Annotated in this window: 49 protein-coding genes and 1 riboswitch (2 of these 50 running past the window's edge); of the genes, 32 read left to right on the plus strand and 17 right to left on the minus strand. The window is 61.7% G+C overall.

Translation table 11 applies throughout. From position 1 onward, the window contains the following. The 5 genes from EFD55_RS15670 to EFD55_RS15690 form a co-directional block, all read left to right on the plus strand. Positions 1–1,863: the 3' portion of a helicase-related protein gene (locus EFD55_RS15670; RefSeq protein ID WP_125845961.1), read on the plus strand. The gene continues 1,290 nt to the left of window position 1, outside the view; only the last 1,863 of its 3,153 coding nucleotides appear in the window; its start codon lies beyond the left edge, outside the window; it ends in the stop codon at positions 1,861–1,863. A gap of 2 nt (positions 1,864–1,865) precedes the next feature. Then, positions 1,866–2,270, plus strand: coding sequence for an RNA-binding S4 domain-containing protein (locus EFD55_RS15675; RefSeq protein WP_125845962.1), 405 nt, complete (start codon positions 1,866–1,868; stop codon positions 2,268–2,270). Positions 2,271–2,463: 193 nt separating this feature from the next. Next, positions 2,464–2,802, plus strand: a complete 339-nt coding sequence (gene fdxA / locus EFD55_RS15680) for a ferredoxin FdxA (RefSeq protein ID WP_064649774.1) — start codon at positions 2,464–2,466, stop codon at positions 2,800–2,802. 394 nt (positions 2,803–3,196) lie between these two features. Then, the gene (locus EFD55_RS15685) at positions 3,197–3,769 is read left to right on the plus strand and encodes a CarD family transcriptional regulator (RefSeq protein ID WP_125845963.1); all 573 of its coding nucleotides are present in this window, start codon (positions 3,197–3,199) and stop codon (positions 3,767–3,769) included. A 375-nt stretch (positions 3,770–4,144) separates the two neighbouring features. Further along, positions 4,145–5,008 (plus strand): RNA polymerase factor sigma-32, encoded by an 864-nt coding sequence (locus EFD55_RS15690; RefSeq protein WP_018244054.1) that lies wholly within the window; start codon positions 4,145–4,147, stop codon positions 5,006–5,008. Between the two features lie 109 nt (positions 5,009–5,117). Here EFD55_RS15690 and EFD55_RS15695 read toward each other — a convergent pair whose 3' ends face one another. Together EFD55_RS15695 and EFD55_RS15700 are read right to left on the minus strand one after the other, a co-directional pair. Further along, positions 5,118–6,662 carry a M48 family metalloprotease gene (locus tag EFD55_RS15695; RefSeq protein WP_125845964.1) on the minus strand — a complete coding sequence of 515 codons (1,545 nt, stop codon included), beginning with the start codon at positions 6,660–6,662 and terminating at the stop codon, positions 5,118–5,120. A 390-nt stretch (positions 6,663–7,052) separates the two neighbouring features. Continuing rightward, positions 7,053–8,591: an MDR family MFS transporter gene (locus tag EFD55_RS15700; protein WP_125845965.1), complete on the minus strand. Its 1,539-nt coding sequence runs from the start codon at positions 8,589–8,591 to the stop codon at positions 7,053–7,055. A 115-nt stretch (positions 8,592–8,706) separates the two neighbouring features. Here EFD55_RS15700 and EFD55_RS15705 point away from each other — a divergent pair, with 115 nt between their 5' ends. The 4 genes from EFD55_RS15705 (at position 8,707) to EFD55_RS15720 (ending at position 12,515) form a co-directional block, all read left to right on the plus strand. Beyond that, positions 8,707–9,234: a MarR family winged helix-turn-helix transcriptional regulator gene (locus tag EFD55_RS15705; RefSeq protein ID WP_125845966.1), complete on the plus strand. Its 528-nt coding sequence runs from the start codon at positions 8,707–8,709 to the stop codon at positions 9,232–9,234. 57 nt (positions 9,235–9,291) lie between these two features. Then, entirely contained in the window at positions 9,292–9,948 is a 657-nt protein-coding gene (locus EFD55_RS15710; protein WP_183736735.1) for a thiamine diphosphokinase, read from the plus strand. Positions 9,949–9,951: 3 nt separating this feature from the next. Next, positions 9,952–11,772 carry an ABC-F family ATP-binding cassette domain-containing protein gene (locus EFD55_RS15715; protein ID WP_125845968.1) on the plus strand — a complete coding sequence of 607 codons (1,821 nt, stop codon included), beginning with the start codon at positions 9,952–9,954 and terminating at the stop codon, positions 11,770–11,772. Between the two features lie 113 nt (positions 11,773–11,885). Further along, positions 11,886–12,515, plus strand: coding sequence for a hypothetical protein (locus EFD55_RS15720; RefSeq protein ID WP_125845969.1), 630 nt, complete (start codon positions 11,886–11,888; stop codon positions 12,513–12,515). A 39-nt stretch (positions 12,516–12,554) separates the two neighbouring features. On the opposite strand, the gene EFD55_RS15725 is transcribed toward EFD55_RS15720, so the two are convergent. The 3 genes from EFD55_RS15725 to EFD55_RS15735 all read right to left on the minus strand — a co-directional run bounded on the left by EFD55_RS15725 (position 12,555) and on the right by EFD55_RS15735 (position 15,046). After that, positions 12,555–12,845, minus strand: coding sequence for a type II toxin-antitoxin system RelE/ParE family toxin (locus tag EFD55_RS15725; protein WP_125845970.1), 291 nt, complete (start codon positions 12,843–12,845; stop codon positions 12,555–12,557). After that, on the minus strand, positions 12,842–13,090 hold the full coding sequence (locus EFD55_RS15730) for a type II toxin-antitoxin system ParD family antitoxin (protein WP_125845971.1): 249 nt from the start codon (positions 13,088–13,090) through the stop codon (positions 12,842–12,844). The genes EFD55_RS15725 and EFD55_RS15730 overlap by 4 nt, the downstream gene beginning before the upstream one ends. A 102-nt stretch (positions 13,091–13,192) precedes the next feature. After that, on the minus strand, positions 13,193–15,046 hold the full coding sequence (locus EFD55_RS15735) for an ABC transporter ATP-binding protein/permease (RefSeq protein WP_125845972.1): 1,854 nt from the start codon (positions 15,044–15,046) through the stop codon (positions 13,193–13,195). 154 nt (positions 15,047–15,200) lie between these two features. Then, a riboswitch (SAM riboswitch) is annotated at positions 15,201–15,278 on the plus strand. 48 nt (positions 15,279–15,326) lie between these two features. Between EFD55_RS15735 and metA the strand changes: the two genes are divergently transcribed. The 6 genes from metA (at position 15,327) to EFD55_RS15765 (ending at position 21,248) form a co-directional block, all read left to right on the plus strand. Continuing rightward, entirely contained in the window at positions 15,327–16,250 is a 924-nt protein-coding gene (metA, locus tag EFD55_RS15740; protein WP_125845973.1) for a homoserine O-acetyltransferase MetA, read from the plus strand. A 117-nt stretch (positions 16,251–16,367) separates the two neighbouring features. Then, positions 16,368–17,390, plus strand: a complete 1,023-nt coding sequence (locus EFD55_RS15745; protein ID WP_125845974.1) for an aldose epimerase family protein — start codon at positions 16,368–16,370, stop codon at positions 17,388–17,390. A 159-nt stretch (positions 17,391–17,549) separates the two neighbouring features. Then, entirely contained in the window at positions 17,550–18,323 is a 774-nt protein-coding gene (locus EFD55_RS15750; protein ID WP_125845975.1) for a GntR family transcriptional regulator, read from the plus strand. Continuing rightward, positions 18,320–19,351 (plus strand): SIS domain-containing protein, encoded by a 1,032-nt coding sequence (locus EFD55_RS15755; protein WP_125845976.1) that lies wholly within the window; start codon positions 18,320–18,322, stop codon positions 19,349–19,351. Before EFD55_RS15750 ends, EFD55_RS15755 begins: the two co-directional genes overlap by 4 nt. Then, positions 19,351–20,502 carry an N-acetylglucosamine-6-phosphate deacetylase gene (gene nagA, locus EFD55_RS15760; RefSeq protein ID WP_125845977.1) on the plus strand — a complete coding sequence of 384 codons (1,152 nt, stop codon included), beginning with the start codon at positions 19,351–19,353 and terminating at the stop codon, positions 20,500–20,502. Before EFD55_RS15755 ends, nagA begins: the two co-directional genes overlap by 1 nt. Before the next feature lie 17 nt (positions 20,503–20,519). After that, a complete protein-coding gene (locus EFD55_RS15765) occupies positions 20,520–21,248 on the plus strand; it encodes an SIS domain-containing protein (RefSeq protein ID WP_125845978.1) in 729 nt (242 codons plus the stop codon). A 62-nt stretch (positions 21,249–21,310) separates the two neighbouring features. Here EFD55_RS15765 and EFD55_RS15770 read toward each other — a convergent pair whose 3' ends face one another. From EFD55_RS15770 to EFD55_RS15785, 4 genes are all read right to left on the minus strand, one after another. Next, entirely contained in the window at positions 21,311–22,507 is a 1,197-nt protein-coding gene (locus EFD55_RS15770) for an NAD(P)/FAD-dependent oxidoreductase (protein ID WP_125845979.1), read from the minus strand. A 105-nt stretch (positions 22,508–22,612) separates the two neighbouring features. Continuing rightward, complete coding sequence (locus EFD55_RS15775; protein WP_125845980.1) at positions 22,613–23,413, minus strand: amino acid ABC transporter ATP-binding protein; 801 nt, start codon at positions 23,411–23,413, stop codon at positions 22,613–22,615. Between the two features lie 3 nt (positions 23,414–23,416). After that, a complete protein-coding gene (locus tag EFD55_RS15780; protein WP_125845981.1) occupies positions 23,417–24,160 on the minus strand; it encodes an amino acid ABC transporter permease in 744 nt (247 codons plus the stop codon). 9 nt (positions 24,161–24,169) lie between these two features. Then, on the minus strand, positions 24,170–25,096 hold the full coding sequence (locus tag EFD55_RS15785; RefSeq protein WP_125845982.1) for a substrate-binding periplasmic protein: 927 nt from the start codon (positions 25,094–25,096) through the stop codon (positions 24,170–24,172). A 149-nt stretch (positions 25,097–25,245) separates the two neighbouring features. Between EFD55_RS15785 and EFD55_RS15790 the strand changes: the two genes are divergently transcribed. After that, positions 25,246–25,920 carry a GntR family transcriptional regulator gene (locus tag EFD55_RS15790; protein ID WP_125845983.1) on the plus strand — a complete coding sequence of 225 codons (675 nt, stop codon included), beginning with the start codon at positions 25,246–25,248 and terminating at the stop codon, positions 25,918–25,920. 230 nt (positions 25,921–26,150) lie between these two features. Here EFD55_RS15790 and efp read toward each other — a convergent pair whose 3' ends face one another. After that, positions 26,151–26,720, minus strand: a complete 570-nt coding sequence (gene efp, locus EFD55_RS15795; protein WP_008528334.1) for an elongation factor P — start codon at positions 26,718–26,720, stop codon at positions 26,151–26,153. 148 nt (positions 26,721–26,868) lie between these two features. Between efp and epmA the strand changes: the two genes are divergently transcribed. From epmA to EFD55_RS15840, 9 genes are all read left to right on the plus strand, one after another. Further along, positions 26,869–27,930 (plus strand): EF-P lysine aminoacylase EpmA, encoded by a 1,062-nt coding sequence (gene epmA / locus EFD55_RS15800; RefSeq protein ID WP_125845984.1) that lies wholly within the window; start codon positions 26,869–26,871, stop codon positions 27,928–27,930. Next, on the plus strand, positions 27,927–28,979 hold the full coding sequence (locus EFD55_RS15805) for a lysine-2,3-aminomutase-like protein (protein WP_125845985.1): 1,053 nt from the start codon (positions 27,927–27,929) through the stop codon (positions 28,977–28,979). The genes epmA and EFD55_RS15805 overlap by 4 nt, the downstream gene beginning before the upstream one ends. A gap of 262 nt (positions 28,980–29,241) precedes the next feature. Beyond that, positions 29,242–29,493 (plus strand): acyl carrier protein, encoded by a 252-nt coding sequence (locus EFD55_RS15810; protein WP_125845986.1) that lies wholly within the window; start codon positions 29,242–29,244, stop codon positions 29,491–29,493. Then, positions 29,493–30,674, plus strand: a complete 1,182-nt coding sequence (locus EFD55_RS15815; protein ID WP_125845987.1) for an acyl-CoA dehydrogenase family protein — start codon at positions 29,493–29,495, stop codon at positions 30,672–30,674. Before EFD55_RS15810 ends, EFD55_RS15815 begins: the two co-directional genes overlap by 1 nt. 5 nt (positions 30,675–30,679) lie before the next feature. Continuing rightward, on the plus strand, positions 30,680–31,588 hold the full coding sequence (locus EFD55_RS15820; RefSeq protein ID WP_125845988.1) for an amino acid--[acyl-carrier-protein] ligase: 909 nt from the start codon (positions 30,680–30,682) through the stop codon (positions 31,586–31,588). A gap of 8 nt (positions 31,589–31,596) precedes the next feature. Beyond that, on the plus strand, positions 31,597–32,559 hold the full coding sequence (locus tag EFD55_RS15825) for a DUF1839 family protein (protein ID WP_125845989.1): 963 nt from the start codon (positions 31,597–31,599) through the stop codon (positions 32,557–32,559). A 16-nt stretch (positions 32,560–32,575) separates the two neighbouring features. Further along, positions 32,576–35,056 carry a glycoside hydrolase family 2 protein gene (locus EFD55_RS15830; protein ID WP_125845990.1) on the plus strand — a complete coding sequence of 827 codons (2,481 nt, stop codon included), beginning with the start codon at positions 32,576–32,578 and terminating at the stop codon, positions 35,054–35,056. A gap of 46 nt (positions 35,057–35,102) precedes the next feature. Beyond that, positions 35,103–36,281: a glycosyltransferase family 4 protein gene (locus tag EFD55_RS15835; protein ID WP_125845991.1), complete on the plus strand. Its 1,179-nt coding sequence runs from the start codon at positions 35,103–35,105 to the stop codon at positions 36,279–36,281. 87 nt (positions 36,282–36,368) lie between these two features. Next, the gene (locus EFD55_RS15840; protein ID WP_125845992.1) at positions 36,369–39,680 is read left to right on the plus strand and encodes an alpha/beta fold hydrolase; all 3,312 of its coding nucleotides are present in this window, start codon (positions 36,369–36,371) and stop codon (positions 39,678–39,680) included. A gap of 22 nt (positions 39,681–39,702) precedes the next feature. Here EFD55_RS15840 and EFD55_RS15845 read toward each other — a convergent pair whose 3' ends face one another. The 3 genes from EFD55_RS15845 to EFD55_RS15855 form a co-directional block, all read right to left on the minus strand. Beyond that, positions 39,703–40,881 (minus strand): glycosyltransferase family 4 protein, encoded by a 1,179-nt coding sequence (locus EFD55_RS15845; protein WP_125845993.1) that lies wholly within the window; start codon positions 40,879–40,881, stop codon positions 39,703–39,705. A gap of 144 nt (positions 40,882–41,025) precedes the next feature. After that, entirely contained in the window at positions 41,026–41,262 is a 237-nt protein-coding gene (locus tag EFD55_RS15850) for an Lrp/AsnC ligand binding domain-containing protein (RefSeq protein WP_008528286.1), read from the minus strand. 69 nt (positions 41,263–41,331) lie between these two features. Then, a complete protein-coding gene (locus EFD55_RS15855; RefSeq protein WP_125845994.1) occupies positions 41,332–42,228 on the minus strand; it encodes a LysR family transcriptional regulator in 897 nt (298 codons plus the stop codon). Between the two features lie 101 nt (positions 42,229–42,329). Between EFD55_RS15855 and hglS the strand changes: the two genes are divergently transcribed. From hglS to EFD55_RS15890, 6 genes are all read left to right on the plus strand, one after another. Then, positions 42,330–43,742, plus strand: coding sequence for a 2-oxoadipate dioxygenase/decarboxylase HglS (hglS, locus tag EFD55_RS15860; protein WP_125845995.1), 1,413 nt, complete (start codon positions 42,330–42,332; stop codon positions 43,740–43,742). 65 nt (positions 43,743–43,807) lie between these two features. Then, the gene (locus tag EFD55_RS15865; RefSeq protein ID WP_125845996.1) at positions 43,808–45,091 is read left to right on the plus strand and encodes an NAD(P)/FAD-dependent oxidoreductase; all 1,284 of its coding nucleotides are present in this window, start codon (positions 43,808–43,810) and stop codon (positions 45,089–45,091) included. Positions 45,092–45,176: 85 nt separating this feature from the next. Next, positions 45,177–46,715: an L-piperidine-6-carboxylate dehydrogenase gene (gene amaB / locus EFD55_RS15870; protein WP_125845997.1), complete on the plus strand. Its 1,539-nt coding sequence runs from the start codon at positions 45,177–45,179 to the stop codon at positions 46,713–46,715. A gap of 202 nt (positions 46,716–46,917) precedes the next feature. Further along, the gene (locus EFD55_RS15880) at positions 46,918–47,943 is read left to right on the plus strand and encodes an iron ABC transporter substrate-binding protein (RefSeq protein ID WP_125845999.1); all 1,026 of its coding nucleotides are present in this window, start codon (positions 46,918–46,920) and stop codon (positions 47,941–47,943) included. A gap of 196 nt (positions 47,944–48,139) precedes the next feature. Continuing rightward, positions 48,140–49,672, plus strand: coding sequence for an ABC transporter permease (locus EFD55_RS15885; RefSeq protein WP_312860828.1), 1,533 nt, complete (start codon positions 48,140–48,142; stop codon positions 49,670–49,672). After that, positions 49,669–50,706, plus strand: coding sequence for an ABC transporter ATP-binding protein (locus EFD55_RS15890; RefSeq protein ID WP_125846001.1), 1,038 nt, complete (start codon positions 49,669–49,671; stop codon positions 50,704–50,706). The genes EFD55_RS15885 and EFD55_RS15890 overlap by 4 nt, the downstream gene beginning before the upstream one ends. 47 nt (positions 50,707–50,753) lie before the next feature. Here EFD55_RS15890 and EFD55_RS15895 read toward each other — a convergent pair whose 3' ends face one another. Further along, positions 50,754–52,088: a glucoamylase family protein gene (locus EFD55_RS15895; RefSeq protein ID WP_125846002.1), complete on the minus strand. Its 1,335-nt coding sequence runs from the start codon at positions 52,086–52,088 to the stop codon at positions 50,754–50,756. A gap of 258 nt (positions 52,089–52,346) precedes the next feature. After that, complete coding sequence (locus tag EFD55_RS15900; protein ID WP_125846003.1) at positions 52,347–53,801, minus strand: M81 family metallopeptidase; 1,455 nt, start codon at positions 53,799–53,801, stop codon at positions 52,347–52,349. 321 nt (positions 53,802–54,122) lie between these two features. Between EFD55_RS15900 and EFD55_RS15905 the strand changes: the two genes are divergently transcribed. Continuing rightward, positions 54,123–55,832, plus strand: coding sequence for an ABC transporter ATP-binding protein/permease (locus tag EFD55_RS15905; protein WP_125846135.1), 1,710 nt, complete (start codon positions 54,123–54,125; stop codon positions 55,830–55,832). A gap of 78 nt (positions 55,833–55,910) precedes the next feature. On the opposite strand, the gene EFD55_RS15910 is transcribed toward EFD55_RS15905, so the two are convergent. Both EFD55_RS15910 and EFD55_RS15915 read right to left on the minus strand, forming a co-directional pair. Beyond that, positions 55,911–57,230, minus strand: coding sequence for a glucoamylase family protein (locus EFD55_RS15910; RefSeq protein WP_125846004.1), 1,320 nt, complete (start codon positions 57,228–57,230; stop codon positions 55,911–55,913). Between the two features lie 184 nt (positions 57,231–57,414). Then, positions 57,415–57,544, minus strand: the 3' portion of a protein-coding gene (locus tag EFD55_RS15915) for a phosphoketolase family protein (protein ID WP_125846005.1). 2,333 nt of this gene lie beyond the right edge of the window; only the last 130 of its 2,463 coding nucleotides appear in the window; the start codon falls outside the window, past its right edge — the gene reads right to left on this strand; it ends in the stop codon at positions 57,415–57,417.

The following is a 57,544-nucleotide window of genomic DNA, read 5'->3' on the forward strand; positions in this document are numbered from 1 at the left end:
CAGATAAGGACCTGGACCTACGTTTCGAATCGTCCCGGCTGGCTGGCCGATCCGACACATTGGCAGGAAAAGACGCGGGAAATCGAAGATCGATTGTCCGATGCGTTACATGAGAGGTTGACGAAACGCTTTGTTGATCGCAGGACATCTGTGCTCATGAAGCGCCTGAGAGAGAATGCGATGCTGGAAGCTGAAATCAGTGTGAATGGCGATGTCTTCGTTGAAGGACATCATGTAGGGCAATTGAGCGGATTCCGCTTCACGCCGGTGGCGGGAACGGATGGACCGGATGCCAAGGCGGTTCAGGCTGCGTCGCAGAAGGCGCTCGCGCTCGAGTTCGAAGCCCGAGCGGCGCGGATGCATGCCGCGGGCAACAGCGATCTGGCGATCGGTTCGGACGGGCTGATCCGCTGGCTCGGCGACCCGGTGGGGCGGCTGTCGGGCAGCGATCACATCATGCGTCCGCGCGTGATCCTTCTGGCCGACGAACAGTTGACGGGCAATGCCCGCGATCACGTCGCCGCCCGGATAGAACGCTTCGTCAATCATCATATCAGCACGGTGCTGAAGGCGCTCGACGATCTGTCGCGCGCCGAAGATCTGCAGGGTCTCGCCAAGGGGCTGGCCTTCCAGCTCGTCGAGAATCTCGGCGTGCTCTTCCGCCGCGACGTGACCGAGGAAGTTAAGTCGTTGGACCAGGAGGCGCGCGCCTCGATGCGCCGCTATGGCGTGCGGTTCGGTGCCTACCATATCTTCGTTCCGGCACTTCTGAAGCCCGCGCCTGCCGAGCTTATTACGCTGCTCTGGGCATTGAAGAACGACGGTCTCGACAAGCCCGGTTACGGCGATCTCATTCCCGTGCTCGCCGCCGGCCGCACCTCCGTCGTCACCGATCCGAGCTTCGAGCGGATGTTCTACAAGCTCGCCGGCTTCCGCTTCCTCGGCAAGCGCGCCGTGCGTATCGACATTCTGGAACGGCTTGCCGATATCATCCGTCCGCTGCTGCAGTGGAAGCCCGGCCAGAACAACCGTCCGGAGGGCGCCTACGACGGCCGCCGCTTCACGACGACGACGGCGATGCTGTCGATCCTCGGCGCAACGCTCGAGGACATGGAAGAAATTCTCAAAGGCCTCGGCTATCGCGCCGATGCGGTGAAGGCGGAAGAGGCATCGGCCTATCTTGCGACGCAGGATGCGACCTCCGCGCCTGCTGCCTCGACGGAAACGGCCGCGGAAGAGACGGCCGACAAGGCCGATCACGACGATGCCGACGCAGCAGCCGAAGAGACTGCCGCCGAGGCGCCCGCAACCGAGGCACCTGTCGCGGAAACGGCTCCGACCGAAGCGGCGGAAGCATCTGCTCCCACAGAGGCGGTGGCCGCTCTTGGGGAAACCGGCGAGCCGGTGGAGCCGAAGCCGGTCCTCCTCTGGCGTCTCGGCGGCCGCAACGACAATCAGCGCCAGGCGCGCGGCGGCCATGGTGAGCGCCGTGGCGGCCAGGAGCGCGGTCAGAACCAGCAGGAACGCGGCGACCGCAATCGCCGGCCGGGCGGCGGCGAAGGAAATCGCGGCGGTGACGGCCGCGACAACAATCGCCCCAACCGCGGCAAGGACGGCGACGGCCGTGACGGCGGCAAGCCGCAGCAGGCGAGAGGCGATCGCAAGGACCAGCCGCGCGGCGACCGGCAGGACCGTGGCGACCGCAAGGATCGCGGTGAGCGTAACGATCGCAACGACCGCAACAACAATCGGGGCTCGCAGCCGCTGCGCTTCGAGGCCAAGCCGCCGCGCAAGGAGAAGCCGATCGATCCGGATTCGCCGTTCGCCAAGCTCGCGGCTCTCAAGGAGCAAATGAAGAAGTAATCATGAGCGGGGAGACACAGCCGACAAGCGGTTCGCGCCAGCGCATCGACAAGTGGCTTTTCTTCACGCGCATGGTGAAATCGCGCTCGCTGGCGCAGAGCCATGTCCAATCCGGCCATGTGCGCATCAACGGCGAGCGCTGCAGCCAGCCGAGCCAGATGATCAAGCCGGGAGACCGTGTCGAGCTGACATTGGAGCGGCGTGACGTCGTTCTCGTCGTGCGTCTTGCCGGCGAACGGCGCGGGCCTTACGAGGAGGCGCGCCTGCTTTACGAAGACCTGTCCCCGCCGCCGGACGAGGCAAAGCGTCTCACGCCTTACGAGCAGGCGATCCGGGCGACCGGCTCGGGCCGGCCGACCAAAAAGGACAGACGCGCAATCGACAGACTGATGTCGGACGAGGATTAGAAAACTCTGTCCGAGGTGGCCGCTTTTGCAGATCGTTTATCCTTGAAATCCGCCGCCAAAGCCGATAGTTGACTGACAACCTGCCGGAAGCGTGCTTGCCTCCCAAGCCTGTCCACGTTTTTCTTCCGGCACGGGGATAGGCGCGACGTTCCAGGTTGCCCGGCCCCACCGCATGGAAATCCTGGAGTTCTTCATGACCTATGTCGTGACCGACAATTGCATCAAGTGCAAATACACCGATTGCGTGGAAGTCTGCCCCGTCGACTGCTTCTATGAAGGCGAGAATTTCCTCGTCATTCATCCCGACGAATGCATCGATTGCGGTGTCTGCGAGCCTGAATGTCCCGCCGAGGCCATCAAGCCCGATACCGAGCCGGGCCTCGACAAATGGCTGAAGATCAACACCGAATATGCCACCATCTGGCCGAATATCACGGTCAAGAAAGATCCGTTGCCGGAGGCCAAGGAGATGGACGGCGAGGCCGGAAAGTTCGAGAAGTATTTCTCGGAAAAGCCCGGCTCCGGCGACTGAGGCAGCACCCGTGTCCGGTCACCGGATTCGGGCGGCAACGGGATGAAACGTTTTAAATCCTGCGTGTAGCATATGGGTGACGTGTGTTGCCCGCATGACTCACGTGAAGCAAATTATTGATTTCCTCATATTTTTATGATAGGTTTCGTGCACTGTTCCATTTGTGGCATGACGCATGCCCAAAACCATCACGAAAGCAAAACCAATCCGTTCCGCGGTTTCCGTGACATATCAACGCCTTGAGCGTCGGGTCCCAAGATCGCGCGCAAGTAACATTTGCTTTTGCCTGATGGGACCAGAGTGAAGTCACCCGACGGATATCACCGTCTCACCCGGGCCTGACTGACCCGGCTCCGGCCGCCGCCGGAAGCGTAACAGGGAGTTTTTGAATAGAATGACGACTCAGCAGAAAAAGCCTTCTACAGCACGTCACGGCTTCAAGACCGGTGAATCGATTGTCTACCCCGCTCATGGCGTCGGTACCATCACCGCTATCGAAGAGCAAGAAGTTGCCGGCATGAAGCTCGAACTTTTCGTTATCGATTTCGAGAAGGACAAGATGCGCCTGAAGGTTCCGGTTGCGAAGGCCATGAGCATTGGCATGCGCAAGCTTTCGGAAACGGATTTCGTCGAGCGTGCTTTGAAGGTCGTGCAGGGCAAGGCGCGCGTCAAGCGCACCATGTGGTCCCGCCGCGCCCAAGAATATGACGCCAAGATCAATTCCGGCGACCTGATTTCCATCGCTGAGGTGGTGCGCGATCTCTATCGTGCCGAAAACCAGCCCGAGCAGTCCTATTCCGAGCGTCAGCTCTATGAAGCTGCGCTCGACCGCATGGCGCGCGAAATCGCCGCCGTCAACAAGATGTCGGAAACCGAAGCCGTTCGCCTGGTTGAGACCAATCTCAACAAGGGTCCGAAGCGCGGCAAGGCGATCGAAGAAGAGGATTCGCAGGACGAAGCCGCATAAGGCGACCCTGTTTTCCCTATCAAAAACCCGGCCGTTGTGCCGGGTTTTTTTATTGGAACTTTTTCCCGGCTGCCGCGTTAACACACGTAATTGTGGACTGTTCGCCGGGCCATGGCCTCGTCGGCGAACCGGTATTCCGTCAATGTTCGGTGAGGAGCGGATCATGCCTTTTCAATATTGCCCATCCGGCAACGTGAAGAAACAGGTCCAGCCCGGCCGTCTTAACGGCACATGATGAGAAATAGGGCCTCCCCCTGAAAAGTCCAGGGGCGAGGCCTTTATGCATTCAGAACCCCATTCGGTCCGGACAGCGATGTTCCGGAAGGTGTGTTTTATTGTTCATTTAGGGCGAGAGGCCTGTTTCAGGAGATCGAAATGAAGAACATGTCTGCAGATCGGCGCATGATCAAAATCGCGATGGCCGCCCCCTATCTCGCCCGTCAGGAAGAGCACGATCTCGCCACCCGCTGGAAGGATCATGACGACCGCGGCGCCCGCAACCAGATCGCGATGGCCCATATGCGCCTCGTCATCTCCATGGCCGGAAAGTTCCGCAATTTCGGGCTGCCGATGAGCGATCTCGTGCAGGAGGGTTATGTCGGCCTGCTGGAGGCTGCCGCCCGCTTCGAGCCGGAACGCGACGTGCGCTTTTCCACTTATGCAAGCTGGTGGATCCGGGCTTCGATCCAGGACTATATCCTGCGCAACTGGTCGATCGTGCGCGGCGGGACGAGTTCAGCGCAGAAGGCGCTGTTTTTCAACCTGCGCCGCCTGCGCGCCAAGCTCGCCAAAGGCGATACCCAGCTGACGCTGCAATCCATCCACCAGGAAATCGCTGCTGCCTTGGGCGTCAGCCTGGCCGATGTCCAGACCATGGATGCGCGGCTTTCCGGCAACGATGCCTCGCTGCAGGCGCCTTCCGTCTCCGGCGATGCCGAGAGCGCGGAGAAGATGGATTTCCTCGTCAGTGACGATCCCCTGCCGGACGAGCAGGTTTCCAACATGATCGACGGTGAACGCCGCCGCGTCTGGCTCGCCTCGGCGCTGAAACATCTGAACGAACGCGAGATGAAGATCATCAGCGCTCGGAGGCTGGCGGAAGACGGCGCCACGCTCGAAGAGCTCGGCGCCGATCTCGGCATTTCCAAGGAGCGCGTGCGCCAGATCGAAAGCCGGGCGATGGAGAAGCTTCGCAGCGCGCTCGTCAGCGCCGATCCGCATATGGCCGCCTACGCCTGAATCTAGAGCTTTGTTTCCACGCGACTCCGGACGCAAAACCGCCGCACGCTTTTGCGTGACATGCTTTACCTCCAGCAGCACAGACTGGCCCGGCGCGAGCCGGGCATTTTTATTCGGCGATGATTTTGACGCGGTCGCCGGGTGAAACGGCTGCGCCCATCGGCAGGGCGTTGATGAGCTTGAAGAGATCGAGCTTGCGGTCGGTGCCCATCATGCGGGCGGCGAGCGTCGAAATGTTCTCGCCCGGTCGGACAGTGACGACGCGGATGCGCAGCGGCTTCAGCGAGGCTGCTTCGGCCGGCGTCATTCGCCGGAAACTTGTGCGCAGGACGTTGGCCGTCGGCTCAAGGGCATCGCTGCCCTTCGGCACGGCGGTCAGGAATCGGAAGATCTGCGAATTGTTGCGGATCACGGTGACGTCGAAATCCCAGCGATCGGCGCTGGCGCGCGCGGTGGCGGCTTCCATGCCGTTGATGGTGATCGGCTGGATGGTCGACGGGTCGAGGCCGGTCACCCAACCGCTGGAGATATAGTTGGTGAGGCTCTGGTTCTGATTGTCGGCGACGCCGTCGAAGCGGACGGCGATGTCGTTCGGGCCGGTCGCCATCACGGCTTCGACCTTGTTGTCGATCTTGAAGTCCGGTGGCACGTCGAAGCGGATACCGAGGCCGCCGTGCAGGAAGGTCTGGCCGCGCACATAGCCTTCCTCCGGACTGTCGCCATAGAGCAGGCCGTCTATGCCGTCGAGATAGTAATCGCGGCCCTTGTCGCCGACCGAGCCTTCCTGGCCGAAGGCGCGTGCGTGCGTGCGGGCAAGCTCGATGCGCTGGGCCGAGTTTGGATGGCTCGACAGGAAGTCGAGGCTCTGGTCGGCTTCGGGATCGACCGACATGAAGCGGCTGTAGGCCGCCATGGAATCGAGAAAACGGGCTGCGGAATAGGGGTCGTAGCCAGCTTCGCCGAGCATGCGTACGCCGATGACATCGGCCTGCAGCTCCTGCTGGCGGGAGAAGGCGGCGAGCCGGAGTTTGCCGCGGGCAAGCGCCTGCTTGCCGGCGATATCGCTGGACAGGACTTCGGCAACGACGCGGCTGGCGATCACCTCAGCCTCTTCGCGCTTCTGTCGCTCGATGCCGTGGTTTGCCGTCACGTGGCCCATCTCGTGCGACAGCACGGCGGCGACCTCGGATGCGTCGTTGGCAAGGGCGAGCAAGCCGCGGGTGACGTAGAGATAGCCGCCCGGCAGCGCAAAAGCGTTGATCGCCGGCGAGTTCAGGATGGTGATACGATAGGACTGGCTCGGATTTTCCGACACTGCCGTCAGTGCGCCGGCGATGCGGGCGACGAGGCGCTCGGTCTTGGCATCCTTGTATTCGCCGCCATAGCTTGCCACGATGCGCGGATGCTCGCGGGCGCCCATTGCTGCGCGCGGATCGTTCTTCTGGACCTCGTCGACGATCTGCGGATTGGAAGAGGGCGACACGCTCGGCTGATAGGACTGCTCGATCAGCGACTGGCAGCCGTTCAACCCCATAGCGAGGGCCGAAAGCAGCATCAGGCTCCGTGCGAAGCGGCGCGGCGCAGAGATGGCGTCACTGGAAAGCGCGGGCGATTTCCACGTCGTCAAGCCGTCCAGTCTGGTTTTCCGCATCATGTCGCTGTTTTGCCGGTTTGCTGCAGGTTCGGACCGGCTGTCGCCAGGGGGATTCAACAGGTGCGCACCCCTGATCTCGCACTGCACAAACGGCCGATACACGTCGTTGCTGTAGCTGATTTCCGCATCGGTTGCATAGCGAGACTCTGCTTAAATGTGGCGCCGTTGCATTTTGGCAAGCATTGGAGGTTGAAGCTTCCCCTTCGCTCGGATGAAATTATGGCGAAAGTTCCATCACAAAGCCCAGATTCGTCGGCAACGGCGAAAAAGAACGGGCCGATTGCGGCAACCAGTTCAACAACGGCAGTTCTGCGAGAAAATTGCAATCAAGGATAGTTTATCACGAAAGCGAACGCCTCCTGGTGAAGCGTTCTGCGGATGCAATCCGAATTATTCCGCAGCCTCCGCCGCCGGTTTTGGTGCCATCTTCGTTTCGCCGGCGCGAGGCAGCTGCACGGGCTTCAGCATGAAGGCGGCCGTCAGGCCGATCAGCGCAATGCCACAGGAGGTCATGAAAAGGGGCGAGAAAGCAGCAGCATAGATATCGGCGACGGCCTGGCGGCTCGCTTCGGGAAGAGACGCCATCATCTTCGGTGTCAACTGCTCGATATCGGCGACGCCGGGAATGGAGACGCCGACCTTGCCGAGCCCGGAGGCAATGATGGCGCCATAGATGGATATGGCGATCGAGGCGCCCCCCATGCGCGACAACGTCACCGAGCCGGTGGCTGCGCCGACGTCGCGGGCGGGTGCTGCGTTCTGCACGCCGATGACGGGAACCTGCTGGGCAAGGCCGATGCCGATGCCGTGCAGCATCATGATCGCACCGATGAAAGCGATCGGCGTTCCTGCGTGGATCTGCGACATCAGCGCGAAGGCAACGGCGCTGCAGCTGAGGCTTGCAATGGCGAAGGGCTTGTAGCGTCCCGTCTTCGAGATGATGCGGCCTGCCGACAGAGACCCGCAGACGAGGCCGCCGGTCAGGAGGATGAAGAGAAGGCCGGCGGCGGACGGCGAAAGGCCGGTCGTGGTCTGCAGGAAGAGAGCGAGGTAGTTGACCATGCCGATTGCGATGGCGCCGCCCATGACCGATATCACCAGGAGCAGGCTGAACGTTGAATTGCGGAAGAGCTGCAGGGGAACGATCGGCTCGGGCGCACGACGCTCTGTGAATACCCAGGCGACGGCGCAGACGACGCCGAAGGCGACAATGCCGATACTTTCAGGCGAGACCAACGCGCCGAACAGTTCGCTGCTGTCGGTGGCAAGCACGATGCTCGTCGTCGTGAGCGCGAGCAGCAGGGCGCCGGCATAATCGATCTTGGGGCGGCGATGCGGTTTGCGATAGGGCAGCATGAAGGCAAGCCCGGTCAGCACGATGAAGCCGATCGGCACGTTGACCAGGAAGATCGAACGCCAGCCGAAGAGATCGCTCATCGTGCCGCCGAGCACGGGGCCGATCGCGCCCGAGGCCATCAGCACGAGGCTGGAATAGCTTTGATAGCGCGCCCGCTCGCGGGGCTCGAACAGGTCGGCATTGATGGCAAAGATCGATACCATGATGCCGCCGCCGCCGAGGCCCTGCAGCACGCGGGCGGCGATCAGCGTGTTCATCGAGATCGCAAGGCCGCAGACCGCGGATCCCACCGTGAAGATCGTGATCGCTGCCATCATTACATATTTGCGGCCAAAGAGATCGCCGAGCTTACCATAGACCGGCATGACGGCGCTCAGCGACAGGAGGTAGGCGGAGCCGATCCAGCCGAAGCGCTCGAGATGGCCGAATTCGCCGACGATCGTCGGCAGCGCCGTGGAAACGATCTGATTGTCCAGCGTTGCCATAAACATGGCCGTCATCAGGAAGAAGAAGAGGATAAGCCGGCGACGAGGATCCGTCACGAGCGGCGCAGGCGCGAGTTGCATGTCCATGAGGGTGTCATTCCGATTGGATACGCTTTTATGTGCTGTCAGCATATATTTGTCAATGGCACATGAATGACTCGAGCATATTCAATTTCCGATCCCGCTCTGTTATGGTTCCGTCATGAATGAAGCCATGACCAAGACCTTGCCCAAAAACCCGGCCGATCCGGACGGCGAAAACGTGCCTCGCATCGGCCGGAGCATGACGCGCATGCGGCTGATGACCGGGCGGCGGCTGATCGGGCGTCTGGCGATCCAGAGTGCTGCGCCGGGTCTCGAGCTTTCGCATCTCGACGTGCTCGACGCCGTGCGCAGGGCTCAGCCCGCCGGCGAGGTCACGGTCGGCATGATCGCGGAGATGCTGCGCATCGATCCATCACGGGCAAGCCGGGTGGTGGCCGAGATGGTGGGGCGAAACGTGCTGCGCCGTGAGGCGTCGCAGGCCGATGCGCGGCGGATCGTCGTCGTCATCACGCCAGCCGGCCAGGATCTGCTGGCCGAGATCGTCGCCCAGAAACTCGCGATCATCTCCGAGATCGTCTCCGACTGGCCCGAGGAGGATGTCGATCGCTTCGCTGCACTTTTCGAACGCTTTATCGGCGGCTACGAGGCGGTCTTCCTTTCGCGCGACAAGGATACGCCGGGCTGAAGCGGATGCCGTCGTTCGCCGGCCCTTCCCCTCGACCCCCCGTTTGCGCTAAGGGCAATGCCCATGAGCCAATCCACCTTCACCATTCTGCTCGGCGGCGAACTCAGCCTGACGGAGCGCCTGCGCCACGCCATCGCAGGTACCCGCTTCATCGCAGCCGATGGCGGCATGCGGCATGCGCTAGCGCTCGGTGTTACGCCGGAGCTCTGGGTCGGTGATTTCGATTCGACGCCAGCCGATCTCGACGGTGCATTTCCCCACGTGCCGAAACAGCCCTATCCCGCGGCGAAAGCGGCAACGGACGGCGAGATCGCCGTCTCGGAGGCGATCGCGCGTGGGGCGGGGCGTTTGATCCTTGCCGGTGCGCTCGGCGGAGAACGCTCCGATCATGCGCTTCAGCATCTGCTGTCGGCCGTCAGCCTGGCGGAAGAGGGTTTCGACGTGCTGCTGACCTCCGGCAAGGAAGAGGCCGTGCCGTTGCTTGCCGGCACGATCGAACTGGACCTTCCCAAGGGCAGCCTGTTTTCCGTGCCTGGATTCAGCGAGCTGAAGGGGCTTTCCATCGAGAATGCGCGCTACCCGCTCAAGGATTTCCATCTGCCTTTCGGTTCCTCGCGCACCATTTCCAACGTCGCGGAAGGCAAGGTTCGCTTTTCGCTCACAAGCGGCCGGGCAATCGTGCTTGCGCGTCCCTATGATCTTTCCGGAGTCTGATTTTTGGCCCCTCCCATTCTGAAACTCGACGACATCTTCCTGAGCTTCGGCGGCGCGCCGCTGCTGGCGGGTGCTGCGCTGCAGATCGAACCCGGCGACAAGATCTGTCTCGTCGGGCGCAACGGCTCGGGAAAATCGACGCTTCTGAAGATTGCCGCGGGCCTAGTCGAGGCACAATCCGGTGAGGTCTTCCGCCATCCGTCCTCGACAGTGCGCTATCTCGAGCAGGCGCCTGATTTTGCCGGCTTCAGCACTGTGCAGGCCTATGCCGAGGCCGGGCTCGGGCCGGGCGACGACCCCTACCGCGTCACCTATCTCCTGTCGCACCTCGGACTGACCGGCGAGGAGGATCCGAAGACCCTTTCCGGCGGCGAATCGCGCCGGGCAGCCCTCGCCCGCGTGCTCGCGCCGGAGCCCGACATTCTTCTTCTCGACGAGCCGACCAACCATCTCGACTTGCCGACGATCGAATGGCTGGAAGGCGAGCTGCAGAAGACACGCAGCGCTTTGGTGCTGATCTCGCACGATAGACGTTTTCTCGAAAAGGTTTCGACGGCAACCGTCTGGCTCGACCGCGGCACTTCGCGCCGGCTCGAGAGAGGGTTTGCGCACTTCGAGACATGGCGCGATCAGGTGCTGGAGGCCGAGGAGCTGGAGCAGCACAAGCTCGGCAAGGCGATCGAGCGAGAGGAGCACTGGTTGCGCTACGGCGTGACCGCGCGGCGCAAGCGCAACATGCGCCGCCTCGGCGAATTGCAGACGATGCGCTCGAACTATCGCGGCCACAAGGGGCCGCAAGGCACGGTGCAGGCGTCGGTTTCGGATGCGCAGGAATCCGGCAAGCTGGTGATCGAGGCCGACAAGATCACCAAGAGCTTCGGCGACCGGCCAATCGTCACACCGTTCTCGATCCGCGTCCATCGTGGTGATTGCATCGGTCTGGTCGGGCCGAACGGTGCCGGCAAGACGACGCTCCTGAAGATGCTGACGGGGCAGCTTTCCCCCGACAGCGGCACCGTGAAGCTCGGCACCAATCTGGAGATCGCCACGCTCGACCAGAAGCGCGAGGATCTCGATCCCGAGGATACGCTCGCCAACTATCTGACGGACGGACGCGGCGAGAACCTGCTCGTCAACGGCGAGCAGCGCCACGTCACCGGCTATATGAAGGAATTCCTGTTCCAGCCGGAACAGGCACGCACGCCGATCAGAAGCCTTTCCGGCGGCGAGCGCGCACGGCTGATGCTGGCGCGTATCCTCTCACGCCCGGCGAACCTTCTGATCCTCGACGAGCCCACAAACGATCTCGATATCGAGACGCTCGACCTGCTTCAGGAAATCGTTGCCGGTTTTCCCGGAACCGTCATTCTCGTCAGCCACGATCGCGACTTCCTCGACCGCACCGTGACCTCAACGATCGCGCCCGCTACGCCGGATGCGCCTGATGGCCGCTGGATCGAATATGCCGGCGGTTACTCGGACATGCTGGCGCAACGCAAGGGCGCGCTCGAAGAGCGCAGAAAGGCCGAGAAGGCGGCGGAGAAGCCGAAGACTGGGGAAGCAGCGCCTTCCGCAGCAAGTTCGAAAAGCAAGCTGTCCTTCAAGCAGAAATTCGCGCTGGAAAACCTGCCGAAGGAGATGGCCAAGGCCGAGGCCGAAATGGCTAAGCGCGAACAGGCGATGGCCGATCCCAATCTCTTCACGCGTGATCCCGCGGCCTTCAACCGGCTTGCCGCCGAGATGGAGAAACTGCGCGCCGGCCTCACGAAGATGGAAGAAGAGTGGCTGGAGCTCGAAATGCTGCGGGAAGAGTTGGAGGGCTGAGCTTTTCCTTGGGCTCACTTTTCCTTGATTCGTCAGCCTGTCGCCAGGCGGCATAAGGTGCCGCCTGGCAGCGGGGGATACTGCCGATCGCAATGGCGACAAGGAAAAGTCAGATGTCTCGCAAGCCTCATTCCCGTTTTTTCACAGCACTTGCCACCGGCGGCCTCGTCGCGCTTGCGCTATCGCAGGCCGTGCAGGCAGAGGATGCCCAGCGCGTTCGTGTCCGTGGAGCAATCGAAAGCCTGAGCGGCGACAAACTGGTCGTCAAGACACGCGAAGGCAGCGATGCGGCGGTCACACTGAAAGCCGGATGGAAAGTCGGTGGTATCCGGAAAGCCTCGGTCGAGGATATCAAGCCCGGCGATTTCGTCGGCGTCGCTTCCCTTCCGAAGGGTGACGGCCCGGACGGGGCGATCGAGGTGCTGATCTTCCCGGCGGCGATGAAAGGGACAGGCGAGGGCAACCGCCCCTGGGATGCGCAGCCAAACAGCCAGATGACCAACGCGACCGTCAGCAACGCCGTCAAATCCGTCGACGGCCACACGATCACGCTGACCTATCAGGGCAAGGAAAAGATCATCACGATATCCGACGGCACGCCAATCGTGACCTTGGCACCTGCGACCAAGGACGATCTGAAGGCCGGCGCGGGCGTTATCGTCACCGGCGCGAAGGCGGCGGACGGCAGCATCTCGGCCACCCAGGTCGCCGTCGGTCTCGAGGGTATCACCCCACCGATGTGATGCGGTCGGCTTTAGAGGAAAATGGCCATAGCCTTGGTTTTACACAAAGAGGCGCTGCCAATCCTCGCGCCCATGCAGCACGCGAACAATCAGGATACCCTCTTCGTGGATGGTGTAGGCAATCATATGAGCACGATGAGGATGAAGCCGCATCGGCGGGTTCAGCTCAAGGCGCTCACGCGCCATGCGTGGATTATCGGCCAGCAATTCAAAGGTGTCGAATAAATCATCGACGTATCGCTCCGACTGCGATGCACCAAACTGATTGGCGCCGAGAACATAGAGCTCGATTATGTCCCGATCCGCTGCGACGGTTATGCGGTATTTCATATACGCTGCGCAGCTAGCCGTTCACGCGCCTCTCGAAGAATATCGTCCTTCGAACGATTGCTGACGCCGCTTTCCAGGCCGTCTGTGATCAAACGCTGCAGTTCCGCCAGCTTGCCAGATCGCTCTTGATCACGCCGTATCAAGTCGCGGACATAATCACTCGCATTGCTGTAACGTCCTGTTTTTGTCTGATCTTCCACCCATTCCTTCATCGGATCGGGCAGGGAAACATTCATCGTTGCCATATACGTCACCTCACCCCGATGATCATGGCATACCTTGGCAAAGATTGCATCATTTCCGCCACGCAAAGGGAGCGAGACTTCCTCAACTGGACGCGGGCCATTTTACAGCGCCGGAGCGGGCACGGCGGCAGCGCCGGCACTAGCGCTGGCGCCGGTCTGAACGACAGGCGGTTGTTCTTCCGCTTTTGACGGAAGCGCCTGCAGATGCAATACGCGCGGCTGCAGCACCTCGAGATAGGCCTCGGAGCGACCGATGTAGATCATGCCGGCTTCGGGGATGGAGGTCAGCAGTTTCGCCATGGTTTCCTGCCATTCCGGCTCCATGCCTTCCAGCACTTCGTCGAAAATGATCCAGCGCGGGCGCGCCAGAAGCAGGCGGGCGAAGCCGATCGCCTTCTGTTGGTCGCTGTCGAGCAGCTTGTCCCAGCGGGCGCGGGTATCGAGCCTTGAGATCAGCGAATGCAGGCCGGCCTTTTCAAGGGCTGCCTCGACGGCGGCCTTCTCGTAGGCATCGGGACTTTCGGGAAAGGCCAGCGCATCGCGCAGCGTGCCGCCGGGAACATAGGCGATTTGTGGAACGAACAGCATGTCGTCGACCGGAGGCAGGCCAATCGTGCCGCTGCCGCACGGCCAGAGACCGGCCATCGCCTGGAAGAGAAGCTTGCGGTTGACGCTGTGGTCGCCGTTGATCATGACCTTTTCGCCGGCCTTGATCACCACATTGGTTTCGTGCAGGCGGAAACCGCCGCATTCCTCGATTTCTTCGCCGATCTTGGCGTTGATCACCAAATCCTTCAGCGTCAGCGTGTCGGGCGCGGTATTTTCGTAGGTGATGCTGTCCTTGAGGTCGAAATCCTCGTCCATGTCGAGCAGCGCCTGACGGAAATCGGTGACGCGCATCAGCGTGGCGCGCCATTCGGCGATCGGACCGAAATTGGCGACATACCAGCGCAACGCCGTATTGACCTGGTTGAAGGCGCCGACGGACATCATCAGCTGGCCGAGGGTGAGGCCGCCGGAGAAATAGGCGGGGGCGGCAACGATGATCGGGATGACGATCACCAGCCAGCCGTAGCCGGCAGAAACCCAGGTAAGGTTGGTATTGGCCATGGCGAGGCGCTTGACGACCCTCAGCACCGAGCTGATGTCGGTATTGATGCGCCTGCGCTCGTTCTCCTCGCCGCGGGCCACCGTGATCGCCGGCATGTTCTCGTTGGCATGCATCAGCGTGAAGCGAAGCTCGGCTTCCTTGGAGAATCGATCGGCATTGAGCTTGACCAGCTTGCGGCCGACGACCTGGCTCAACACCGAGGCGGACGCGGCGTAGAAAATCGCCGCCCAGACCATATAGCCGGGAATGGAGAAGCTGTGGCCGCTGATGTGGAAGATGAAGCCGCTCGACAGTTCCCAGAGCACGCCGATGAAGCTCACCAGAAGGATAGTCGATTGCAGCAGGCCGAGAACGAGCCCCGTCGTGCTTTCAGCGAGATTGCGGGAATCCTCGAGCAGGCGCTGGTCCGGATTGACGCCGATCAGGCCGCTGGAGGCGAGCCGCAACGCCCGCTTGCGCTTCAGCCACTGGTCGACGAGATCGCGCGACAGGCCTTCGCGCATATAGAGCGCGGTCATCTGGTTCAGCCAGGCTTGCAACACATTGAGCAGCAGCAGGGTGCCGGCGATCATCGCGAAGATTTCGAGCTGGTGGAAGAATTCGCCGAGATCGCGACGCTCGAGCGAATCGTAGAAGGGGGCGTTCCACTCGTTGAGGATGACCTGGCCATAGGCCGTCACCAGGATAACGAGGATCAGCACGGTAGCCAGGAACAGCACCTTGCCACGCACTGCCGAATTCCAGAATGCCGAGAACATCACCCCGAGGCGATATGTCAGGCTGAAATCATACCCTACCCTATCCTGCCTCCGGATTCCGGGCCTCCCCTCGATCTTATCTGCCATCATGCTTTTCCAATACGCCCATACTGTCATTATTAACATGGTGGCGTTACCCGTCTATCAACAGATTCTATCAGTCATTAAAGTGTGATGATGCTTGCATGGGTTGTCCCTGCATGCATTCCGCAGTTGATTCGCGGTCCGACAGGGGCTAATTAATGCACTCCGTGGTGATTTGGCCGGCCGGCTTGCAGCCACGTTAAAGAAGTCGCTAAAGGGCCGCGTGCGGACCGGTAGCGATTTTTTTCGCCGCCGGTTTTTTGTTTTTGATCGAGTGACCGCAATGCCTATCAAGATCCCCGATACGCTGCCCGCCTTCGAGACCCTGGTTCAGGAAGGCGTGCGGGTGATGACCGAGACGATGGCGATCCGTCAGGATATTCGCCCGTTGCAGATCGGGCTGCTCAACCTGATGCCGAACAAGATCAAGACCGAAGTCCAGATGGCCCGTCTGGTCGGCGCCTCGCCGTTGCAGGTCGAGCTGTCGCTCATCCGCATCGGCGGCCACAAGGCAAAGAACACGTCGGAAGATCATCTGCTCGCCTTCTACCAGACCTGGGAAGAGGTGAAGCAGCGCAAATTCGACGGCTTCATCATAACCGGGGCGCCGATCGAGCTCCTGCCTTATGAGGACGTCACCTATTGGGCGGAGATGCGGGAAATTCTCGACTGGACGGAAACGAACGTCCATTCGACGATGAACGTCTGCTGGGGCGCGATGGCGGCGATCTACCACTTCCACGGTGTTCCGAAATACGAGCTGAAGGAGAAGGCTTTCGGCGTTTACCGCCACCGGAACCTCAAGCCTTCATCGATCTATCTCAACGGCTTTTCCGACAATTTCGAGGTGCCGGTTTCACGCTGGACCGAGGTGCGCCGCGCCGATATCGAGAGATCCGAAAGTCTGGAAATCCTGATGGAATCCAGCGAGATGGGCGTCTGCCTCGTGCATGAGAAGAAAGGCCGGCGGCTCTACATGTTCAACCATGTGGAATATGACTCGACCTCGCTTTCCGACGAGTATTTCCGCGACGTCAATGCCGGCGTGCCGATCAAGATGCCGCACAACTACTTCCCGCATAACGATCCGGCGCTTGCGCCGCAGAACCGCTGGCGCAGCCATGCGCATCTGCTGTTCGGCAACTGGATCAACGAAATCTACCAGACGACGCCCTATGACGTTGAAGAGATCGGCGCGGACCTCTGAGCGACATTTCTTTCTGATCCGACCGGTTGCGGTTTGGAGCAAATGCGGGCAGGTTCCGGTCGAACTCTATAGCGCCGCGCGTCTTGAACCGGATGCGCCAAGAATGGACGGTCGATCATGTCGGACAAGTTGAAGCGGGAAGTTTTCGGGCAGACGAAGGCGGGCGAGACCGTCTATCGCGTCGAGATCAAGGGCGGTGGACTGACGGCCAAGATCATCAGCTGGGGTGCGGTCATCCAGGATCTGCGCCTTGAGGGACATGACGCGCCGCTGCAGCTCGGCTTCGAGGATTTCGATAGCTACCCCCTCTACTCGGCCTATTTCGGCGCGACGCCCGGCCGCTGCGCCAACCGTGTCTGCGGCGGCAGGTTTACGCTCGACGGCAAGGATTATCAGCTCGAGCCGAACGAGAACGGCGTCACGCACCTGCATGGCGGCAGCGACAATATCGCCAAGCGCAACTGGACGATCGTCGAGCATGATGTCGACCGGCTGGTGATGAAGATCGTCGATCCCGACGGCCGTGCGGGCTATCCCGGCAATTGCACCATCCAGGCGACGTTCTGGGTACACGGCAACGGCGAATTGTCGATCACCTACGAATCGACCAGCGACCAGCCGACGCTCGCCAATGTCTGCCAGCACGCCTATTTCAATCTCGACGGCCGCGAAGACGCGCTCGGCCATGACATCATGATTGCAGCGGATCATTATCTGCCGACCGACGAGAGGCAGGTGCCGACCGGCGAGATCCGCCCTGTTGGCGGCACGGAATTCGATTTCCGCGAGATGGCGCCGATGAAGCGTTTCGCCGGCAGCGAGCAGGTGCTGTACGACCATAATTTCTGCCTGTCCCCGGAACGTACCGCCAAACGGAGCGTCGCGCTTGCCCGCAGCCTCTATTCCGGCGTGTCGCTGGAAGTGCGCAGCACGGAGCCGGGCGTGCAGTTCTATGCCGGTTTCAAGCTCAACACCGGGGCTCCCGGTCTCGGCGGGCGCAAATATGGCCCGTTCGCCGGCTTCTGCTTGGAGACGCAGGTCTGGCCGGATGCCATCAATCACGAAGGCTTTCCGAATGCGGTCCTGCGTCCCGGCGAAGTGCTGCGCCAGGAGACGGATTATATCTTCACCAAGAGCTGAGCCGCACCCTCTTGCGCGACATGCGTCTAGGACGCACGGCTGTCAAATTTGGTCGCTATGAATCCTCCCTGGCCCGTCGGGGAGGTTTTTTCTTGCCTACATTCGATTCCGGCGATTCCGGCTTGCTGATTGGTTCTAAATAGGTTCTATTGTCTATCCATGGATAGAACCAGTCTGATAGCGGAACTGAACAGGCGCGGCCTGCGCGGCGAGGCGCTGGCCGGACCGCTTTACAAGCGGTTGGCGCAGGCGCTGACCAGCCTCATTCAGGAAGGCCTGCTGAAGCCCGGCACGGCGCTGCCGGGTGAGCGCGACCTTGCCGAGGCTTTGCAGCTCGGCCGCGTCACCGTGCGCACCGCCTATCGCGAACTGATGGCATCGGGCGCACTGGAATCACGACACGGAAGCGGTACTTTCGTATCGAGCAAGGTGGAACGCATGGAGCAGTCGCTCTGGCGGCTTTCCTCCTTCTCCGCCGATATGCGTTCGCGCGGGCGTCTACCGGCCGCGCGGATATTGTCGCGGGAGGTCAATACGCCGTCGCCGGAGGAGTCCTTCCTGCTCGGCCTCGGTGGTGACGAGCCGGTACTGAGGCTCGACCGTCTGCGTCTCGCCGACGGCTTGCCGCTGGCGATCGAGCGCGCCGTGGTGCCGGTCAAGTTCTTAGGCGACGATGCCGGCGGCGAGGGATCGCTCTACGACGCGCTGACGGCCAACGGCCACAGGCCCGTGCGCGCACTGCAACGGCTGACGGCGGTGACGCTCGATGCGTCTTACGCCGCGATGCTGAACGTCAAATCAGGCGCGCCGGCGCTTTTGATCGAACGTGTCTCGCGCTTGGAAGACCAGCGCGTCGTCGAATACACCCGCTCGCATTATCGCGGCGATGCCTATGATTTCGTTGCCGAATTGAGAATCGGAGATGACCTATGAGTGAGAACCAGTCGCTGATGCTGCAGGAAGCCGGCCAATCGCCGGAGGTGGTGGCCACGCTTCTTGAAAAGGAAAAACCGGTCTTTGCCGAGATCGCACGATTGTTTTCGTCCGCCCGCCCGAGCGTGGTGACGACGGCGGCGCGCGGCTCTTCGGATCATGCCGCCACCTTCTTCAAATATCTCTTCGAGATCACCTGCGGCGTTCCGGTCGCATCGGTCGGTCCGTCGATCGCTTCCGTCTACGGTGCCGCGCTTCATCTGAAGGGCGGCGTCCATTTCACCGTCTCGCAGTCGGGTGCGAGCCCCGATATCGTCGCGCTGCAGGAGGCCGCCAAGAAGGGCGGCGCGACGACAATCGCCGTCGTCAACGTCACCGACAGCCCGCTTGCGAAACAGGCTGATATCGTTCTCGGCCTCAATGCCGGCGCCGAAAAGAGCGTGGCGGCGACGAAATCCTTCATCGCCTCGGTCGCCGCCCTTTCCGGCGTCACGGCTGCGGTCGGCGCCGCGTCCGACCTTCAGGCCGCGCTCGACAAGCTGCCCGAGGCGCTTTCGGCGACCGCCGGGATCGATACGGCGGCGGCCGAGGAGGTGCTCTTCCATGCAACCTCGCTCTATACGGCCGGTCGCGGCCCGGCGTTTGCAATCGCGCTCGAAGCGGCGCTGAAAGCCAAGGAAACCTCCGGCCTGCATGCCGAGGCCTTCTCGCTGGCGGAACTGATGCATGGTCCGATGCGCCTGGTGCAGCCGGGCTTTCCGATCGTCGCCTTCGCGCCCGACGATGCCGCCTTCGCCAACAATAGCCAGGCGCTGGAGCGCCTGCAGAAACTCGGCGCCACTACAGTCGGCTTCTCGACGCAGCCACTGTCGGGTATTAATCTGCGCGTGCCGACGACGGGTAACGGCCTCGTCGATCCGCTGGTGTCGCTGCTCGTCTATTACCGGCTGATCGAGTCGGTGACGCGCCGCAAGGGCTTCGATCCCGACAGGCCTGCGAACCTGCTCAAGGTGACGGAGACGGTCTGATGGTGCGCAAGATCTTCGTCGGCGCTCGCATCTTCGACGGCGAGCGCTTCCATGACGACAAGGCACTCATTGTTGCCGACGGCCGTGTCGAAGCGATCGTCGCGAGAAACGATCTACCGGATGGCGAGGTGGTGACGCTTGAGGGCGGCGTCCTGTCGGCGGGCTTCATCGATGCACAGGTCAATGGCGGCGGCGGCCGGATGCTGAACGACGAGCCTTCCGTTGCGTCGATGGACATCATCGCCGGCGGACATCGGCCCTATGGTACGACATCGCTGCTGCCGACGCTGATTACCGATACGTCGGAAGCGTCCGCCGCCGCCATCGAGGCGGCGAAAGAGGCTGTCAAGGCAAACCGCGGCGTCGCCGGCCTGCATCTCGAAGGCCCGCATCTGGCACCCGCCCGCAAGGGCGCGCATCTGGCCGAACTGATGCGGCCGGTGGAGGATCGCGACGTCAAGGCCTTCATCCGCGCGCGCGAAGCGATCGGAACGCTGCTCGTCACCATCGCGGCCGAGCAGGTGACGGTCGCCCAGGTGCGCGAGCTTGCGGAAGCCGGCGTCACCGTCAGCATCGGCCATTCCGATTGTTCGAGCGAAGCGGCGGAAGAACGTTTCGATGCCGGCGCGCGGGGCGTCACGCATCTCTTCAATGCCATGAGCCAGATGGGGCATCGTGCGCCCGGCCTCGTCGGCGCGGCTATCGATCATCCCGCGACCTGGTGCGGCATCATCGCCGACGGCCATCACGTCGACCCGAAAGCCTTGCGCACGGCGTTGCGTGCCAAACGCGGTGAGGGCAAACTGTTTTTCGTCACCGATGCGATGTCGCTCGTCGGCTCGCGAGAGGATTCGTTCACGCTGAACGGGCGCACCGTCCGGCGCGAAAGAGGCGGTTTCTGCTCGAAGCTCGTGCTTTCCGACGGGACGCTCGCCGGCTCCGACGTCGACATGATTTCGACGATACGTTACGGCGTCACTTATCTGGACCTGACGCTCGCCGAGGCTTTGCGCATGGCGACCCTCTATCCCGCGCGTTTCCTCAGGCTTGCCGATCGCGGCCAGCTTTCGCCGGGAGCACGCGCCGATCTCGTCCATCTCACCGATACCCTCACCGTTACCGCCACCTGGCTTGCCGGCGAGGCCGCCTGAAATCGAGGAGACGCGGGATGACTGATATCACCGATGCCTATTTCTCCAATCTGATCGGCCGGCTGGAGACATTGAAGCAGGCGCTTGCCGAGCCGATGGCGCAGGCGGCGGCGGTCATCCTCGATGCCGCCCGCGGCGACAAGCGCGTCTATGTTTTTGGCACCGGCCATTCGCATATGCTGGCGGAAGAGGTGCATTATCGTGCCGGCGGGCTCGCCTTCACCGTGCCGGTGCTCGTCGGCTCGGCCATGCTGCATGAGGGGGCGGTCATCAGCTCGGTCTATGAGCGCACGCAGGGCCTGGTGCGGCCGATGCTGGAGCGCTACGGCATGCAGCCGGGCGATGTCATCATCATCGCCTCCAATTCTGGCGTGAATGCCGCGCCGATCGAGGCTGCCGATTATGCGCGCGAAATCGGTGCAAAAGTGATTGCCATCACGTCGATCGCCTATTCCTCAGCGATCGCCAATGGTCGCCGGCGGCTTGCCGACGTGGCCGATGTGGTGCTCGACAACGGGCTGCCGCCGGGCGACGCCGTTCTCGATCTCGAAGGCACGGGGCTTCGGGTCGGACCCGTCTCGACGGCGGTCGGGGTGACGGTCATCAACGCGATCTTCGCCGAAGTCGCCTCGGAACTTTCGAAATCCGGCGATGCGCCGGTTTATCTCAGCGCCAACATGCCGGGTGCTACCGAGATCAACCAGAAGCTCGTTAGGAAGTACCGGCCGCGCAACCCGCATCTCTGAGGATGGGAGCGAAGCGGTGTCGCAAACACCGTTCCGTCTGTCACGACATGCTCCTGACGCGATCAAGCGGCAAGAATGGAGCTGACCATGCGAGCCGTCCGTGGCGCCAGCGTCAAACCGATATGCCCGTGTCCAAAGGCGAACACGACGTCCCTTCCTCCTCTTGAAGGCCGGATGACTGGAACGGAATCGGGCATGGAAGGGCGGAAGCCCATCCAGCTCCGGCTTGGTTCACCAAGCGTCGGGAAAACCTTGCGGGCGTTTGCCAACAACACTTCGAGCCGCCGTGGGTTCGAAGGCGCGCCGATGCCTCCAAGTTCCACAGTGCCTGCCACCCGCAGGCGACCGCGCATCGGGCAAAGGTAAAATCCGTGATGCGTCGGGCATACCGGTCGTTCCACCGGCGGTGTTTCCATATCGAATTCGAGATGATAACCGCGCTCGGTATCCAGGGGGACCCGCTCCCCGAGCTGCAGAGCCAGACCGCGGGAATGTGCGCCGGCAGCGATTACCACCGCTCGGGCATGAATGCTGTGCGCTGAAGCCATCATCCTCACTCCATCCCGCTCACGCGAAATAGTCGTCACGGAGTCTCGGACGAACTCGACGCCCGCTCGTTTGGCGGCGGCTTCCATCACGCTCATGACCTGGCCGGGATCGGTGAAGTTTATCGCTTTCGGAAAGAAAAGCCCCCCGCCACGGACCTGCGGCAGCCGAGGCTCCAGGCTTTGCACTTCGTCGGGGGTGAGAAGCTGCTGCGCTACCCCATAGTTTCGGCGAAGCTCGAAATCTGAAGCAGCCGCCTTGAAGGCCTCGGGCGTCTGGTAGAGGTAGAGGCATCCTTTCGCGCTCAAAAGATCGGACGCGCCGATTTCTGCTGCGAGTTCGAGCCATTCCCATGAAGCGTCGGACAGAAGGTCGGCGATGCGGCTCGTATTGTCTCTGTATCTGTGAGGGAGGGATTCGTAGGCAAAACGCATCAGCCAAGGAAACAACGTGGGCAATGCTGCCTTGCGGATGGATAACGGGCTGTCGGCATTGAGAAGCAGCGAGGCCAGGTTTTTAAGGACGGCGGGCGTGCCGACGGGAATGATTGCATAGTCGGCGATCGTTCCGGCATTGCCGTAAGATGCTCCCGAACCGGGTTTGTTAGGTTCGATTACGACGACATCGCGACCGTCGGAACGCAGCCGCAGTGCGGTTGCCACGCCGATCACACCGCCGCCGATGACGGCGATATCTGTTGTTAGCTTGTCCATGAAATGTGTATCTACCTCGGCGCCTTGTGATGGCGCGATCCGATATGTGAATTCGCCAACACGGCGGCGCCACGCGCGGCCGGGCCGGTTCGGTTCAATCGAGGACTAGCCTGGCGAGGCGTAGCGCGCGACATAGGCAGCCGTGCGTGCTTCGGTTGGACGGTCAAGCACATCTCCGGCGGTTCCCTGCTCGATGATGAGGCCGCCGTCGATGAACACGACCCAGTCCGACACCTCTTTCGCAAAGGGCAGCTCATGCGTGACCAGGATCATGGTCATGCCGTCGGCCGCAAGTTCCCGCATGACGCGGAGAACTTCCCCGGTCGATTCAGGATCGAGCGCCGACGTCGGCTCATCGAACAGCAACACCGTTGGTTCCAGCGCGAGGGCCCTCGCAATCGCCACACGCTGTTGCTCGCCGCCCGACATTTGTTCCGGATAAGCCATCGCCCGTTTGGCAAGGCCTACTCTCGTCAGAAGTTTCACGGCCCGTTCCACGGCCTCTCTCTCGCCGATCCCGGCTGCTTGCATCTGAGCGAGAACGACGTTCTCCACGGCCGTCAGATGCGGGAACAGATTGAAACGCTGAAACACCATGCCGACACGCTGCCGAAGCTTTGCAAGGTTGCGGCAGGTTACTTGGCCGTCGGCGAAGATCGTCTCATCGCCGACGGTGATCGTTCCCTCATCGGGACGCTCAAGCAGATTGACGCAGCGCATGAGGGTGGTCTTTCCTCCGCCGCTCTGACCAATGATACTTACGATTTTGCCGGCGGGAACCTCGAGATCGACGCGGTCGAGCACCAGGCGCCCATCAAAAGACTTGCGCAATCCGCTAATTTTGACGGCCGGGCGATCGACAGGCTGGTTTGACACAAAGGCAGTTTTGGCGGGAGTGGTCGTCATGGGTCAGACTCTCCCCTCGGCGAGATAGGTCCTGGCTAATTTGAGCCGGCGCCTTCTGGCTAATGACAATGGCACGCCGGCATGGATCTTGCGCTCCAGCAGAAGCAGACACTGTGACACCGGGTAGCAGATGGCGAAATAGACCGCGGAGATCACGAGATACACTTCAAGCGCCCGGAAGGTTTCCGAGGCTATCAACTGTGCCTGCGTCATCAGTTCGGCAGCGGAGATCGTCACAAGCAGCGAGGTCGACTTGATCAGGTCGACGAACATCGTGTTCGTCCCGGGAAGCGCCAGCCGCACCGCCTGTGGCAGGACGACATGGCTGAACGTCTTGCCGCGCCCTAGCCCGAGAGCTTGAGACGCCTCTTGCTGCCCTTGGTGTACGCCGGCGATCGCTGCCCGAAAGATCTCGGACAGGTAAGCGGCGTAGAAGAGCACCAAGCTCAACACGCCAGCTTCGAAAACCTCCAGCCTGATGCCTACGGAAGGCAGACCGAAGTAAGTGAGGAAAATGATCGCCAGAAGCGGTACGTTCTTAAAGAGCTCGGTATAGAAGGCTGCAGGGACGCGGACCAGTCGCAGCCGGTTGAGCCTCATCAGCGCAAGCGCAAGACCGAGGATCGTCGCGCCGATGAAGCTGGCCACGGTATAGCCGAGGGTCCTGAGCAGACCCACGGCAATGTTTCCGACGTAGTCATTCCAGGGAACCTGGAAAATATCGGTGAAGGATGACAACGTCGTCATGCTTCGATCTCACTTCGCAATGGAAGGCGGGTTCCAGTCTGCTGGACGGTCAACGCCGCGCCGCTGTGCCGCCATCTCGGGCGAGGGAACCAAGAACTGCTTGGGATCGCCGCCCCATTTCGTGATCAAAGCCGCAAGGGATCCGTCCTTGTACATGGCGTCGATCTGATCGGAAACAGCCTTGGCCAGCTTCGGCGACTGCTTGGGAAGGTAGAATCCGGTCATGTAGGCCTGAAAATATTTGTAATCGGGGTGCGCGGTCACCTGTTCGTTTGTCGGCGGCTTCAGGTATTCGATGCGGACCTTCATGTCGGGGCGCTGTTGCTGTTGATAGGTGATCAGCAGCGGATCGAGAAAGCCGACGTCCAGACGCCCGGTAGAAATATCCTGGAAGACACCCTCGGCGCTCGGGAAGGTATGGGGTGACGCGTTAGGGACCTGCGCGATCGATTTCGCCCAGACATAGCCCGTCACAGTGCCGAGATTTTTGCCTTCCAGGCTCGCGACATCCGGAAAGCTCGTCGTGCCGCTCACGGCCATGGCCGGCGGCGAATAATATGGAGGGTCGGTGAACAGGCCGACCTTCTGGCGAGTGTCGGACCATGCAATTCCGCCAATGGTTATGTCAGCCCGCTGCGTCTGGACGGAAGCCAGCATGCCTGGAAAGTCGGTGACGTTGATTTCCATCTTGAGGCCGAGCTTATCGGCGACGGCTGTCAGGATGTCGCTGTCCAGACCGACAAGCTTTCCATCCTTGACCGCCGTGTAAGGCATGTAAGGCTGCACGGTAACGACGAGCGTGCCTGGCTTCATCAGCTCCAGATCGTCGGCCTTCGCAGTGGATGGCACGACCGTCGCAAACAGCTCCAAACTCAGGACCGCCAAGGCAGCCAACCCGTTTGCCTGCGCTTTTTTCATCAATTCAGCATGTTTCATTTGAAACCCCTCTTTGTGGTTATATATTGCTGATATATTGAGAATATGCAGACATGATATGAAGTCAAGCGGAATCGTTAAGCGCCTTTTTTCTAGGCGGAAGGGCGTTTAGCCATGCGGAAATGGACAGAGAGAGGAACGCGCTGAATATGTCGGCATTCGAACTGGATTACGAAGCGGCTGAATCAACGCTGGCGGAGCGGACATACATTCGGCTGCGTGACGACATCATTACGACGCTCCTTCCACCGGGCACACTTCTGCGGGAAGCCGAGATCATGAAGCGCATGGAAGTCGGGCGCACGCCGGTGCGCGAGGCCATACAGCGTCTGCAATATGATGGTTTCGTTGTCGTCAGCGCGCGCCGCGGCACATTTGTCAGCAAGATCGATATCAATGATCTTACCGCGGTTTATGAGGCACGAGCACGGATCGAGTCCTGGGCGACCCGACTAGCGGCGGAAAGGCTGCGCGAGTTCGAGCGGCAAGAAGCGCGGCAACTGATCGATGAGCTCAAGCAAACAACCGGTCCGATGGCGCTGGAGGACATACTTGCTCTCGATCGCCGGGTTCACCGCTTCATCTACAAAGTGGCGAAAAACCCTTTCCTGTCCGATACGCTGGATCACTACCACAATCTGTCGCTGAGAATCCTGTATGTCGCCATGAAACGGTTTCCGAGCCTGGTGCCTCGCCTTGAGGACGTCTTGCATGATCAGGTTCTCATGCTTGAGGCGGTATGTAGAGGTGACGCAGATGAGGCTGAAAAGATCGCGATGGCTCACGTCATGAGCTTCGAGAGTGAAGTCCGAAAGGTTATCTGACTTCGGATCATGGAATTGGGGGCAGGCAACTGCCCGTAAGAAATCCGGATAAAGCGACGGTTTTGCGATTGAATTTACGCGTTATGAAAACGGACGTTCTGCTTTAGCTGAACGAAGGCAGCTCCGGCAAAATGAGCCGTGCTGCAAGTGGACTCGGCATCGATAGCTGGATTCTACATTTCAGTTGGAGGCCGGCGTGAGCCGGCCTTCTGCAGAGATGGCAACCAGGATCAGTCCTTGGCGCGTTCGACGTAGGAGTTGTCTTCCGTCGCGATGACGACGCGGGTGCCGGCATCGATATGCGGCGGAACCGAGGTGCGGATGCCGTTGGAGAGCATGGCCGGCTTGTAGGACGAGGAGGCCGTCTGGCCCTTGACGACCGGTTCGGTCTCGACGATCTCGAGAGTCACGTGGCGCGGCAGTTCGAGCGCCAGCGGAATGCCTTCATGGATCGACAGGATGCAGGTCATGCCTTCCTGGAGATAGGCCTTCTGATCGCCCATGGTTTCCTGGCTCACGACCACCTGGTCGTAGTTCGCAGGATTCATGAAGTGGAAGCCTTCGCCGTCTTCATAGAGATACTGGAAGTTGACGTCTTCGACGAAGGCGCGCTCGACCTGTTCGGTGGTGCGCCAGCGCTCGGAAACCTTCACGCCGTCAACGATGCGGCGCATGTCGACCTGGGTGACCGGCGTGCCCTTGCCCGGATGAAAGTTCTGAGCGGTGAGAACGACATAAAGCTTGCCGTCCACGTCGAGCACGTTGCCCTTGCGGACCGAAGAGGCGATGACCTTGACCATAAGACTTCCTTGTAACTCGGCTTTCGGCGTCGTAGATGACTGTCGAGACGCCCCGAAGACGCAAATGTTTTTCTTTGGGGGCGCAACTAACCTAAAATCCGGGAAATAGCCACCCCCATACCGGCTTCTCCGGCGAAGAAAGCTTGGAATGAACTCTTCGGCGAAAGCGTCCCCCTGGTGGACCCCGTCCGTGCATGCCGATCGCCGCCCGTTTCTGATCGGGCGCAATGCGATCCAGGCGGCGTTGCGCGGGTTTTTCGCGCGCGAGGATTTTATCGAGGTGGATACGGCGGTGCTGCAAGTCTCCCCGGGCAACGAGGCGCATCTGCACGCCTTCGCGACGGAAGCGGTGACGACGGATGGGCAGAAGGCGCCGTTCTATCTGCACACCTCGCCGGAATTTGCTTGCAAGAAGCTGCTTGCGGCGGGCGAGGAACGCATCTCGTGTTTTGCCCATGTCTATCGCAACCGCGAGCGCGGGCCGCTGCACCATCCAGAATTCACCATGCTCGAATGGTATCGGGCCGGTGAAAGCTACGAGAGCCTGATGATGGATTGCGTGCGGATCCTGGCGCTTGCCGCTGAGACGGTGAAGACCGGCAAGCTTGCCTATCGTGGTGCCGAGAGCGATCCGTTTGCCGGGCCGGAGCGGATCAGCATTGCCGAAGCGTTTCAACGTCATGCCGGCATCGATCTTCTCGCCTCCGTCGCAGCCGACGGTTCGACGGATCGCGATCATCTGGCGGCCGAGCTCAGGCGCGTCGGCATGCGCGTTGCCGATGACGACGGCTGGGCCGATCTCTTCAGCCGGGTGCTGGTCGAAAAGGTCGAGCCGCATCTTGGCTTCGGCCGCATCACCATTCTCGATGAATATCCGGTCTCAGAGGCAGCGCTTGCGCGTCCCTCGGCACGCGATCCCAGAGTTGCCGAGCGTTTCGAGCTCTATGCCTGCGGCGTAGAGCTTGCGAACGGCTTCGGGGAACTCACCAATGCTGCCGAGCAGCGCCGTCGGTTCGAGATCGAGATGGCCGAGAAGGCGCGGGTCTACGGCGAGACCTATCCGATCGACGAGGATTTCCTCTCGGCGCTGTCGCTGATGCCTGAGGCAAGCGGTATCGCGCTCGGCTTCGACCGGCTGGTGATGCTGGCGACGGGAGCATCGCGCATCGACCGGGTGCTCTGGGCGCCGGTTGCGGAGTACGGAAGATGAATGTCGTCAAACCGATCAAGAGCGTCGACGATCTCGTGATGGCGGGACTTGCCGCGCCTGTCGATCGCGCTGCGCTTGAAGAGGTTGCCGCGCGTTACGCGATCGCGCTGACGCCCGTCGTTACCCGGCTGATCGATCGGGCCGATCCTGACGATCCGATCGCACGGCAGTTCGTGCCTGATGCAGCCGAACTCACGGTCGCCCCCGAAGAACGCGCAGATCCGATCGGCGATCATGCCCACAGCCCCGTCGAGGGCATCGTCCATCGCTATCCCGACCGCGTGCTGCTCAAGGCCGTGCATGTCTGCCCGGTCTATTGCCGCTTCTGCTTTCGCCGCGAAATGGTGGGGCCACAGGGCCTGGGCACGCTCGATGCGGCGGCGATGGAGGCTGCTTTCGACTATATCAGAAGCCACCAGGAAATCTGGGAGGTCATCCTCACCGGCGGCGATCCGCTGGTGCTTTCGCCGCGCCGGCTCCGCGAGATCATGGAGGCGCTCGCAGGAATCGCGCATGTGAAGATCGTGCGGTTCCACACGCGTGTCCCCGTCGTCGATCCCGAGAAGATCGATGTGGCGCTGATGTCAGCTCTGAAAGCGAGCGGCAAGACCGTCTATATCGCGCTGCATGCCAACCATGCCAGGGAATTGACGGCGGAAGCGCGCGCGGCCTGCGCCCGCCTCATCGATGCCGGCATTGCCATGATCAGCCAGTCGGTGCTGCTCAAGGGCGTCAACGACGATCCCGAGGTGCTTGCGGAACTGATGAAGGCTTTCGTCGAGATCCGGGTCAAACCCTATTACCTCCATCATCCCGATCTCGCGCCCGGCACCAGCCATTTCCGGCTAACGATCGAGGAGGGGCAGAGGATCGTTGCGGCGCTGCGCGGGCGGATTTCGGGCCTTTGCCAGCCGACTTATATTCTTGATATCCCGGGCGGTCACGGCAAGGCCGTCGTCAGCGGAAGCACCGTTCGGGCAACGGGCGACGGGTGTTATTCCGTCTCGGACTACCGCGGCGGCGAGCATTCCTATCCGCCCGCGGATTGACCTAAAACGCTACTTTCCGTGTCATTTCTGTACTCGTCACGTCGGAAATTGTGTCCGGCATCGGCGATGAAAATTTATCAAAGAATTGATATAGAATATCTATTTCCATTTTCGCCGGACGGATCGCTAAAATCCTAACTGTGAGCAACAATCATATTTAACCCAATTAATTAGCGGAATGTTCTGTTTTCCGCACTAAAAGAACGCTCATGACAAGGCGATGAACGCCGGTTCGGGATCATGAGCATCTTGGAGTGATGGGATGAATACGACAATCCGCGACCTCGTAGCCAAATTCGGCAAGCTTCCGGTAGCGATCGACCAGGTCGCCGACGATGCCGATCTTTATGCTGCAGGTCTGACGTCCTTTGCCTCGGTGCAGCTGATGCTCGGCATCGAAGAGGCGTTCGACATCGAATTTCCCGACAATCTCCTGAACCGCAAATCCTTCGCGAGCATTTCGGCCATTGCCAAGACGGTTGATCTCATCCAGGACGGCCGGAAGGTCGCCTGATGAACTTTCCCGTCAAGATCATACAGGACGATCTTGTCGCAAGGGTCGCCCGCGTCGCCCAAGTTGCGGCCAAACACGCCGATGCCGTCGATCTCGAAGGCCGCTTTCCCCGGGAAGCCGTGGATGCGATGAAGGCCGAAAGGCTGCTCGGCATCCAGGTGCCGCGCCATCTCGGCGGTGAATCGGCATCGATCACCGAGATCGCCGAATTGTGCTCGATGCTCGGCCAGGCCTGCGCGGCCAGCGCCATGGTCTTCGCCATGCACCATATCAAGCTGTCGAGCCTCGTCGAACACGGCGCCGAGAGCGAATGGCATCGCAGTTTGATGCACGCCATCGCTGCCGACCAGCTGCTGATCGCCTCCGCGACCACTGAAGGCGGCATCGGCGGAAACCTGCGCAATAGCATTTGCGCGGTCGAAGTCGACGGCGATACCTGCCGCCTCGAAAAGGACGCGACCGTCATTTCCTACGGCTCGCATGCCGATGCCATCCTCATCACCTCGCGTGCCCACCCGCAGGCAGCCTCCTCCGATCAGGTGCTGACGGCCTTCCTCAAGGATCAGTACACGCTCGAAAAAACGCATGCCTGGAACACGCTCGGCATGCGCGGCACCTGCTCCGATGGCTTCCTTTTCAAGGGACAAGCGCCGGCCGCACAGATCCTGCCGAAGCCTTTTGCGGAAATCGCTGCACAGTCGATGCTTGCCTCCTCGCATCTGCTCTGGAGTGGCGTCTGGTATGGCATCGCGGTCGACGCCGTTTCCCGCGCCCAAGCCTTCGTGCGTGCCGCTGCCCGCAAATCCCCTGATGCCACCCCGCCCGGCGCGCTTCGCCTCGCAGAGGTTTCCAACCTCCTGCAGATGGTGAAGTCGAATGTCGTTGCCGGCCTCAAGGCCTATGAGGGTGCCAAGACGGATGGCGACAAGCTTTCCTCGATGGGCTTTGCGGTGGCGATGAACAACGTCAAGATCGCCTCCTCGGAAACGATCCTGGAGATCGTCAATCACGCCATGCTGATCTGCGGCATCATGGGCTACAAGAACGGTACGCCCTTCAGCCTCGGACGCCATTTGCGCGACGCCCACTCCGCGCAGCTCATGATCTCGAACGACCGCATCCTCGGCAACACGTCGAGCATGCTCCTTGTCCATAAGCAGGACACTAGCCTACTGGGGTGACAGTCATGGATATGCAGACCTCGTTTCTGGACCGGCTTTTCGATGCCGGTCTGCTGATCGATACCGGCATCGACGGGCTCTATGGCCGCAGCGGCCAGTTCGAAGATGTGATCGCCGCCTTCGAGCGCCTGATCGATACATTCGGCGGCGCCGACGGCGCCGAGGCCATGCGTTTCCCTCCCGGCATGAACCGCGCCTTCTTCGAAAAGAGCGGCTACATGAAGAGCTTCCCGCAGCTTGCCGGCACGGTGCACAGCTTCTGCGGCAGCGAACTCGATCATGTCAGCCTGCTTGAATGTATGGAAGTCGGCGAGGAGTGGACCAAGGGACAGGAAGCAACCGACATCGTGCTGACGCCGGCGGCCTGCTATCCCCTCTATCCGACGGTCGCCAAGCGCGGCAATCTGCCGAAGACGGGCGGTCTCTTCGATCTGCAATCCTACTGCTTCCGCCACGAGCCGTCGAAGGACCCTGCCCGCCAGCAGCTTTTCCGCATGCGCGAATATGTCTGCATGGGCACCGAGCAGCACGTCACCGATTTCCGCCAGCGCTGGATGGATCGCGGCGTCGAGATGATGAAAGCCGTCGGCCTCGAGGTGACGATCGATATCGCCAACGATCCGTTCTTCGGCCGCGCGGGCAAGATGCTCGCCAACAATCAGCGCGACCAGAACCTGAAGTTCGAACTGCTGATCCCGATCACCTCGGTCGCCAAGCCGACCGCCTGCATGAGCTTCAACTACCATCAGGATGCTTTCGGCACGAAATGGGGCCTCAATCTCGAAGACGGCAGCGTTGCGCACACCGCCTGCGTCGGCTTCGGCCTGGAGCGCATCGCGCTCGCCCTCTTCCACCATCACGGGCTCGATGTGAAGCAATGGCCGGCCAGCGTACGGAAAACGCTGTGGGGCTGATGAGATCGATGACATCGGTATTCCCGGGGATCAGCCCGGAAACCTACCGACAGCACGCGCTGCATTCCGGCGAACGCGCATGGCCGGAAACCAACTGCTATGTCGATCTCTGGATCGAGGTGCTGGCGACATCGGGCGTCGCACCCGAGGCGATGCTGGGTTTTACCCTGTCGCAGGATTTCGAGGGTGACCAGTTCACCTTCTTCAAGGTGCCGCTCGAAGATCTCGAAGCGCTCTACGGCATCCGCGCGACCGAGCTTGCGATCTACGACCGTGTCGAACGGCATGTCGAAGTGCAGATCGCGCGGGGTCGCCTCTGCCTGATCGAGATGGATTCCTTCTACATGCCGGATACGCGCGGCACTGCCTACCGGCAGGAGCACGGCAAGACGACGGTTGCGATCAACCGGCTGGATATTGGCGCAAAGCGCGTCGAGTATTTTCACAATGCCGGCTATTTCCACCTCGAAGGCGAGGATTTCGACGGCCTGTTCCAGCTGCATCTGACGGAGAACGACGCACCGTTCCTGCCCTATGCGGAATTTGCGCGGTTCCCTGAAAAGTCCGCTGACGAAACGAATCTGCGCGCAACCGCGCGGCGGCTTGCCGGGTTTCATTTCACCAGGCGCCCAAGCGAAAACCCGATCCGCGCCTTCGCTGCCGTCTTTCCGCAACAGGTCGAAGCCGTGGCCGATCGGCCATTCGGCTTCTTCCACAAATATGCGTTCAACACGCTTCGCCAGGTGGGCGCTAATTTCGAGCTGGCGGCCGATCACCTGGCCTGGCTCTCACCGGGTGAATTCGCGGCCGCCGCCGAGCATGCCAGGGGCATATCGGATGCGGCGAAATCCGTGCAGTTCCAGCTTGCCCGCGCCATCGCGCGCAGGAGGTTCGAGCCGCTGCAGGCAGCACTTGATCCGGCCGCCGATGCATGGGATTCCATGATGGCATCGCTTGCGGAGCGAATCTGAGGCCGGAGACCTGACCATGCAGGCGCGTTTGGCAAGCATCGGAGCCGAGGAAAGCGTGCTTTCCGAAGGCTGGAACCTGATCCTGACGGAGCCGGGCGCCTGCGCGGTGCCGCACGACATTCACCTTTCCGCGCAGTTCATACCCGCGCCCGTTCCCGGCACCGTTGCCGCAGCACTCGAAAAAGCCGGGCTCTTCGACCGGGAAAATCCCGAGCCGCTGAACACGCGCGACGCCTGGTATCTCTGCCGGCTGTTCGATGCCGAGCCTGGCGAAGCCATCCTGCGGTTCGGAGGACTTGCCACACTGTGCCATGTCTTCCTCAACGGCCAGGAAATCCTGTTTTCCGAAAGCATGTTCACGGCCCATGAAATCCCGGTGACGCTTCTGGGTGGCGACGAACTGGCGCTCTGTTTCCGGGCGCTCGGTCCCCGCCTGTCCGAGCCTGGTCCGCGTGCGCGCTGGCGGCCGCAGATGGTCACGCCGGCGGGCTTGAAGAATTTCCGCACGACGCTGCTCGGCCATATGCCGGGCTGGTGCCCCGAGATCCATGCCGTCGGACCGTGGCGGCCGATTTCGCTGGTGCGGCGCAATCCCGTCTCGATCGACAATGTCACCATCCGCGCGGCGCTGGACGAGAGCGGCGTCGGCCGCCTCAGCGTCTCCCTGCATAACAATGCCGCGGACCCGGCAATGCTGCTGCACTGCGGCGGCATGGAGCAGCCCTTCGAGAAGATCGGCGACAACCATTACTCGGCTATCCTCAAGCTTTCCGACATCGAACCCTGGTGGCCGCACACCCACGGCACTCCGCGTCTTTACGATCTGACGCTGGTTTCCGATGGCGTGGAATATCCGCTGGGCAGGACCGGCTTCCGGCGCATCGACGTCGACAGTGGCGCCGATGGCGACGATTTCGCACTCCTCCTCAACGGTGAGCGCATCTTCTGCCGTGGAGCGGTGTGGACGACGGCCGACATCGCACGATTGCCGGGTGGGCGGGCGGATTACGAGCCATTCCTGCGGCTTGCCGCAGGCGCCGGCATGAACATGATCCGCATCGGCGGCACCATGGCTTACGAGACGCCCGATTTCTTCGCGCTCTGCGACGAACTCGGCCTGCTCGTCTGGCAGGATTTCATGTTCGCCAATTTCGACTATCCGCGCAACGATAAGGCCTTTCTCGGCCATGTGCATGCCGAGGTCGAGGAATTCCTGCACGGCGTCCAGGCGTCGCCTTCTCTTGCCGTGCTCTGCGGCGGCAGCGAGATCCATCAGCAGGCGGCGATGCTCGGCCTGCCCATGGAATTCTGGAGCGGGCCGGTCACCGACGAAATCATCCCGGCGATCGTCACGCGCATGCGTCCTGACGTGCCCTATGTTCCGAACTCGCCCTATGGCGGGGCGATGCCGTTTTCGCCGAATTCCGGCGTTTCCCATTATTACGGCGTCGGCGCCTATATGCGACCGATTGCGGATGCGCGCCGCGCCGATGTACGTTTCGCCTCCGAAAGCCTTGCTTTTGCGCATGTGCCGCAGCAAAGGACGCTGCATCGTCATCTCGACGTGCCCGCCGTCCACAGCCCGCTCTGGAAGGCCTGCGTGCCCCGTGACCGTGGCGCATCGTGGGACTTCGAGGACGTTCGCGATTTCTATCTCAAGCTTCTTTACGATTTCGATTCTGCCCAGATGCGCCGCGAGGATCCGGAACGTTATCTCGATCTTTCCCGCGCCGTCACCGGCGAGGTGATCGAGGAGACCTTCGCCGAATGGCGGCGCAAGGGTTCCCTTTGCAACGGCGCGCTCGTCTGGACCTTGCAGGACCTCATGCCCGGCCCCGGCTGGGGCGTGATCGATTCCACCGGTGAGCCGAAGCCCGTCTGGTATGCGATGCGCCGCGCCTTCCGGCCGGTGCAGGCAGTGTTTACCGACGAGGGAACCAACGGCCTCGACGTGCATGTCGTCAACGAGACGGACGCAGCGCTCGACGTCGAGCTCGAGGTTGCCTGCCTGCGCGACGGAAAGCAGCAGGTCGTCAGCGGCAGCATGGCCTTCAAGCTGGCGACAAGGAGCACGGAGCGTTTTGCCTCCACCGCGCTGTTTGGCGCCTTCTTCGATACGACCTATGCCTTTCGTTTCGGTCCGCCGTCGCATGATGCAAGTGTCGCGCGCCTGCGCTCGCTCGGCGACGGCGCCGTTCTCGCCGAAAGCTTCCACTTCCCCTGCGGACGAGGCAAGGCGCTCCATGACGCAAACATCGAGGCATCGCTCGGCAAGGACGGCGACGACTGGGTCGTCGATCTCAGGACCGACCGGCTGGCGCAATCGGTGCATATCGACGTCGAAGGTTACCGGGCCGACGACGACTGGTTCCATCTTGCCCCCGGCGCTTTGCGGCGCGTGAAGCTCTTCGCGCTGCCCGGCACGCAGAGCGATGTTCCGCCTGCAGGCGAAATCAGAAGTCTGGGCAGTTCGCATCGCGCCGCGCTCCGAGGTTGACGCCTGGCGCTGGGGATGATGCCGATCCATTGAGAAAGATCGTGATTTGAGAACGACCTACCGCTTTCTGCGTGCCCATTTCCTGCAGCGGCTGATTCCGCGGTCGCGAATTGCCTTCAATCCGCGCAAGCCGGTGGAAATCGTCGGTTATCTCTCAATGGCTGTCGGTATCGGCGAATCGGCGCGGCTCTGCGCCGACGCGCTCTCCGAAGCGGGGCGGGCCATCTCGCTCTCCGATGTCAGCACGAATCCTGACGAGAATTCCTTTGCCGGATGGATGCCGTCGCATCTCTCCGTCGAGCTCCCCGGAAGCCGTATCTGGCATCTCAATCCGCCGATGCTGCCGCGCGCCATCCTGAAAAAGGGCGTTTCGAATTTCACCAGCGCCTTCAACATCGGCTATTTCGCCTGGGAGCTTGAAGTCGTGCCGGCGGAGTGGCGCAATGGATTGCGTTACATGAATGCCGTCTTCGTTCCGTCGGAATTCACCCGGCGGGCGATTGCGCCGCTGACCAAAGCGCCCGTCATCGTGGTTCCGCACCCGGTCACCGAAAAGCCGGCGACGGAAGGCATGCGGGAGAAGTTCGGCATCGCGAAGGATGCCTTTCTCGTCAGCTTCATCTTCAGCGCCGGCTCGTCGATCAACCGGAAGAACCCGCAGGCCGTCATCGAAGCCTTCAGGATCTTCAGCGCCGAATGCCCGAGCGCCTTCCTGCTGATGAAGGCCAGCGGCGATATCAGCAAGGATGAAGGCCTGCGCGAACTGGTCGGTTCGGTCGCCGGCGATAGCCGGATCAGTATCGTCACCGACAAGCTGTCTAATTCCGAGATCAATGGCCTCATCCGCTCTTCCGACGCCTATCTCTCGCTGCATCGCTCGGAAGGTTTCGGCTTGACGGTCGCCGAGGCGATCATGCAGCACACGCCTGTCGTTTCCACCGCCTGGTCGGGTACGGCAGATTTCTGCGATCCTGATAACACCTGGCTGGTCGGCTCTTCCCTCATTCCTGTCGTCGATACACATCCCGAATTTGCCGCGCTTGAGGGCGCAGTCTGGGCCGATCCCTCCCCGGAGGAGGCGGCTGCCTATCTCAGGGAGATTTTTCGTGCGCCGGAACTCGCGCGAGAGAAAGCCGAGAAGGCGCGGGAATTCCTGCTGCGCTATCTCGCCGAGAATAGCTACGAGAAGGCGCTTCAGAAGCTGGCGGCGATGCAAGCCAGCTAAGATGAGGTCGTCACTCCGCTTTATTTTAACATTTTCACGTTAGAGATGACGGGTATCCGGCGGTAGCCGGCGCTAGCGGATGGATAGATGTCGAAGGGTATTATCGCAAATTCGGTGATGAATGCGGCGGCGGGCATGCTGCTGCTGCTAACGGGCTTCGTCTCTTCGATCATAACCGCACGGCTGCTCGGGCCTGAGGCCAACGGCATCGTCGCCTTTTCGCTCTGGCTGGTGGTCACGGGCGCCTCGATTGCCGAACTCGGCTCCAGCATAACGCTGTTGAAGACCCTGCCGCAGCTTTCGGCGGAAGGCTACGATGCGCGACGCCGGCGGGGTTTTGCCGCCATTCTCGTCAGCTTCATGATGTTTTCGACCGTCGCGCTGCTGGCGCTCTACGCGCTGTTCTTCCTGACCTCGGAGGAGATGCACTGGGCGGAAACAGCGCCTTCCGTCGCGCTGGTCACGGGCGCTCTGTTCTTCATCCAGGCGATCGGATCCTTCGTCAAATTCTATTTGATCGGTGAAAAGAAGCTCGGCGCCTTCTTCAAGCTGACGGTCGCCGTCTCGATCATCCAGCTTGCCGGCGTTGCCACCGGCGCCGTCTTCTACGGCGTCGAAGGCGTTCTCGTCGGTTATGCACTCGGCCAGCTCGTGCTGTTTTTCGCCACGCTGCCGATTCTTCTCGCGCGGCGCGACTGGTGCGGGGTCTCGCTGAAATATCTCGCCTCCTCCTCCATCATCCTGTCGATCCAGTTCATCATCGATTCCATTTTCCTCAACCGCCTCGAGCTGCTTTTCCTGCAGCAGTTCTGGTCGGTGGAAATGGTCGGTTACTATGCCGTCGGCCTGTCGATCGCCAATATTGCGCTTCAACTGCCGATCCAGATGACCGGTAGCCTGCTGCCCTATTATTCCGAGCGGCGGCACAGCAGCGACGATTCGACGTTGCCGGTCGAGGTCTTCGCCGCCGTCACCCGCAGCATGGCCTATATCGTGTTGCCGATGAGCCTCGGGCTGGCCGCGATCTCCAGCGAACTGGTGCTGGTGGTGTTCGGCGAAGCGTTTCGCCGCAGCGGCACGGTGGTTGCACTGCTCGCGCTCGTCGCGCCGGCCTATACCTTCATGCAGATCCTCAGCCTCTATCTGCTCTCGATGGACAGAGCCCGCTCGCGCCTGAATATCAGTGTGATAGGTGGCCTCCTTATGGTAGTGGGCTGTTTACTGATCGTACCTAGGCTTGCCGCCGAGGGAGCCGCACTCGTGCGCATACTCGTGTTCGTTGCGATGTCGATGATGATGATCAGGCAGACAGGATTCGGATCCCAGCTTTCAGGTCTCTACGCAAGCCTGACGAAGGTGACGCTCGCCTCGGTATTGTGTGCCTGCGCGGCGATCTCCGCGCTGGAATTCATCCACGGTCCGATCGGTCTCGTCGCCGCGATCATCGCCGGCACCTTCGCCTATTTCGCAGCGCTGCGCGTGCTGCGCGCCGTGCCGCGCGAGGATGTGGAGGTCATGCACTCCATCCTCGAAAAGATGCCGTCCGCGCTGCGGGGGCCGGTCGGCCACGCGATCAATTTCATTGCGCCGCGGCTTCCAGACGAACCCGACCGCGCCAAGGTCGCGCCCGGTGAATTCTCGCTCGAACCGGCCGAGGGTGCGGGACGCAGCGCTGCCCTGCCCGTCGTCTTCGACGGCACGATCGGGCTGTTCATGCCTGAAAATCCTCAAGGGAAGAAGCGTTCGGCCGCCGTCCTCTTCGTCAGTCCCTGGGGGTTTGAGGAAATGTGCAGCCGCAAGTTCTTCCGCATCGCTGCCGAGCATTTCTCGGATATCGGCTTGCCGAGCCTACGCTTCGACTATCGCGGCACCGGCGATGCGCTCGATTTCGGCCCGCTGCCGGCAAGGCTGGAAACTTGGGAAAATTCGATCCGCGCCGCTGCTGCCGAGCTGAAGTCGCTCTCCGGCTGCGACCGTATCATCCTCATCGCACAGGGCCTCGGCGCGACCCTTGCCCAGCGCATCGGTTCCTCGATCGAAGGCATCGACAGCCTCGTCATGCTGGCGCCGGTGCTAAGCGGCCGCGCCTATCTGCGTGAACTCAACATGTGGTCCAAGATCATCGATGCCGATCTCGGCCTCGGCAAGGAGCATGTACAGGCCGCAAAGGTGCAGATCGCCGGTCTCGTCATGCCCGAAGAGATCGCCGCCGAGCTCGGCAAGCTCAACATCGCTTCGCCGCAGGGGCTCGCAGCGCCCCGCTATCTGATCCTCGAACGTCCTATCCGGGCCGAGGATACCGGCTTTGCGGATGCGCTGAAGGCGTTCGGCGCTGAGGTCGAGCAGAAAGCCTTCGAAGGTTACGACGAACTCGTCACCAATCCGCTCTTTGCCAAGACGCCGATGACCGTCGTCGAACTGTTGACGAAGTGGCTGGAGACGGCGACTACGGAGACATCCACTGCCCGCTCGCCGGCAACGATCGAGAGCTTGCCGCTTGCCGGCGACGGTTTTGAGGAAACGCCGGTACGTTTCGGAAGCCACGATCATCTGGTCGGCGTCGTCAGCCGGCCGCTTGGCGAGGTCAAGGGCAATGCCGTGCTCTTCCTGTCGACGGCCTACGACCGCCATGCCGGCTGGGGACGGACGACGGTGGATATGGCGCGCGAACTCGCGCGCCAAGGCGTTGTTTCGCTGCGCTTCGATTCCGCCAATGTCGGGGACAGCCCGCCGCGGCCGGATGCGCCGGAACAGGTGCTTTATTCCAGCACGCAGACCGCGGATGCGGTCGCCTCGCTCGATCTGCTCGAAAGCGTCGTTGCGGGTCCCGTTATGGTGGCCGGCCGATGCAGCGGCGGTTATGTCGCTTTCCGCGCCGGCGTCGCCGACGAGCGGTTAAAAGCCGTCGTTTCGATCAATCCCTTCGTCTACTACTGGGACCCGAAGGTGCCGGTGCGCAAGGAGCACGTCGTCGCCGTTCCTCGCAGCCTCGACGATTACGGCCAGCGCCTGGCGCGGCTCGATACGCTGAAGCGGTTGCTGAGCGGTCAGGTGGACGTGGTGTCGGCGCTGCAGAATATCGTCATCGCCGGCGGCCGGCGGCTGTCACCCTGGATCGCACCGCTGCTTGAGCTGCTTCCTGACCGGCGCCAAATCGCCCGCGAGGTCCGGCATTCCTTTACATTGTTCGGCAAGCGCAAGGTGCCGCTGACGCTGATCTACAGCGAGGGCGACGTCGGGCTCGACCATGTCTATTTCCATTTCGGCCCGCGCGGCGCCAAGCTTTCCCGCTATCCGAACGTGCGCCTGCTAATGCTGCCGGATGCTGACCACAACCTGACGCCGCCGCAATCGCGCAAATTCGTGCTCGACGAGATCCTCCGTCTCGCAAGAGCTTGATCGGCATTTCAGGAAGGCAGGGTTAGAGGCTTTCGGCGACGGCGATATCAAGCGATCTGTAGAGATCGATATAGCGGCTGGCGACGATATCCCAGGAGTAGCCGCGAGCGGCGTCAAGAAGCCCGGCGCGGATGGCATCGGGTTCGCGCGCGAGACCTTCATAGGCGGCTTCGATCGCCGCGGCGGCTGCCCCGGAATTCTGGAAATCGGCGAGCCTGATGACGGGATGACGGCCGGCAAGCGTCTGAAAGGCATCATTGGCATTCAGCACCGGCAGGAGGCCGGCGCTCATGGCTTCCAGCGCCACCAGGCCGAAACCTTCATATTCCGAGGCGGAGGCGAAGAGTGAGGCCTCGGCGATGATGCGGCGGATGGTGTCGTTGTCGCGCGACACGTGCAGCGTAACGCGGCCGGTCAAATTGCGGCTTTCGATCTCGTCTTCGAGATTCGCCCGGTTCAGGTCGGATTCGGCGCCCACGATGTCGAGATGCCATTCCGGGTGGCGTGTCTTCAGCGCGGCTATCGCATTCAACAGGTGGTCCAGCCGCTTGTTCACCGAGAAACGCCCGATCGTAACGATGCGGCGTTTTGCCCGGCGCGAAGCGGTATCGGCGAACTTGCCGATATCGGCGCCGTTTTCGATCAGGAGGCTGTCGGGCACGATCTCGGAAAACTGCCTGAGGTCGGAGGCGCTGCAGCAGACGACGCGGCGGTAGGCCATCGCCGAAGCGCGGGTCAGCGTGCGGAACCAGATCTTCTTGATCGCCGCATATTTTCTGGTGTGGAAGAAGCCGCCATGGGTGGTGACGATCATCGGCTTGCCGTGCAGCAGCCGGCCCCAGGCGAGTGCGTCGAAGAAGATGTCGATGGCATGGACATGCACGAGATCGGCATCGCCGATATGGCGGAAAACCTGCGGCGCCAGCGGATAGCGGCTGCTGCCGGACCAGGGAATACGCACCACCTCGATGCCATCGATATTTTCGCGAGGCGGCAGCTTGTCCTCAGGCGCGGTGAAGAGCGAATCGAGCGTGACGACACGCACGCGATAGCCGCGGCGCACAGTCTGGCGGCCGAGATTGGCGACCACATCTTCCAGCCCGCCGCGATTGGGCAGGAACTGGCGAACGACATGGACGATCAGCGGGGCTGTTTCCGATCGTGGCTTCTCGCGCACGCTGTCTGCCTCGACGATCGCCATTTTCCACCTATCGCTGCGTATGCCGCCCGTTGTTGACGCGGACTCTTATAGCAACGACCAGATGTCCCGGGCGTTAAGGCGCGGTCTAAGCGTCTTCCTGCGAGGGTGATTCTTCGCGAAAAGGTTAATCGTGTCTGACGGGGTTCAGAAGGCCTTGAAGGTCAGCGTCGTCAACGAGCGGACGATACCCGGAATATTGGCGATGTTGTCGTTGATGAACTTGCCGATATCCTGGCCTTCCTCGATGTAGACCTTCATCAGCAGATCGTAGTCGCCGCTTGTGGAATAGAGCTCCGAGACCAGTTCGGTCTGATAGATGGCATCGGCGACCTCATAGGTCTTGCCGGGTGCGCATTGGAGCTGGACGAAGATCGGCTTCATGGGGATTTCCTGCAGATGTTGATTGGTGTGCATAATGGTCGAAACCGCCATGCCGATGCAAGCCGTTCGTCATGCCGCCGCTTCCGCAACGATCCAGTCGCGAAAGGCGGCAAGTGGCGCATAGTCGGCGCGCTCGGGCGGAAAGGCGAGATAATAGCGTTCCCGGCTTTCCATTTCACGGTCGACGGCGGCGACGAGATCGCCGCGCCTGAGCTCCTCCTGCATCAGGAATGTCGGCAACAGCGCGATGCCGAGGCCGGCGATCGCCGCTTGCGCCGCGGTGGCGAACTGGTCGAAGAGCATGCCGTGCACGCTTTCGAAGGCGACGCCGTTGCCGGCGAACCATTGTTCCCAGGCGTCGGGCCGCGTCGTCAGGTGCAGAAGCGGGACGGTGAGCAGGTCTTCCGGCGCTGAGATCGCGTATCGCTTCAGAAAGTCGGGGCTGCAGGCCGGCACCGTGCGCTCCGACATGAGAAAGGCGAGCTCCGCGCCCGGCCAGTGCGGATGGCCGAAATGGATGGCAGCGTCGATCGAATCGAGGCGGAAATCGAAGGGCGAGAGCCGGGTCACGAGATTGATGGTGACACCGGGATTGGCGGCGAGGAAGCGACCCAGGCGCGGCGCCAGCCAACGCGTGCCGAAGGTCGGCAGGATGGCGAGATTGAGCGTGCCGCCATGCGGATTGGCACGCAGGTTCAAGGAAGCGCTCGATATGCGCCGGAGCGCCTCGCGGATCTCGCGGGCATAACTGTCGCCGGCAAGCGTCAGCCGCATGGTCTGCCGCTCTCGGAGGAAGAGCTCGACGCCGAGCTGCTCTTCCAGCGCGCTTACCTGCCGGCTGACGGCGCTCTGTGTCAGATCGAGCTCGCGCGCCGCGGCCGTGACGCTGCCGGTACGGGCAACCGCCTCAAAGGCGGCGAGATGCGAAGTCGACGGCAGAAAGCGCCTTGACGTGTTCATGATCATTCCATTTCAGAATGAGCTATTTCCAAAATGTCGATATTTCGGGGTTTGCGGTGCTTGTAAAGAGTTTCATCCTGCAAAAACGGAATGAGCCGGAGTTCCCGATGCCGCAAGCCTTCGTTTCGACAGACCGTATTCGCTCGCTTTTCACCGAGGCGATGTCGCAGATGTATCGGACAGAGGTGCCGCAATATGGCACGCTGATCGAACTCGTGGCGGAGGTGAACGCCGCCTGCCTCGAAAAGGATCCCGAGCTGCGCGACCGTCTGGCCGGCACCGGCGAGCTGGAGCGCATCGACGTCGAGCGCCACGGCGCCATCCGGCTCGGGACGGCAGAGGAACTTTTCACCATTCGCCGGCTCTTCGCCGTCATGGGCATGCAGGCGGTCGGCTATTACGATCTCTCGGTCGCCGGCGTGCCAGTTCATTCCACCTGCTTCCGGCCGATCGGTGAGGCGGCGCTCAACGTCAATCCGTTCCGCGTCTTCACCTCGCTGCTGCGGCTGGAACTGATCGAGGACGAAGGGCTGCGAGGTGAGGCGCAAGCCATTCTGGCCGCACGCCGCATCTATACGCCGCGCGCCGTCGCGCTGATCGAGCGTCATGAGCAGAATGGCGGCCTGACGGAGGCGGAAGCCACGGAATTCGTCGCCGAGGCGCTGGAAACCTTCCGCTGGCACGGCGAGGCGACAGTCAACGCCGAAACCTACAAGCGCCTGCACGACGCGCATCGGCTGATTGCCGACGTCGTCAGCTTCAAGGGGCCGCATATCAATCACCTTACGCCGCGCACGCTCGATATCGACGCAGTCCAGGCCCGCATGCCGGAACGCGGCATCACGCCGAAGGCCGTCATCGAAGGACCGCCGCGCCGTCATTGCGATATCCTGCTGCGGCAGACGAGCTTCAAGGCGCTGGAGGAAGCGATCGTCTTTTCCGGTGAAGAGAGTACGGTCAGGGGTAGCCATACCGCCCGCTTCGGCGAGATCGAGCAGCGCGGCGTGGCGCTGACGGCAAAGGGCCGGGCGCTCTATGACCGGCTGCTCGCTTCGGTTCGCGGCGAGGTACAGGTCGGCGCCGGCGGCACCAAGGCCGGCGCCTACGACCAGGAACTTGCCGAACGCTTCAAGGCGCTGCCGGATAGCTGGGAAGAGCTGCGCAGGCAGGACCTCGCCTTCTTCCGCTACAGCGCGACGCCTGCCGGCATCACTGCGGCGGCCAACGGCGCGCTGCCGAGCGATCCGGAGGCGCTGATCGCCCGGGGCTATCTGGCCTTCGCGCCTGTTGTCTACGAAGATTTTCTGCCGGTCAGCGCGGCCGGCATCTTCCAGTCGAACCTCGGCACCGACCAGCAGCAGAATTATGCGACACGCTCGAACCGCGACGCCTTCGAGGCCGCGCTCGGCGCGACCGTTAAGGACGAACTGGCGCTCTATGCCGAACGCCAGGCCGCCTCGCTGGATGCGGCGATGGAAGCACTCGGTCTTGCCGGGCTGCAGCTCAAGACCGTCGCTTGAAATGATGCTTTCGCAAACGAGGTGCATTAGAGTACCTCGCGATTTCGACCGAATCGGATTGAGCCATGCTGAATGATCCGCGCTCCCACGGCCTCTGGGAAAAGACTGCAGCCGAACCGCCGGTGACCTCGTCTCTCAAAGGCGCGGTATCGGCCGATGTCGTCATCGTGGGGGGCGGCTACACCGGTCTGTCTTCCGCCCTGCATCTTGCCGAAGCCGGGTCGAAGGTGGTGCTGCTGGAGGCAAGGGAGATTGGTTTCGGCGGCTCAGGGCGCAATGTCGGTCTGATCAATGCCGGCATGTGGGTGATGCCAAACGATCTGCCCGGCGTGCTCGGCGCGGTGCATGGCGAGCGCCTGCTCGATCTGCTCGGCAATGCGCCGAAACTCGTCATGGAGCTGATCGACAGGCACGGGATTGCCTGCGAACTCGAACGGAACGGCACGCTGCATTGCGCCGTCGGCGCCGACGGGCTGAAGGAGATCGAACAGCGCGTGGCGCAATGGACCGCGCGCGGTGCGCCCGTCAGGCTGCTCGATGCGGCGGAGACGGCCGAGCGCATCGGCAGCGATGCCTATGCCGGCTCGCTGCTCGACATGCGCGCCGGAACGCTGCAGCCGCTTGCCTATGTGCGCGGCCTTGCCCATGCCGCCGTCAAGGCCGGTGTTGCCATTCATACGTCAAGCCCTGTTACCGGGACGGAGCGCAAAGGCAGCCGCTGGAGCGTGAAGACGGAAAGCGGCGAAGTCGGCGCGGACTGGATCATCGTTGCGACGGATGCCTACAGCACAGGCCCCTTCGAGCAGGTGCGCAACGAGCAGATCTATCTGCCCTATTTCAATTTCGCCACCGTGCCGCTCGGCCCTAATCTGCGCCAGTCGATCCTGCCGGGGCGGGAGGGCGTATGGGATACCAAGGACATCCTCTCCTCCTTCCGCATGGACCAGGCGGGGCGCCTCGTCTTCGGCAGCGTCGGGGCGCTGCGCAATACCGGGCTTGCCGTGCACAAGGGCTGGGCCGCGCGCGCGCTGAAGCGGCTCTTCCCCGTTATCGGCGATGTCGAATTCGAATGCGAATGGTATGGCCAGATCGGCATGACCGACAATGCGCTGCCGCGCTTCCACAAATTCGCGCCGAATGTGATCGGCTTTTCCGGTTATAATGGTCGCGGCATTGCCCCCGGCACAGTGTTCGGCCGGACGCTGGCCGAACATATTCTTGGCCGGCTTGCGGAAGCCGATTTGCCGCTGCCACTGACGGCGCCCACCGAGCCGAGCTTCCGGGCGCTCAAGGAAATATGGTACGAAGCCGGCGCCCAGGTTGCCCATTTCGCCGATGCCCGCTTCTGAGAACCGATGCCCGCTTCTAAGAACCGATAAACGCTTCCGAGAAGCGATAAACGCTTCTGAGAATAATAAGATTGGAACCACGACAATGACTATCGCCGTCCTCGATCTCGCCACCGAAACCGCCAAGCTGCTTGCCGAACTCGGCGTCGATGCCGGCCGCTATCACGGCGGCACGCTGTCCGTGACCTCGCCGGTCACGGGCAAGGAAATCGGCAGGCTCAGGGAACATTCCGTTCCCGAGACGAAGGCAGTGATCGAAGAAGCGCACAAGGCCTTCCTCGAATGGCGTGCTGTGCCGGCGCCGAAGCGCGGCGAACTGGTCCGCCTGCTCGGCGAGGAGCTGCGCGCGGCAAAGACGGCGCTCGGTCGTCTCGTCTCGATCGAAGTCGGCAAGATCACCTCCGAAGGTCTTGGTGAAGTGCAGGAGATGATCGACATCTGCGATTTCGCCGTCGGCCTTTCCCGCCAGCTCTACGGCCTGACGATCGCCACCGAGCGGTCCGAGCACCGGATGATGGAAAGCTGGCATCCGCTCGGCGTGGTCGGCATCATTTCCGCCTTCAATTTCCCGGTCGCCGTCTGGTCGTGGAATGCCGCACTTGCAATGGTCTGCGGCAATTCCACCGTCTGGAAACCCTCGGAAAAGACGCCGTTGACGGCGCTCGCCGTGCAGGCGCTGTTCGAAAAGGCACTGAAGCGTTTCGTCGCCGAGGGCGGCACGGCGCCAGCCAATCTGTCGACGCTGATCATCGGCGGCCGTGACGTCGGCGAAGTGCTGGTCGACCATCCGAAGATCCCGCTCGTTTCCGCCACCGGCTCGACGGCCATGGGCCGTGCCGTCGGCCCGCGCCTGTCGCAGCGTTTTGCCCGCGCCATTCTCGAACTCGGCGGCAACAATGCGGCGATCGTCTGCCCGAGCGCCGATCTCGACCTGACGCTGCGCGGCGTCGCTTTTTCGGCCATGGGCACAGCCGGCCAGCGCTGCACCACGCTGCGCCGGCTCTTCGTGCATGAAAGCGTCTACGACCAGCTGGTGCCGCGCTTGCAGAAGGCCTACGGCTCCGTCACCATCGGCAATCCGCTCGAAAGCGGCACACTTGTGGGACCGCTGATCGACGGCCAGGCTTTCGAGAAGATGCAGGCAGCGCTTGGCGAGGCAAAATCGGCCGGCGGCAAGGTAACCGGCGGCGACCGCGTCGAAAACGGTTCGGCCGAGGCTTTCTACGTTCGCCCGGCGCTTGTCGAAATGCCTGATCAGACCGGCCCGGTCGAGCACGAGACCTTCGCGCCGATCCTCTATGTGATGAAATACAGCGATTTCGACGCGGTACTGGCCCTCCACAATGCCGTGCCGCAGGGACTGTCGTCATCGATCTTCACCAACGATATGCGCGAGGCCGAAACCTTCGTCTCCGCGCGCGGCTCGGATTGCGGCATCGCCAACGTCAATCTTGGTCCCTCCGGCGCCGAAATCGGCGGCGCTTTCGGCGGCGAAAAGGAAACCGGCGGCGGGCGCGAATCCGGCTCGGATGCCTGGAAGGCCTATATGCGCCGCGCCACTAACACGATCAACTACGGCAGGACCCTGCCGCTCGCCCAGGGCGTCAAGTTCGACGTCGAATAAGCGATCGCCATGGGAAAGGCGGCGCCTGCGGAACGCCGCCTTTTTGCTTGGATTGAGATTTATTCCCGCATAATATGAAATATTCAGTCAAGATATTGTGATTGCTTTTCTGCGAACTCGAAACTTGAAATCGTCAGTCAAGAAAAATATACGCCTCCTACCACCCTCGGGAGCCGGGGTGGACATTGCCACGGAGGCCATAATGAATATTGCTCTTAACCGTTTTTCCCGCGCATTCGCGCTTGCCGCTTCGCTTCTCTCCGCCACTGCGCTTGCAGGCAGCGCCAATGCGCAGGGGACTGAAGGCCTGGTCGTCTACAATGCCCAGCACGAAAGCCTGGGCCGCGAATGGATCGACGCCTTCACCAAGGAGACCGGCATCAAGGTCACCATGCGCCAGGGCGGCGACATGCAGTTCGCCAACCAGATCATTCAGGAAGGCGACGCTTCTCCGGCTGACGTCTTCCTGACCGAGAATTCGCCGGCAATGTCCCTGGTCGATGGCGCGGGCCTCTTCGCCCCCGTCGAAAAGGAAACGCTGGATCAGGTTCCGGATCAGTATCGCCCCGCCGACGGCATGTGGACCGGCATTGCCGCCCGCACCACTGTTTTCGCCTACGACAAGACGAAGCTCAGCGAAGACAAGCTGCCGAAGTCGCTGCTCGATCTCGCAGATCCGGCCTGGAAGGGCCGCTGGGGTGCGGCACCTGCCGGCGCCGACTTCCAGGCCATCGTCGCCGCCCTGCTGCAGCTCAAGGGCGAAGACGCCACCAAGGCATGGCTGAAGGGCCTGAAAGACAATGCTACGCCCTACAAGGGCAACAGCGTCGCGATGAAGGCAGTCAACGCCGGCGAAGTCGAAGGCGCTGTTATCTATCACTATTATTGGTTCGGCGATCAGGCCAAAACAGGCGAGAACAGCAAGAATGTCGGCCTGCATTACTTCAAGAACCAGGATCCGGGCGCTTTCGTCAGCGTTTCGGGCGGCGGCGTCCTGAAGTCCACGCAGCATATGAAGGAAGCCCAGGCTTTCCTGAGGTTCATCACCAGCAAGGCAGGCCAGGCCGTGCTCAAGGACGGCACGTCCTATGAATATGCTGTCGGCAAGGATGCGCCCTCCAACGACAAGCTCACTCCGCTTGCCGATCTCAACGCGCCGAAGGTCGAAGCCTCGACCCTCGACAGCAAGAAGGTCGTGGAGCTGATGACGGCCGCAGGCCTGATCTGATTTTCTGCCGCAGCCTTCCTCTGGCCAAAACTATTGCTTTTGGCTCAAGAAAACCTTAGGGCATGACGAAATCCGGCAACCGCTCTTGAAAGCGGTTGCCTTCCTTTTTCAGCGTGTGAAGGCATCGGCCTTGCTGCAGGACAACAGATTGCTCGCATCCGGAAACGCGGCGCCGGTCGCGCCGAAGGCCGCGCGAATGGTTTTGCTGCGCGGGCGCATGCCGCATGCATCCGTGATGCTTCTCGCCACCATCGTCGCGATCTTCAGCCTCGTGCCGCTCGGCTTCATCGGCTGGATAACCTACGATGTCGGCTGGGAAACGGTAAAGGCGCTCGTCTTCCGGTCGCGCGTCGGCGAACTCCTCGTCAATACGGTTTTCCTGGAATCGATCACCATTCCACTGTCGATCGCACTTGCCGTGACGCTCGCCTGGCTGACGGAGCGGACCAACATTCCTTTCGCGCGGCTCTGGGCTTGGCTTGCGATAGCACCGCTTGCCGTGCCGGCCTTCGTGCACAGCTATGCCTGGGTCAGCCTCATTCCCGGCATGCGCGGCCTGCAGAGCGGCGTCTTCGTCTCGGTGATCGCCTATTATCCGTTTCTCTATCTGCCGGTCTCTGCCGCGCTGCGCCGGCTTGATCCGGCCATCGAGGACGCGGCGGCTTCGCTCGGCCTCAATCCCTGGCGCGTCTTCTTCCGCGCAGTGCTGCCGCAGTTGAGGTTTGCCATCTGCGGCGGCTCGCTGCTGATCGCGCTGCATCTGCTGTCGGAATACGGTCTGTTCGTTATGATCCGCTTCGACACGTTCGCAACGGCGATTGTCGACCAGTTCCAGTCCTCCTACAACAGCCCTGCTTCCAACATGCTCGGCGGTGTGCTCGTCGCCTGCTGCCTTTTTCTGCTGAGCCTTGAAGTGCTGCTGCGCGGCAACGAGCGTTACGCCCGCGTCGGCTCTGGCTCGCCGCGCCCGGCGGACCGCCGTCGGCTCGGCTGGTTCGTCGTGCCGGCCGTTCTGCTGCCCGTCGTCCTGGCGGTGCTGGCGCTCGGCGTGCCCCTGGTGACGCTTAGCCGCTGGCTCTATCTCGGCGGCGCCGATATCTGGCGCATCGAGGTTGGCAACGCTTTCCTGCAGACGATCATCCTTGCCGTTGTCGGCGGCACGCTGGCGACGATTGCGGCGGCGCCGATGGCCTGGCTTTCGGTGCGGGCGCCCGGCCGTTTCCAGCGCGTGCTCGAAGCCTGTCACTACTATGTCGGCTCGCTGCCGGGTGTCGTCGTGGCGCTGGCGCTGGTGACGATCACCGTGCGTCTCGTGCTGCCGCTCTATCAGACCTTCGCAACGCTGATCGTCGCCTATGTGATGCTTTTCCTGCCGCGTGCCATGGTGGGGCTGCGCGCCAGCATCGCCCAGGCGCCGGTGGAACTGGAACGTGCCGCGATGGGCCTCGGCCGCACTCCGGGCCAGGCGGTGCGGCAGATCACCATGCGGCTTGCGGCTCCAGGCGCTGCCGCCAGCGTCGCACTCGCCGCGCTCGGCATTACCAATGAGCTCACGGCAACGCTGATGCTGTCGCCCAACGGCGTCGATACGCTGGCGACGAAATTCTGGTCGCTGACGAGCGAGATCGACTATGTCTCGGCCGCTCCCTACGCCTTCATGATGATCGTGTTGTCGCTGCCGCTCACCCTGATGCTCTATACCCAATCGAAACGGACCGCCGGCCAATGACGCTGCTTACGATCGAAAACATCAGCAAGCGTTATGGCCCGGTTCAGGCGCTGAAGGATATCTCGCTCGAAGTGCAGGCGGGCAGCCGCACGGCTGTCGTCGGCCCGTCCGGCTCGGGCAAGACGACGCTGCTTCGCATCATTGCCGGCTTCGAGCAGCCCGATGCCGGCAGGGTGACGCTGGATGGTGGCGTGCTTGCCGACGGTCCGGCGGCGGTGCCGGCCCACAAGCGCGGCATCGGCATCGTCTCCCAGGATGGCGCGCTGTTTCCGCATCTGAGTGTTGCCGAAAATATCGGTTTCGGCTTCGAGCGCGGTGCGGCTGATCGCGAGAAGCGCATCGTCGAGCTGCTCGATATGGTCGAGCTCGACCGCGGCATGCTGGTGAGGCGCCCGCATCAGCTTTCCGGCGGCCAGCAACAGCGCGTGGCGCTGGCCCGGGCGCTTGGCCGCAAGCCGCGGCTGATGTTGCTCGATGAACCCTTTTCGGCCCTCGATACGGGCCTGCGTGAAAACATGCGCAAGGCGGTTGCGCGCGTGCTGCAGGCAGCCGGCATCACCGCCATCCTCGTCACGCATGATCAGGAAGAGGCGCTGAGCTTTGCCGATCAGGTCGCGGTCCTGAGGGAAGGGCGGCTGATCCAGGCCGGATCGCCGCAATCATTGTATCTTCATCCCCGGGATCGCGAGACTGCGCTGTTCCTCGGTGACGCGGTGCTGCTTCCCGCCATCATCCGCAACGGCATGGCCGATTGCGCCCTCGGCCACGTTGCCGTCGAAGGCAGCCGCCAGGGCAAGGCGGAGATCATGCTGCGGCCCGAGCAGATCCGTGTCATTGCCGATGAAAGCGATCGCGACTATGGCGGACGTGTCGTCGAGGTGGAATTCGGCGGCGCTGTCTGCACCGTTGCCGTCTCGCTTGACGGTATTGCGCTGCCGCCGATCCGGATCAAGACTTCAAGCGTCGCCCTGCCGGCGCGAGGCGATCTTGTTCGCCTCGATATATCAGGCAAGGCGCATGTTTTCGAGGCTTGAGCATAGAGCCCGCGCGTCCTACGCGCGTCCGAGAGGACGCACGCGCGCTAGCCGAACTTGCGCACCACTTCTGCCGGCTCGATGCCTTCGAGCCAGCCGCCGGTAAAGCCGGCGCGCTCGAGCCCGAGGCGGATGGTCGGCGATTGCCGCATCAGCTTCCAGATGAAGTCGGAGCGCTCGTTCTCGACGGTCATGACGACAAGGCCCTGGTCAATGCCGACAGTGCGGTCGTCGACCCAGCCCTCCGGCCGCTTCGTCTGGACGGTCGGATTGAAACCGCCGGGAAAGCCGCCTTCCAAGAGCAGGTTCGGATAGGTGGTCAGAAGCGCCTTGGTGCCGTCGAGAGCCGCCTGCTTGTCATAGGGCAGGCAGGCGAGCGCCGCCCAGGGTGCGATCGTGCCGTCATCGGGCCCAAGCGGCGCGCCGCGTGCGGCGTAGCCCAGAACCTTCGGTTGGCGGCCGCCGCGCATGCGCCGTGTCGGCGGCGGGCCGTCGCAGGCGGAGAAGCCCCAGATGTTCCTGTTGTAGCCGACGAACCGGCCGGGATTGCGCTCGGCATAGTCACGCTGGACGTTGATGACGACCTGCGTGTTGCGGAAGTAGTCCCAGTTCCGCTCGGCCATCGGCTTGTCCTGAATGCCGCGGAAATCGATCCAGGCATGCGAGAAGAGATGGATGAAGAGCGGCCCGGCATAGAGATAGGATTGCTCGCCATGCAGCATCCAGGAATAGCTCGACGTAAAGGTGTCGTAGCACGACTGCGGGATCGGGTGCGTCGGCGAGGCGAGCGCCAGCGCATAGAGGATGATCGCCTCGTCGAAGCCGTGATAACGCCAGCGCAGGAAGCCGGAGGAGGGCTTCCAACCCATGCAAATGGTATCGCCCTTGTTTAGCGCCCAGCGCCAGTCGACACGCTCGTAGATGAAGGTCGCGAGTTCGCGGATCTCGGTTTCCGTCTCGTCGTCTTCGCGGTTGAAATACTGCGCAGCGGTCAGGATGCCGGCGAGAAGCAGTGCCGTATCGATGGTCGAAAGCTCGCTGTTCCAGGCTCGATGGCCGGTATCCATGTGCAGGAAATGGTAGAAGAAGCCGCGATGGCCTGTCGCGTGGCGTTCCTCGCCCTGGCGCGCCTCGGCAAAGAAGCGCAGCGTATTGACCGTGCGCTCGGCTGCTTCCTTTCGGCTGATCCAGGAGCGCTCGACACCGACGGGATAGGATGAAAGCGCAAAGCCGACGGCTGCGATACTCGCCGGCACGCCGCCGATCGAGGTATCGGCCACGAGACCATTTTCAGGATTGGAATATTTCAGGAAGTACTTGAATGCTGAATGCTGCAGCCTGTCCACGAGCGCGGCATCAATGTCTTCAATCCGTTGCAGCATAGGCTCCTACCCAACTGTTGCATCGCCCCATGCTTCAACATGGTGGACGTCCCTCGGCAAATCAAACCTTTTTGATTCGTAGAGATAAGAGAACACGAATGGGCGGAAGTGGTCGTTAACAATTATCGGTGAAATAGTATCTAGGATAAGTCATATAAGCGGTGCAGCAAAAAGGACGCACCGCGCCTCTTCGGAACAGCTTATTTCCCGCAATACTTGCTTCGCCACGCGTTGCTCGGAGTGGGTTGACGCGCGGGGTCAGCCGGACTTCACGCTCGCTGCCGAGCGCGCGGAGAGAAAAACCTGCGGCTCGAAGACGAAATCCTTGTCGAAGGGATAGGTCGGGCGCTGCTTGCGCAGCCGCGGCAGGCGCTCGACGAACTGGTCGACCACGCCGGGCGATAGCGCCATCAGGTTCGGATTGGCGATCGGCGCGAGCTCCGGCGAGAGATAACCCGATTTGACGACGATGATTCTGGCCTTGTGCGGATCGAGGCCGAGCCGGGTGAAGTCGACGATGTTGTGATAGGGCCGGCGCTTGGCGCAGAGCACGAGATCGATGCCACCAATCGAAACGACTGCCTGGCGGTCGGCAAGATCGGATGTTTCGTGCAGGAATTTGACGGTGAAGCGGGCCGTGACCGGCTTGCTGCCCTTGGTATCGAGCGATGCGCCGACGCTGAGGGTGAGTTCCGCACCCACAGCCGCGGCATAACAGGCCTCGGTCGACGCCTTGTCGGTGATGCCGGCGAAGACAACGCCGGTCGCACCCTTGGCGATCAGCTCGGCCAGCACGTCGGCCCGGTCCCCGACACCGCCGCCGGTGGGGTTGTCGCCGGATTCGGCGAGCACCACGGGTGCGGTCGGGCTTGCGATCGCTCTCGCGACGCATTCCTCGATCGAGCCGGTCTCGCAGCCGAAGACGAAGTCTGCGCGCGCATCCCAATAGGCCCGGGCAAGACACCTTGCCTCGCGCTCCAGCACGGCGCGGTCGGTGCCGGTCATGATGGCGGCGGCCGTGGCGCGCGGTTCGTCCGCCCAGACGTAGCCGACCATCAGCGATGCATCCCAGACGCCCTCCATCGCATCGATGCCGGGCAGCATGTCATAGAGGCTCTTTGCCGGCTGATCGACGGTGCTGGTGCGCTCGCCGGGCAGCACGACGGGGATCGGCGCCCACAGAACGACCGGCCTCACGCCCGTCTTCAGGCTTTTCACCAGCATGGAGACGGAACGGCGCATCGTCTCCTCGACATCGATATGTGGCGCCGTGCGGTAGGTGGAATAGATATCGAGCGCATCGATAATGCGGTGCGTGACGTTGCCGTGCAGGTCGTAGCTTGCTGAAACCGTGCAATCCTCGCCAACGAGCGCACGGGCCGCGCTGATCCAGTCACCCTCAGCATCCTCCATGCCTTCGACATACATGGCGCCGTGCATGGCGAGGTAGAGACCGTCGAGCGGCAGCATCGGCTTCAGCCGCTCGAGGAATTCCCCCTTGAAGGCTTCGTAGGTCGCGCGTGCAACTGGGCCGCCGGCAATGGCGCGGGCATGGATCGTCGGCAGGAATTCGGCGTCGTAGTCCTTGAGGAAGGCGAAGTAGGGCGATTCCAGCAGTGCCGCGCCGCGCACCACGCGAAAATCCTTCTCCTCGTTCAGGACGGGATTGTATGTGCTGCATTCGATATGAATGCCACCGACGGCGATGCGCATGAAGTGCCTCAAATGATGTTGGGAGCAATCGGGACGTTAGGGGTGGTGCCGCCGGCTCTGCCTTTCGGAGCCAATGCCGTCGACAGGAAATTTCGGTGTCATCTGACACAAAGCGCGCGCCGGCTGCAAGCGGCACATGCGCATCATCATCGACAAGCTCGTCGTCTTGCGGCAGCCGCGACCGGTTGCCCACGGGGCCACATTCCGTCTCGGGCCGGTTTCGTGCCTGAAAAGCCGCGCTCATCCGTTCATCTCATGCGTCGCTCTCCATTGTGGATTTTTCACGCTATAGTTCATTCCAAAGACACGGCGGGGGCGAATATGAGCAACCAGCAAATTCCGCTCAAGGTGACGGCGACACGGTTCGTCCGCGCAATCAGACTCTTCATGACATCCGATGTCGGCGGACGAGCCGCGTTCCTTTTCGTCTCCCTGATCGCTCTTTTTGGCGGCGTCAGTGCTCTGAATGTGGTCAACAGCTTCGTCGGTCGACATTTCATGACTGCCATCGCTGAAAGGCAAACTGCCGAATTCATCCGCCAGGCGATCCTCTACACCGGCGCCTTCGCTGCCTCGACGATCGTCTCGGTGATCGCACGCTTTGCCGAAGAGCGGCTGGCTTTGCTTTGGCGAGAATTTCTTACCCGTCGCGCGATCGGTCTTTATATGGCCGACGGCGCTTTCTACCAGCTCGGCATTCAAGGTAAACTCTCTCACCCCGACCAGCGGATCGCCGAGGATATAAAGGCGTTCGCGACGACGACGCTCTCGTTCCTGCTCATGCTGCTCAGCAGCCTGTTGACGGTCTTCACCTTTTCGAGCGTGTTGTGGCTGATTAGCCCGCTTCTTTTCTTTACGGCCGTCTTCTACGCGGCTTTCGGTTCGTTCATGACGATCTTGTTGGGACGGCCTTTGATCAAATTGAACTATAATCAGCTCGACAATGAAGCGGCCTTCCGCTCGGGACTGATCAGTGTCCGGGAAAACGCGGAATCGATCATGATCGAGGGCGTAGAGCGACGCCATACAAATCGCTTGTCGAAACAGTTCGATGACCTTGCGGCGAATTTCAGGCGGATAATCTCCGTCAACCGCAACGTCGGATTTTTCACCACAGGCTACAACTGGATGGTTCAGATCCTACCTGTTGTCATCATCGCGCCTGCTTTCATGCGGGGTGATATGGAATTCGGCGTGATCACGCAGTCGGCGGCAGCATTTGCGATGCTCGTCGGCGCGTTCTCATTCATTGTCGCCCAATTCAATTCGATCTCGAACTTTGCCGCCGTCCTAGCGCGCATCAGTTCCCTTTTGGAGGCGATCGACGAGGCGCGCGGCGCGACAGATAGCCGTTTTGAACGCGTCGAGGCTGAGGGCGTTTTCGCTTACGAAGGCCTGACGCTGACGTCCTCGATCGGGCACGTATTGATGAAGGACCTGTCGGTGCTTATCCCGGCCGACACGCGGGTGGTCGTAGCCGGACAAGACGATGCCGCCGGCACCGCGTTGTTCCGGGCCACGGCGGGATTGGATACGTCGGGGACCGGACGCATCGTCACCCCACCTCATCAATATGTGCGGTTTCTCGGTCAGCGAACCTATTCGGGTCCGGGAACCCTACGCGAGATCCTGGTGTCACTTCAGCCATCGGCCGAGACGACGGATGCCCAGATCCTCGCTCTGCTGAGGAATGTCGGGCTCACACGCGATCTAACACCTGGCGACCTGGACAGTGAGCAAGACTGGTCCAGCTTGCTGTCGCCGCGCGAACAGGAGCTCGTTGCGCTTGCGAGCGCGCTGGTAGCCGCTCCGTCATACATTGTTCTGGAAAAAGCCGATGCCGTCTTCGGGCACGAGCATCTTGCCGGATTCCTCAGGCTGCTCGCGGAGCGAAGGATCGCCTGCATCAATTTCGCCGAACCGGGTGCGCCGCGTTCGGCCTATGATGCCGTTCTCGAATATGGTCCTGACGGTTCCTGGACGTGGATTGATCAAAAGGCTGCAGGTGAAGATCAAGCCCGGCCTCTTTGATGGCTTCTTCGAATGCGACCCGTGCTACGTTGGCGAGAGCCCGAACGTCCCGTAGCCGACCACGCAATCGACGCCACCTCACAACCAGCCTTCTGAAAAACCTGCTCGTCTCAAACCGATCACCACCGGCTCGCACCGACGCATGATGTTCCACAGCAGGCCGGTTCGATAATTTTCGATCATCAGGACGACGGGACCCTGGTCGATGCCGAAATGATAAGGGCTGACCCACCATTCGTCGTTCTTGTCGTTCATCGTATATGTCCGGTTGAACGATGGCCTGAACCCGTAAAGCCGGGTCATGCCAAGTTTCATGCGGGCAAAATTCCTGACGGTCGGGATGACGATTTCCGGCGCAAATGGCAGCGAGGCAACCACTGCCCAGGGAGATACCGTTCCATCATCCGGCCCGTAGGGTGCGCCGCGCGCGATATAGTCGAAGAATTCCCTGTCGATGCCGTCTATGTTTCGCTTGGTCCAACCGGGGCCATCGCTTGCCGTGAAACCCCAGCAATGTTCGCCATAGCCCGCAAAGCCCAGCGGATTACGGGTGGCATATTCCTGCTGAACGAAAGTGGCATGCCGGCTGTTCTGGAAATAATCGCTGCCATGCTCGCGCATGAATTTGTCGCGAATGTCGCGAAAATCGATCCACATATGTGAAAGCTGATGCGTGAAGAGCGGACCGGAATAGAGCAATTCGCGGCCGAAGATATTCCGCCATTCGTAGCTCTCCGTATAGGCCGCGTAGCTTTCCGGCGGCAGGGGGTGGCTCGGTGAACCAAGCCCGAGAATATAAAGAAGCAGACCTTCGTCATAGCCGCGCCACCGATAGGGAATGAAGCCGTTTTCCGGCCGCCAGCCGTGGGTGAGCGTCGCCCCGTGGTCGCAAGCCCAGTTCCAGTCCGCCCGCTCATATAGCGACGTGGCAAAGGCCCGGATCTTCGCCTCGTCCTCGGTGTCCGCATCGAAATAGGTTGCGACGGTCAGAGCACCGGCGAACAGGAAAGCCGAGTCGATCGTCGACAGTTCGCACTGCCAGACCCTTCGTCCGGTCTCAATGTGCAGGAAATGGTAGAAGAACCCCTTATAGCCGGAGGCGTCGGGCTCCGGCCCATGGTGGCAAGACAACAGGAACTCCAGCCGGCGTCGGACGATCTTGGCGGCAAATTCGCGAATGACGATGCCGCGTTCCACCACGACAGGAATGGTGGCAAGCGCCATGCCGACGGCAGCGATGCTCGCCGGTGCGCCTGCCTGGGTCTTGTCGCGGACCAATCCGTTGTCCGGATTCGTGCATTGCAGATAGTAGAGCAAGGTCGTGAACTGAAGGCGACCGAGATCCTCCTCCGTCGGCATCCGGTTCAGTTCGGGATCGGTTGACGGCAACTCTGGCATGACTGGCTAAGCACCGAGAAGATGAGATGATTTCGTGGAGCATCCGGGGCCGGCTCTGGTCGGACGCAGCGCGCGCTTGCGAGATGCGCCCAACGCATGAGCAGCACTCATGTCTCCGATGCCGCCGGTCGACCCGGCCATCGGACAGACCTTTCGATTGCAAGGAGCATGAGCCCGTCGCTGCCTAGGCATTGTCCCCCTCTGTGGAGGTCGCCGCCTTCCCCTTCGCTGTGCTTTTGACGCCCCATGTCCAGCCGCTGATCTCAGGCATGTCATCACCATGCGCCTCGATATATTGCCGGTGCTCGATCAGT

The sequence above is a fragment of the Rhizobium pisi genome (assembly GCF_003938655.1).
GTDB lineage: Bacteria > Pseudomonadota > Alphaproteobacteria > Rhizobiales > Rhizobiaceae > Rhizobium > Rhizobium pisi.

Excerpts from the sequence above, each read along its gene's own strand:
- EFD55_RS15675 (WP_125845962.1), top strand. The coding sequence starts at position 1,866 with ATGAGCGGGGAGACACAGCCGACAAGCGGTTCGCGCCAGCGCATCGAC.
- fdxA (WP_064649774.1), top strand. The coding sequence starts at position 2,464 with ATGACCTATGTCGTGACCGACAATTGCATCAAGTGCAAATACACCGAT.
- EFD55_RS15685 (WP_125845963.1), top strand. The coding sequence starts at position 3,197 with ATGACGACTCAGCAGAAAAAGCCTTCTACAGCACGTCACGGCTTCAAG.
- EFD55_RS15690 (WP_018244054.1), top strand. The coding sequence starts at position 4,145 with ATGAAGAACATGTCTGCAGATCGGCGCATGATCAAAATCGCGATGGCC.
- EFD55_RS15695 (WP_125845964.1), bottom strand. The coding sequence starts at position 6,662 with ATGATGCGGAAAACCAGACTGGACGGCTTGACGACGTGGAAATCGCCC.
- EFD55_RS15700 (WP_125845965.1), bottom strand. The coding sequence starts at position 8,591 with ATGGACATGCAACTCGCGCCTGCGCCGCTCGTGACGGATCCTCGTCGC.
- EFD55_RS15705 (WP_125845966.1), top strand. The coding sequence starts at position 8,707 with ATGAATGAAGCCATGACCAAGACCTTGCCCAAAAACCCGGCCGATCCG.
- EFD55_RS15710 (WP_183736735.1), top strand. The coding sequence starts at position 9,292 with ATGCCCATGAGCCAATCCACCTTCACCATTCTGCTCGGCGGCGAACTC.
- EFD55_RS15720 (WP_125845969.1), top strand. The coding sequence starts at position 11,886 with ATGTCTCGCAAGCCTCATTCCCGTTTTTTCACAGCACTTGCCACCGGC.
- EFD55_RS15725 (WP_125845970.1), bottom strand. The coding sequence starts at position 12,845 with ATGAAATACCGCATAACCGTCGCAGCGGATCGGGACATAATCGAGCTC.
- EFD55_RS15730 (WP_125845971.1), bottom strand. The coding sequence starts at position 13,090 with ATGGCAACGATGAATGTTTCCCTGCCCGATCCGATGAAGGAATGGGTG.
- EFD55_RS15735 (WP_125845972.1), bottom strand. The coding sequence starts at position 15,046 with ATGGCAGATAAGATCGAGGGGAGGCCCGGAATCCGGAGGCAGGATAGG.
- metA (WP_125845973.1), top strand. The coding sequence starts at position 15,327 with ATGCCTATCAAGATCCCCGATACGCTGCCCGCCTTCGAGACCCTGGTT.
- EFD55_RS15745 (WP_125845974.1), top strand. The coding sequence starts at position 16,368 with ATGTCGGACAAGTTGAAGCGGGAAGTTTTCGGGCAGACGAAGGCGGGC.
- EFD55_RS15750 (WP_125845975.1), top strand. The coding sequence starts at position 17,550 with ATGGATAGAACCAGTCTGATAGCGGAACTGAACAGGCGCGGCCTGCGC.
- EFD55_RS15755 (WP_125845976.1), top strand. The coding sequence starts at position 18,320 with ATGAGTGAGAACCAGTCGCTGATGCTGCAGGAAGCCGGCCAATCGCCG.
- nagA (WP_125845977.1), top strand. The coding sequence starts at position 19,351 with ATGGTGCGCAAGATCTTCGTCGGCGCTCGCATCTTCGACGGCGAGCGC.
- EFD55_RS15765 (WP_125845978.1), top strand. The coding sequence starts at position 20,520 with ATGACTGATATCACCGATGCCTATTTCTCCAATCTGATCGGCCGGCTG.
- EFD55_RS15770 (WP_125845979.1), bottom strand. The coding sequence starts at position 22,507 with ATGGACAAGCTAACAACAGATATCGCCGTCATCGGCGGCGGTGTGATC.
- EFD55_RS15775 (WP_125845980.1), bottom strand. The coding sequence starts at position 23,413 with ATGACGACCACTCCCGCCAAAACTGCCTTTGTGTCAAACCAGCCTGTC.
- EFD55_RS15780 (WP_125845981.1), bottom strand. The coding sequence starts at position 24,160 with ATGACGACGTTGTCATCCTTCACCGATATTTTCCAGGTTCCCTGGAAT.
- EFD55_RS15785 (WP_125845982.1), bottom strand. The coding sequence starts at position 25,096 with ATGAAACATGCTGAATTGATGAAAAAAGCGCAGGCAAACGGGTTGGCT.
- EFD55_RS15790 (WP_125845983.1), top strand. The coding sequence starts at position 25,246 with ATGTCGGCATTCGAACTGGATTACGAAGCGGCTGAATCAACGCTGGCG.
- efp (WP_008528334.1), bottom strand. The coding sequence starts at position 26,720 with ATGGTCAAGGTCATCGCCTCTTCGGTCCGCAAGGGCAACGTGCTCGAC.
- epmA (WP_125845984.1), top strand. The coding sequence starts at position 26,869 with ATGAACTCTTCGGCGAAAGCGTCCCCCTGGTGGACCCCGTCCGTGCAT.
- EFD55_RS15805 (WP_125845985.1), top strand. The coding sequence starts at position 27,927 with ATGAATGTCGTCAAACCGATCAAGAGCGTCGACGATCTCGTGATGGCG.
- EFD55_RS15810 (WP_125845986.1), top strand. The coding sequence starts at position 29,242 with ATGAATACGACAATCCGCGACCTCGTAGCCAAATTCGGCAAGCTTCCG.
- EFD55_RS15815 (WP_125845987.1), top strand. The coding sequence starts at position 29,493 with ATGAACTTTCCCGTCAAGATCATACAGGACGATCTTGTCGCAAGGGTC.
- EFD55_RS15820 (WP_125845988.1), top strand. The coding sequence starts at position 30,680 with ATGGATATGCAGACCTCGTTTCTGGACCGGCTTTTCGATGCCGGTCTG.
- EFD55_RS15825 (WP_125845989.1), top strand. The coding sequence starts at position 31,597 with ATGACATCGGTATTCCCGGGGATCAGCCCGGAAACCTACCGACAGCAC.
- EFD55_RS15830 (WP_125845990.1), top strand. The coding sequence starts at position 32,576 with ATGCAGGCGCGTTTGGCAAGCATCGGAGCCGAGGAAAGCGTGCTTTCC.
- EFD55_RS15840 (WP_125845992.1), top strand. The coding sequence starts at position 36,369 with ATGTCGAAGGGTATTATCGCAAATTCGGTGATGAATGCGGCGGCGGGC.
- EFD55_RS15845 (WP_125845993.1), bottom strand. The coding sequence starts at position 40,881 with ATGGCGATCGTCGAGGCAGACAGCGTGCGCGAGAAGCCACGATCGGAA.
- EFD55_RS15850 (WP_008528286.1), bottom strand. The coding sequence starts at position 41,262 with ATGAAGCCGATCTTCGTCCAGCTCCAATGCGCACCCGGCAAGACCTAT.
- EFD55_RS15855 (WP_125845994.1), bottom strand. The coding sequence starts at position 42,228 with ATGATCATGAACACGTCAAGGCGCTTTCTGCCGTCGACTTCGCATCTC.
- hglS (WP_125845995.1), top strand. The coding sequence starts at position 42,330 with ATGCCGCAAGCCTTCGTTTCGACAGACCGTATTCGCTCGCTTTTCACC.
- EFD55_RS15865 (WP_125845996.1), top strand. The coding sequence starts at position 43,808 with ATGCTGAATGATCCGCGCTCCCACGGCCTCTGGGAAAAGACTGCAGCC.
- amaB (WP_125845997.1), top strand. The coding sequence starts at position 45,177 with ATGACTATCGCCGTCCTCGATCTCGCCACCGAAACCGCCAAGCTGCTT.
- EFD55_RS15880 (WP_125845999.1), top strand. The coding sequence starts at position 46,918 with ATGAATATTGCTCTTAACCGTTTTTCCCGCGCATTCGCGCTTGCCGCT.
- EFD55_RS15885 (WP_312860828.1), top strand. The coding sequence starts at position 48,140 with ATGGTTTTGCTGCGCGGGCGCATGCCGCATGCATCCGTGATGCTTCTC.
- EFD55_RS15890 (WP_125846001.1), top strand. The coding sequence starts at position 49,669 with ATGACGCTGCTTACGATCGAAAACATCAGCAAGCGTTATGGCCCGGTT.
- EFD55_RS15895 (WP_125846002.1), bottom strand. The coding sequence starts at position 52,088 with ATGCTGCAACGGATTGAAGACATTGATGCCGCGCTCGTGGACAGGCTG.
- EFD55_RS15900 (WP_125846003.1), bottom strand. The coding sequence starts at position 53,801 with ATGCGCATCGCCGTCGGTGGCATTCATATCGAATGCAGCACATACAAT.
- EFD55_RS15905 (WP_125846135.1), top strand. The coding sequence starts at position 54,123 with ATGAGCAACCAGCAAATTCCGCTCAAGGTGACGGCGACACGGTTCGTC.
- EFD55_RS15910 (WP_125846004.1), bottom strand. The coding sequence starts at position 57,230 with ATGCCAGAGTTGCCGTCAACCGATCCCGAACTGAACCGGATGCCGACG.